Below are 56268 nucleotides of genomic sequence, written 5' to 3' on the forward strand. Positions count from 1 at the left end.
CCACTCACACGACAAGATCAACTTAAGCTACGTGGCATTGGCCCCGGACCCCGCCAATCTGATCAAAGACCGGCCGGCGCCATACCCAGGTTGATGGCACGCCTGTTGCTCAGGGCGCTTGCTGTTGCGCAGGTGCTTGCGGTGGTGGGGTGGTCCCGTCACGAGCCGCACCAGAGCGAGCCACACCCGGCACGTCAGGGCGGCTTGGCTTCGTCATCGCGCGATCCTGAGGCGGATTTGTGGGAAAATTGCTCCGATTGAGCGAGTCAGGCCTGTAACGCTGCGAGATTGCGGTACACCCGTTGGGGCGAAGGCGGTCTAGCGTTGGGCTGGTGTGGTTTGCTGGCGGTAGGCTTCCGCACCGTGCTCGCTGAGCGGTCAGGTGGATGATTTGCCGAGCCAGGACGATGCGAGATCGTCACGTCCGATGGGACGCGACGAGCTGGCGCGCGAGTGGGCGATCAAGGTTGGCCGGACCGCGTATGTGCCGTTGTCGGCTGCGAAGCTGACTGAAGAGTTGCGCGAGCTGTTGAACGTGGTGGCTGAGGCGCTGGTTGGCGACCCTGCTGCTGCCTCGCCGGTTGGTGCTCGCCTCGTTGAGATGCACTGTGTTGGTGCGGAGAGCTTGCGGGCGTCGTGTGACGTTCTTGCCGAGTTCGTCGTGCAGGAGGGGGCCGATGCTCGGCAGGCCGCGTTGGTCATCGGGGCGGTGTCGGCTGCGTACACCGGGGCCATTCAGGCGTTTGTGCTTGAGCAGCAGGAGAGTGTCAGTCAGGCGCTGATTCGGGCGAACCGGGCTGCGCAGCTGGACTTGCAGGCCAGCGAGGAGCGGTTCGAGGACATTTTTGCGCACTCGTCGACTGGCATTGCGATGGTCAGTCTCGACGGGGAGTTGGAGCGGGCCAACGCGGCGTTGTGCAACATCCTTCGGCGGGAGGACGTTGCTGGGATGACGCTCACGGATTTGATCGCTCCCGTGGACTTGCCGCTGGTCAACGATGCCCTGGAGAGTGTGAAGCACGGGCGGATGCGGCGGGTTGAGGAGCGGCCCCGGCTCATTGACCGGGATGGGGAGCACTTCCGGGTGTTGCTCGCGGCGACTGTGCAGAAGGACGCTGAGGACAACCCGAAGCACTTCGTCGTGTTGATCGATGACGACAGCCAGTTGACGTTGCTCGGTGGGCGGTTGCAGTACCAGTCGTTGCACGATGCGTTGACCGGGTTGCCGAACCGGCAGTATTTGACTACGCGGCTGGAGTCGTTGCTGCACAGCGACATTGAGCACGGGGTGACGCTGTACCACCTGGATCTCGATGCCTTTGCCGTCATCACGGACGGGCTTGGGCGGGAGATCGGGGACAAGGTTCTCAAGCTTGTGGCTGAGCGGCTGTCGGCGATTTTTGCCGGGGAGAAGGCCATGGTCGCTCGGCTTGAGGGTGATGAGTTCGCTGTGCTCGTGGAGAACGGGCCGGAGACGCCGGATGTGGATTCGACGATTCGGACGATCGAGCACGAGCTGGCTGAGCCCGTTTACTTCGAGGGGCACGGGGTTGCTGTTTCGGCGACCATCGGTGTGTTGCCGCGGTTGCACCCTGGGGATCATCCGGCTGAGGTGTTGCGGGCTTCGGACATGACGCTGCGGCGGGCCAAGCGCAGTGGGCGGCGGCAGTGGGGGCTGCATGACGCCACGCAGGACAAGCGGGAGCAGGAGGAGTTCGCGCTTGCTGCTGTTATGCCGGGGGCCTGGGAGAGCGGCGAGATCGAGGTTGTGTTCAACCCCGTGATGAAGCTGGACGGGTCGGCGCGGGTTTGTGTCGAGGCTGAGCTGAACTGGCGGCATCGGGATGCCGGGCTGATCGCGCACGAGAAGTGCGTCTCGATGGCCGAGCACACCGGGTTGATGTTGCCGCTTGGTGCGTGGATGTTGCGGCGGGCCGCTGAGCAGGGGTGCCGGCACGAGGAGATGCTGGCGGTTTGCCTGACCGAGAGCATGGCCAACAGTCCGGATCTTGTGCGGGACGTGCGGCGGGTGTTGGCCGATACCGGGTTGCCTGCTGGGCGGTTGTTGCTGGGTTTTCCGGTGCACGTGCTCGCGTCCGAGGACAGCGAGGCTGCCGACAACCTGGACTTGTTGGCGGACATGGGGATTCACATCGGGGCGCGGGACTTCAAGGGGTCCACCGCGGAGATCGAGCTGGTTCGGTCGCTCGGTGTTCGGGCTGTGCGGGTCAAGGGGCGTTGTCAGAAGCCGGACGAGTTGGTGTCGCATGTGCTCAGCGACCTCGTCGGGTTCGTGCACGAGGCCGGTGGGCTCGTCGTGATCGACGCGATCGAGGACGCTGAGCAGCGGGAGTGGTGGGGTGAGCTCGGCGCCGACGCCGGGGTCGGGCCGGTGTTCTGCGTTGAGCCGACTACGGAGTGGCCCGACGCGGGTTGAGGTGGACGAGGATCAGGGCGAAGCCCGCGATGGTGACCATGCGCAGGGCGGCGCTGATGCCGTTCCAGTCCTTTGACTGCCACATCGCGAACCACTCGCCGCCGACCGTGATGAAGCCGCCGAGGAACAGGGCGACGATCATGAGGAGGCCGGCGGAGGCGAACTTGCGGGCGCTGTCCTCTCGGTCGCGGAGGTAGGCGACGGTGCCGGCGGTCAGGAGGATCGCGGAGATCGCTTCCCAGATGATGATCGCGACGTAGACGATCGTGACCACGGCCGGGCTGGTGATCGCCCGCCACTTCAGTTCTGTGCCGAACGTGGTGTCCATCGACAGGACGTGCTGCACGAACGCCTCGTTCGTGCCGTAGTCCGTGATGTTGCCGAGGACCACGAGAAGCATGTTGAGCGCGATGAACCCGACGGTCACCGCTACGACCGCGCGCAAGCTGCCGACCCGAGCAAGAAGACGCATGGAGCGGACAGTAACCGATAGGGTGCGGCCGGTGAGCCGTGTTTGTGTCGTCTCCCACCGGCTGGGCGGGTTCGACGGGGTCAGCGTCGAGGCTGTGAAGTGGGCGGACGGGTTCGCGGCGCTGGGCTGGGACGTCACGCTCGCGGCCGGGTTCTTCGCGTCGGGGTCCGGTGTGGTCGTTCGCGGGATGTGGGCGGATCGGCCTGGGGGTGAGCCGCCGCCGGTCGACCACGTGTTGATCAAGTCGCTCTGCGAGTCGCACGACCTGGTGGTGCTGGACAACGCCGGGTCGTTGTGGAGCGCGCCGGAAGCGTCGGTGGCGTGGGAGGAGCATGCTCTCGCGGCTGGGGTGCCGGTGATCCTGCGGCACCACGATCCGGCGTGGCAGCGGATTCAGTTGCGGCCGGTCGAGGGTGATGTCGTGCCGTTGCACCATCCTGCGCATCTGCACGTGCTGATCAACTCGTTGACCGAGCGGGAGTTTCTGGCGCGGTGGCCGTCGTTGCGGACTCGCGTGGTGCACAACCGGGTGGATGTGGCCGGGTTGGCGTCGGGTGATCGGGCGGGGACGCGGGACCGGTTCGGGTTGGTGGAGCGGGACTACGTGGTCGTGCACCCGGCTCGGGTCGAGGGCACGTCGAAGAACGTTCCCGGTGCGGTCGAGTTCGTCCGGGCGTTGTCGGCGCGGCTTGATCGACCAGTGAGGTACTGGCTCACGGATGACGCGCCCTGCCCTGCGGTGGAAGGGCTTTCGGGCGTTGTGCGGGGGCGGGTCGGCTCACCCGCCGATCTTCACGCGGCCGCGGACCTGGTGTTGCTGCCGTCCACTTGGGAGGGTTGGGGGCTGCCGGTGTGCGAGGCGGCCGCCGCGTCCCGGCTCGTGGTGGCCGGGCCTTACCCGGTGCTGGACGAGATCCGGGCGCTCGGGCTGACCGTGTTCGACCCGAGCGACATCGACGGGCTGCTCGCCGCGAGCGACGAGGTGCTCGCGGCGAACCGGGCTGCGGTGCAACGACATCTGGACCTGCGGGACCTGCCGGAGGTGCTGGCGGAGCTGATCGAGCTCAGCACGGATCTGTGAACTCCACCTGTGGCAGGCGGTCCTCCCAGATCTCACGCGTGAGCGCTCCTCGCGTGGTCGCGCAGATGAGGGCGGTCTCGTGGTTCACGTCGAGATCCCACAGCCTGGCGACGCCGTCGCTCGAACCGGTGCCGAGGACGAGGCCCTCCGGTCCGAACTGGACGGACGTCTGGGTGTCCGAGTCGATGGCGATCGGCTGACCGAGTGAGAAGGCCGTGGCGGGATCGCTCACGTCCCACAGCCTGATCGTCTTGTCCGTGCTGCCGCTGGCCAGCAGCTTGCCGTCCGGTGACAGCGACATCGAGCTGACCTGTCCGGTGTGGCCGGTGAGCGCGGCGAGGCGCTTCGGGTGTTCCCGATCGGTGACGTCCCAGACCCGGATCTCCTTGTCGTCGCCCGCGGTGATCAGCGTCTTGCCGTCCGGGGTGAACAGCGCCTCGTGCACCGGCGCGTTGTGATCGGTCACCGGCTGGCCGAGCGCACGTGGGGCTGCCGGATCGCTGACGTCCCAGAGCCGGAACGTCTTGTCGCTGCTCGTCGAGACGAGCGTCTTGCCGTCTGGCGAGAACACGGTGTCGTTCATCCACCCGTCGTGACCGGTCAGCGGCTTGCCCAGCTTGACGGGCTTGGCGGGGTCGCGAGCGTCCCACAGCTGCAGCGAGTTGTCGTCGTTGCCGGTGACCATGACCTCGCCGTCAGGGCGGAACGCGAACGGTGAGGCGAAGCGGGTGTTGAGCTTGATCGGTTCGCCGAGACCGACGGGGCGTTTCGGGTCGCTGACGTCCCACAGCCGCACGGTCTTGTCTCCGGCCATGGTGGCCATGACCTTGCCGTCCCGGCGGAACTCCGGTCGGCCGAGCCCCCACTCGTGCCCGAGCAGCGGTGGTCCGACGCGCTGCGGGTGGTTGCGGTCCGAGATGTCCCACAGGGTCGCCGTTCGGTCGCCGGAGCCCAGCGCGAGCAGCTTGCCGTCCGGCCGGAAGCCCGGGCTGCTGACCCGGGAGGTGTGACCGAGCAACAGGTTCTGCGGCAACGACCACAGCCGCACGGAGTTCTCGTTCGCCCCGGTCGCCAGGGTCTTGCCGTCCGGTGAGAAGCCGACCGCGAACAGCCCGCCGCTCAGTGCCGCGAGCGGCCTGCCGAGCTCGGTCACGGCCTTCGGGTTGCTCATGTTCCACAGCCGCGCGGTGCTGTCGCCGGCGCCGGAGGCCAGGATCTTGCCGTCCGGGCTGAACTTCAGCGACCACACGCTGCTGGTGTGCCCGGTGAGCGCCGGCCCGATCTGCTCCTGCGTGGCGGGGTCCCAGAGGCGGATGGTCTTGTCGTCGCTGCCGGAGACGAGGGTCTTGCCGTCCGGGCTGAACGCGACGGTGTGGATGCCGTCGGTGTGGCCGGTCATCGGCTTGCCCACCCGTGTCCTGGTGGCGACGTCCCACAGCCGGACCGTCGTGTCGTCGCCGGTGGTGGCGAGCAGCTTGCCGTCCGGGCTGAACGCGAGCGACCGGACCGGGGAGGTGTGGTCGCGCAGCGGTTCGCCGATCGGCTTGGCGTCGACGGGGTTGCTCACGTCCCACAGGCGGGCGGACTTGTCGTCGTTCGCCGCCGCCAGGATCTTGCCGTCCGGGCTGAAGTCGAGCAGGTAGCTGGTGCCGTTGCCCGTCTCGATCTTCTTGATCTCCCTGGGCTGCTCCGGGGTCCTGACGTCCCAGAGCCGGATCGTCTTGTCCGCGCCGGTGGTGGCGAGCGTGGTGCCGTCCGGGCTGAAGACCGCGGTGCTCAGCCAGTCCGTGTGCCCGGTCAGGACCGCGAGCGGCTTGGGGTTCGTCTTGTCCCGCACGTCCCAGAGGCGGGCGGTGCGGTCGTAGCTCGCGGTGGCGAGCAGCGAGCCGTCCTTGTTGAACGTCGTCAGGTAGACCGCGCCGTTGTGGCCGTTCAGCGGCATGCTGAGCGGGGTCTGCTGCATGGCGAGCAGCCGGGAGTTCACGCCCATGTCGTCCGGGCGCATCCGGTGGGCGGCGAGCAGCATCTGCGCGGCGAGTGACGGGTCGGAGTCGGCGTGCCGGTCGACCTGGGTCATGACCTGGATGAACGCCGCGTCGTTGCGCTGCTGCACGGCGATCACCGCGGCAGTGCCCGCGATCAGCGCGAGGACCACCACCAGTGCGACGGCGCTGCGGCGGAACCAGACGCTCTTGCGGTGCTGCCGTTCCGAGGCGTCGACGAAGTCCTTCGCGAGCGCGGTGACCTGTTGCTGGAGGGCGCTTTCGAGCCGGGTGCCGCGGTAGAGCAACGACGAGTCGCGCTCGCTCGCGGCCCACGTCGCCGCGTCCTCCTCCAGCCGCTGCCGGACCAGGTTGCCCGCGCGGTCCTCATCGATCCAGCTGCGCAGCCGTGGCCACGCGTGCAGCAACGCCTCGTGCGTGATCTCGACGCTGCCGGCGTCCATGGTGATCAACCTGGCGCGGGTGAGGACTTCGAGCGCGCGTTCCGTGGCCGGCAGGTTCGTGCTCGCCTCCAACAGGCTGTGCCTGCTCGACCTGCGGCGGGTGTCCTGGGTGTCGTCGCCGACCCGGACCAGGCGCAGCAGCAACTGCTTCGCGGCCTTCTGACCCGGATCGTCCAGATCGGTCCACGCGCGTTCGGCCGTGGTCGCGACGGCGCCCTGGATGCCGCCGGCCGCCCGGTAGCCCGCGATCGTGAGGCGACCGGCCTGCCGGCGTTGCCACGTCACCAGCAGGGCGTGGCTGAGCAGCGGCAACGCACCGGCGTCGTACGCGTCCTTGCCGCGGCGGTTGTGCGCGCCGAGGTCGCGCAGCATGAGGTCGACGAGGCCGGCTTCGAGCTGCAGACCCGCGGCCTTGGCCGGGTTCGTCACGGCCTCGCGCAGCTCGGCGGCCGACATCGCGCCGAGCACCATCTGGCGGTCCTGCAGCGCGTCCGCGAGCTCGGGGAAGTCGAGGCAGCGGGCGTAGAAGTCGGCCCGCACGCCCAGCACGACCGACGTCTTCTGCGACGCCGCGTGCAGCGCCTGCACGAAGACCCGCAGCCGGTCCTCGTCGCCGCCGAGCGTGAACGCCTCCTCGAACTGGTCGACGATCACCACCCGGTCGCCGACCGCGAGCTGCACCTCGTGCGCGAACTCGACCAGCGCCTCGGTCTCGGCGGCCTTTTCCAGCGTGAGGATCAGCTCCGGCACCTGGAGCGCGAACTCCTTGAGCGGATCCGTGCCGGGAGAAATGACGATGGCGTCTTTTTCGCCGAGGCGGGGGAGCACGCCCGCTTTCATCAAACTCGACTTACCGGCACCTGAGGCGCCGACGAGCATTGTGATGCCGTTGTCGTTCATTCGGGCGAGAAGTGCGTTCGTCGCACGTTCCCGGCCGAAGAACCAATTCGCGTCCTGCGGCCCGAATGCGCTCAACCCCATGTACGGGCAAACCGCGGTGTCTTCCTGAGGTGGGGCGTCCGAGTCGCCGACCGGGCTGGCGAGCGCCTCCTCCCAGAGCGTGCGCCACGCGTCCGTGTCGTACAGTCCGTCGACCGCCGGCTGGGGCCTGCGCTTGCGCGCCTCGCCGATGAGCACCTCGAGCACGGCGCTCAGCCCGCTGAACTTCGCGGGCACGTTCCGGCCGCGCCGCCAGTCGCTGACGCGTTGTGCCGGTACGCGAACCGGTCTCCCCTGCTCGTCCGTTCGGCGGGCACGGGTTACCGATTCAGTGACCCGCTTCAGGGGTGGGTCGCCTGCCTCCGCGTAGAGCAGCGCAAAGCGCTCCGCGAAGACGCCACGGGGTCCCAAGCGGCCTCCACCTCGTCCGGACCGGAAAACGTGGACCGCCCGTCTGAGCTGCGGCGCACGCGCCGGACGGGCTGTTCGGAACCCACCCTAACGAGGTGGTCTGACAACCTCGACCCCACGTCCTTCACGAGACACGGGAGACCGTCAGTGGTAGCGGCTAACTGGGGCAGAACTTCCACGGCTGAGGAGCACTGGGGGTCTCCTCAGCCGTGGCCCAGGCCAAGCGAGTGGCAGGGCGCGGTCTGCTAGACCGCGGACCAGATGGCGTCCGCCTCCGGCTGCTTGGGTTGCACGCGGTTCGGGTCCGGCAGGTACGTCTCCGTCGGCAGAGTCACGTAGGTGATGCTCTCCGGCTTCAACGCGGTGAGCTTTCCCGCGAGGTCCGCCAGTTTCGAGATCGAACCCAGGTCCTCGTCCGTCACGATCGATTTCGTGAGAATGTCGGCGAGGTCGAACGTCTTCTGCGGGCTGGCGAGCCAGTTCTCGTTCGCGAGTTTCTCGCTCAGCGCTTTCATGAAGAGCTGCTGGTTCTTGATCCGGTTGAGATCGCTGCCGTCACCGATGCTGTACCGGGTGCGGACGAACGCCAGCGCCTGCGTTCCGTCGAGCTTTTGCGGCCCGGCCGGCACGTGCAGCCCGCTCTTCTCGTCGTTGATCGGCTCGGGCAGGTCGATCTCGACGCCGCCGAGCCGGTCGATGACGTCGCGGAAGCCGTTGAAGTCGATCTGCACGAAGTGGTCGATCCGCACGCCGCTCATCTGCTCGACGGTCGCGACCGTGCAGGCGGCACCGCCCGTGGAGAAGGCGCTGTTGAACATCGCGATGCTCGCCGGCGGGTTGTTCCCGCAGCGCGGCCGCGGAACCATCGTGTCGCGCGGGATGCTGATCACCCGAGCCGCGTCGCCCGCGGCGTTGAGCTGCACGACCATGGCGGTGTCGGACCGCCCGTCGTCCTTGCCGATGAGCAGGATGTTGAGCGGGCGGCCAGGCGTCGACGGAGGCCTGGCGTTCCCTATCTCCTTGCTGAGATCGACGGTCTTGAGATTGCTCTCCAGCCGCCAGTAGGAACCCCCGACCACGACGCCCGCCGCGATGACCACGGCGGCTCCCGAGACCGCGAGCCATCGTTTCAAGTGGACGTTCATACCTCTGACGATCCCGGCGCAATGTCCGAAATCCGTCGTCCGTTTGTCATGGTTGTGTCACAGTGACCGCTCGGGGGTGTGACCTGTGACCATTCGCAAGGCTGTCGTCGATGACGCCGTGGGCGTCGCCACGGTGCACGTGCGCTCGTGGCAGTCCGCCTACCGGGGCATCATGCCGGAGGAGTTCCTGGATCAGATCTCGATCGACGCCCGTGCGGAGCACTGGTCGTCCGCGATCCCGTCCGGCAACGTCTGGGTGGCGCTGTCCGAGGGCGACGTCGTCGGGTTCGCCGCAGCGGGCCCGTCCCGTGACTCCGATGCCTCGTTCGAGCTCTACGCGATCTACTTCCTGCCCTCGGCCTGGGGAAACGGCCAGGCTCAGCCGCTGGCGATCGAGGCCTTGGGCGACGAACGCGATGTGGTCGTGTGGGTCCTCGAGGACAACCACCGTGCGCGTTCCTTCTACGCACGGCTGGGTTTTGTCGCGGACGGCGTGACGAAGTCCGAGGTCGTCGGCACCGTCGAGCTGACCGAGATCCGGTACCGGTTGCGCCGATAGGATCACGGTCCCGCGTTCTTGTGGAGGAACCCGTGCCCGTGATCTCGGTGATCACCCCTGTCCACGCCGGCCGTTCCGCGGTGGTGCTGGAAGCCGGCGAGAGCCTTGCCGCCCAGCAACTTCCCGCCGACTGGACCCTGGAGTGGCTGGTCCAGGAGGACTCCGCGACGCCGGTGCTGGCCGACGCGATCAACGCCTTCCCGTTCGCCCGCTATCAGGCCAACAGCGAGCACCTGGGCATCGCGCCCAGCCGCAACCTGGCCCTGGGCCGCAGCGCCGGCACGCTGGTCCACGTCCTCGACTCGGACGACGTGCTCCTGCCCGGTTGTCTGGCAGTGGCCATCGAGGCTTTCGCCACCTACCCGTCCATCGGCTGGGTCGCCACCCAGGCCCACGACCTGCTGCTTGATGGCAGTTGGCGTTCGTTCGACCCGTTGATCGAGCCGGGCCCGATCCCCGCCGGCGCCGTGGCCGACTACTACTTCTCCGCGATCGACAGCGCGACCGGCTTCGGTCGCCTGCCCTTCCACCCCAACTGCACCACCCTGCGCGCCGATGTCGTGCACGCCCTGGGTGGCTGGGGAGGCCTGCCCCGCATGGAAGACCTCTCGCTGATCGCTGCGATCACCGAGCTGACCCCGGGCTACTTCACCCCGGAAGTGGGTTTCCTGCGCCGCAAGCACAGCGGCAGCGTCTCCGTCACCGACGAGTGGCTCCACCTGATGCCCGAGTCCCAGACCGCGGTGGAACGCCGAGTCCAGGCCCTCCGCGCCCTAGGGCTGCACCAGCGCGTCCTGTAGCTGCTCGAGGAAGCGGTCCTTGTCAACGTCGACCGCGTACTTCGCCGTTGTCCGTTCGGGTGCGATGTCCCGCCCGAACGGGCTGCCCGGCGCCAGAAACCGTTGGTCTGCCACAACCTTCCCGCGCGTGTACCGCCCACCGAGCTCGACGGCGAACCGGTCCTCGACGTAGGTCGCCAGGTCCGGTTCCAGCAGGATCGCCGCCGCCAGCGGATCGTGCGGCACGAACCCCGCCTTCCCCAGGAAGCTCTCGTAGAAGTCCGCGTAGAACCTCAGGAACCTCCTGGGGTAGCAGTCCTGCGGGAGCGCTTCCAGCCACTCACCCGGCGCATGACTCGCCATCGTCACGTCGAGCCCCACCACCGTGAGATCCGCGAACCCGGCCCCCAGCACCAGATCGGCGGCCTCCGGGTCGTGCCAGAAGTTGGCCTCCGCCTGCGACGTGATGTTGCCCGGCACGTTGAGCGCGCCGCCCATCACCACGACCTTGTCGAGCAGGTTCGGCAGCTCCGGCTCGATCTGCAACGCCAGCGCCACGTTGGTGAGCGGCCCGATCGCGAGGAGGTTGAGCTCTCCCGGCTGCTCCCTCGCAAGCTGCACCAACTGTTCCGCCGCACTCTTCTCCGTCGCCACCTTCGCGGCTGCCTCGCCGGCCACGCCACCGAGCCCGTCCGGACCGTGCACGTCCTCCGCGGTCTGCAACGCCTGCGCCAGCGGCCGCTTCGCCCCCATCGCAACGGGAACGTCGAACCCCAGTCGCTCCACGAGCCTCAGCGCGTTGGCCGTGGCCACCTCCACCGGCACGTTCCCGTGGACCGTGCCGACAGCCACGACCTCCGCTTTTGCCTGCGCCCGCAGGTAGTAGAGGGCAAGGGCGTCATCGATTCCGGGGTCCGCGTCGACGATGATTCGCATGCACCCGATCATGCCTCAGGTTCGTGGCAGGGTGAACTGGTCGATCAGCCCGCCGTCCTCGTCGAGCGCGCGGACCGTCATCTGTTTCGGTGCCACGTCGACCGCGACCAGGCCGTACCCCCGGTAGCGCACCCGTGACCAGGGCAAGGTGTCCGTGGAGAACCTGTCGAGTCCTTGGCCGCCGATTCCCACCGTGACGTAGGTGGTGCCGTCGTTGACGGCCTTTCCGGCCTTGATCGGGTCGGTGCGCTCGTAGACGCGGTTGTGCGCGTTGAGCACGAGGTCGACCCGGTACTTGTCGAACACGGGCGCCCACTTCTGCTGTGCGAGCTCTTCCGAACCGCCTTCAGCGGTCGAGTAGGTGGCGTGGTGCAGGTGGACGACGATGAAGTCGATCGTGGGGTCCGCGCGTAGTCGTTGCAGCTGGGCCTTGAGCCAGGTGAGCTGTTTTCCCTTGGTGTAGTTGAGGTTCGCCGGGTTGCGGCTGATGTCGTTGCTGTCCAGGCTGATCAGTCCGACGTTCTGGTACCGCCACGCGTAGTAGCTCTTGTCCGGCATGGTGAAACGTGCCTGAACGCCGCCGTAGCCGTTGGGGGAGTACCACTCCTCCATCTCCCGGTTGCCGAGTGTGATCATCCACGGGGTGTTCGCGGCGATGAACTCGTTCTGCGCGAACAGGCTGTTCCACCGCGCGGCGTCGTACTTGTCCGTGTCGGGGTGCCCGCCTTCGAGGTTCGGGGTGCCGTTGTGGATGGCGTAGCTCAGGTTGCCGAGGGCGAGGTGGAACGCCGGTTCCTGGTCCGCGGCGAGGCTGTTGATCTTGCGGGCGTTGTAGCCGTAGCCGTGGTCGCCGAACGCCGTGAAGGTGAACGGTTTCGTGCTCGTCGATGCCGGCGCGGTGCGGAACTTCGCGACCTCGCCGCGTCGTTTGCCCGGCGTGTAGTTCTGGTGTCCCACAACGTAGAAGTACGTCGTGTCCGGCTTCAGGTCGTTCAGCTTGACGTGCAGGTAGTACTGGTACATCGGGTCCGGGCCGTGCGGCGGGAAGCTGTGGTCGCCTTCCTGCCAGCCGATCTCGCTCTTGAGCGTGCGCACTTCCGCGGCGACGGGTGCGCTGAAGTTGTTCTCCGACGTGGCGATCCGGACGTACGGCGCGACGGGTTTCTCCAGCTGCTGCCAGGAGATCACGACCTGCCTGGACGGATCGGCGCCGAACGCGATGTGCCGCCCGAGGGGGCGGGACTTGAGTCCGTCCGGTGCCGCGTCGGTGCGGGACGCGGTGGCGGCGACGAGCGCGGCGGTGCCGCCCAGCACGAACAGCGACCGCCTCGAAGTTTCAGTCATGGCAGGCCTTTCAGCTGCGGCGGATGGTCAGCTCGTCGATCAGCGCGCCCGTCTCGGTGAGCGCACGGACCTTCATCTGCTTCGGTGTCACGTCGACGACGACCAGCCCGTACCCGCGATACCGCACGCGTGACCAGGTCACCTTGATCATCTTCTCCTCGCCGTCCTCCTGGTCGACCCGCATGGTGGCGGTGGCGTCCTTGACGTTGCCGAAGTAGGAATCAGCGATCTTCGAGTCGGCCCAGCCGTTGATGCTCTCGCCGCCACCACCCGCGGTGATGTACGTCGTGCCGTCCTTGACCGGGTTGACGGTGCTCCGGATGTCCGCCTTCTTGGTGCCCTTGCCCGCCTTGATCGGGTCGGTGCGCTCGTAGACGTGGTTGTGCCCGTTGAGAACGAGGTCCACCTGGTACTGGTCGAACAGCGGCGCCCACCGCTTCTGCGCGCCGATCTCGGACCCGTTGTTGCCTGAGGTGGAGTACGTGCACTGGTGGCAGTAGACGACGATGAAGTCGATCGTGGGGTCGGCGCGGAACTTCTGGAGCTGAGCCTTGAGCCAGGCGAGCTGCTTTCCCTCGGTGTAGTCGAGGTTCGCGTCGCTGTTGTAGCAGATGTCGTTGCCGTCCAAGCTGATCAGCCCGACGTTCAGGTACCGCCACGAGTAGATGCAGGTGGAGCCGTCCCACGCGTTGTCGGGCATGGTGAACCGCGCCCGCATGCCGCCGTAGCCGTTCTTGTCGTACCAGCTCTCCATCTCGTGGTTGCCCAGCGCGACCATCCACGGGATGTTGGCGGCGACGAGCTCGTTCTGGTCGAAGAACGAGTCCCACTTGCGCGCGTCGTACTTGTCGGTCGCCGGCCGGCCGCCCTCGCCGTCGTTCGCGTAGCTCATGTCGCCCATGGCGAGGTGGAACTGCGGTCCGAGGTCCGCGATCAGGCTGTTGGTGGCCAGCGCGTTGTACCCGACGCCCTGATCTCCGAACGCGGTGAACGAGAACGCTCTCGGGGTGGTCGGTGCCGTGGTGAACGTGGCGGGTTCCGTTGGCTCGTAACCCTGATGGCCCACGACGTAGTAGTACGTCGTGTTGGGCACGAGGTCGTTGAGCCTCACGTGCAGGTAGTACTGGGTGACGGCCTTGCCGAGATGCGGCGAGATGGTGAAGAGCGGTTCCCTCTCCTGCCACGCCAGATCGCTCGTGAGGGCTCGCACCTCGGCCTGGATCGCCTGCCCGTACTCGCCCGGCGTTGTGCCGATGCGCAGGTAGGGCGCTTTCACGTTGGCCGGCACCTGCCACGACACGACGACCTGCCTGGTCGGGTCGGCGCCGAACGCGATGTGGCGCCCGAACGGCCTGAGCGCGGCCCCGTTGTTCTGGGTGCTGAGCAGGACCGTCGGCACCTCGAAGGCGCTCGCCGTCTTCGGGAGCACGCTCGCCGTGGCCAGCGCGGCCCCGACCCCGAACAGTCCGCGCCGTGAGTACCGCCGCCGGGCGTCCTCGTAGAGCTCCTGAAGGCGCGGACCGTTCGGTTGTGACCTGCGTCGCCGAGGCTCACTCATGCCTCGAAATTAGGTAACTTTGTTTACTTTGGTCAATGATCGTTGGGGCAAGCTACTTTCCAGCCGTGATCACCAGCACCGCGTAGACCTCGCCGGCGTCGATCACCACGACCTCGACCACGCCCGCACAACCCTCGCCCGGCAGTTCGACGTCGGCCCGCAGCCACAAGCCACCCGTGATCCGCAACGACCGCGCGTCCCGCAGCCGTGCCTCGTCCGGCCAAGCCCGTCGGAGCAGCCCTTCGGCCTCGGTCATGGCCACGACCGAAGGCCGCTCTCCCTTGGGAACTTCCACCACCTCCCAGGCGGCCTCAGGCTCATCCGCGTTGAGAACCGAAGAACTTCCAGGTACCGCACCGGCAGTCACCGTCGCCACGACCCCCGACTCGGAACGCTTGGCCATCGAGAGCAAGACCAGTCCGACAACGGCGCAAACCAACGCCACACCCGTCATGGACGTTCTGGAGATGTGCAGCCCGCCGTGGACGGTGCGCACCTGGGCAGCGAGCTGAGCGCTGCCGCTCAGCTCGTTGTGCCCACCTCTGCCCGCCACGTCGCCTCCTGTCCGCCAACGATGTGGCTCCAGGAATACGCGGCAATTCTGAGAAAATCGTTTGGGAAAAGCTGAGAATGCGGACAGTCCTCTCAGCGTGGAATCAGCCGAGCAGGTAGTTCATCGACCTCGCCATCACCTCGTTGCGGACTGCCGTGCCGCTGATGCCCTCGAAGCCGAACCCGAAGTACAGGGTGTCCGCGGTCTTCACCACGGCACCTTCCGGGAACCCGGCCGCGGTCGTGCGCGTGAAGTTGTTGCCGTTCGGCGCACTGCCCGCCGGCGGACCGCTGACGACCCAACCGTCCAGACCGGACTCGAACGAGGTGCTGCCCTCACCGGTCGTGACCTCGATGTCGTCGATGAACACGCCCAGCCCCTGTGTGGCCCAGTCGCTCGCGTAGGCGATGGAGATCTCGACCTGGCTGTTCACGAACGCCGTCAGGTCGACGTTCCACTGCTGCCAGCCACCGGAACCACCGGACGCCGCGTGCCACACACCCGACGAACCGGTTGCGGTGCAAGTGCCGTAGGCGTTGAGGGTCTGGTAGTGGTCGAGCTGCGGGTGCAGATCCCGCCAGCCCGCGGGGCAGCTCTGGCCGGTGCTCTGGTTGGTGTGCCCGTTGGTGTCGGGCAGCGTCGTCCAGTTGGTGCCGTTGACCGTCCGCGCCTCGACGAACAGGTGGTCCCACTCGGGCTCCATGTCGTAGGACGTCCAGAACGACATCTGCGCACCGCCCGCGGGAACGTTGATCGTGCGCGTGAGCCGCTTGTACGACACGTCGCTGATCTGCGAGTACATGTAGAAGTCGCCGCTGTGTGGCGCGAACGGCCCGCCCGGACGATCCCACGCCGCCGTGACGTTGCTGGCGAACTGCGGGTACTGGTTCACCGGCAGCAGACCGCTCGTCGTGAGGAACGACGCCGAGTGCTCCTGGTTCTGCGCGCTTTCGGTCCCGTTGAGGGTCATCGTGAGTCCGGCGTGCGGGTCCGCGACACCGGAGACGCTGAACGCGTCGCCGTTCTCGTTGTGGCCGGCGCCCTCGTTGATGATCGCAGCACCGAACCAGTACTCGATGACGTCGTTGATGTTGTCCCCGGATCCGGAGAGCGGCCGGCACCGCAGCGCGGCGTCGGGCAAGGTGCTGCACTGCTTGTTCTCGAACGGGTCGTAGAGCTGCGTGCCGTGGCCCGTGGCGTACTGGTGCCCGGCGTACTTGCCGGTGTAGAGCACCTTTCCGCCCTCGTTGAGGTAGTCGCGGATCTCGAACAGCTCGGTCTGGGCGAGGCTGGACGCGTTGCCAGGTCCCCATCCCGGTTCCCTGGTGATGACGTCATCGCCCGTGTACCAGATGACGGCCCGGTAGTGGCTCAGCACACCGAGCGCGTCAGGTGCCTTGCGCCCGTTGGCATCCACGTCGTACACGTCGTGTCCGATCCCGTTGGCCGTGAGCGCGTCCGCGTAGTACGACAGGTACTTCGGCGCCGTGGTGAACTGGACGGGCGAAGCTCCCGTGTAGTCCTCGGCGGACATGACGAGCACGTCGTTGTTGGTCTCCGACACGGCGGTGTAGGTGAACTCGCTGCTCTTCTGCCCACCACCCTCGAACCACACCTTGACCTGGTCACCGGGGCTCGTGCCGGTCACCGTGCCTCTGACGACGTGGTAGTAGTTCGCGTTGCCCACGCCGTACCGCTCACCACCGGTCCACTCGGTGGTCGCCGTGCTCTGCACCGGCCCGTTCCCGACCTGCCACTTCGCCGTCACCGCACCGAGCGACTTCTTGGCCAGCACCCGGACTTCCTGCGGATCGCCGTACGACCTGTCGAACGTGAAGTCCAACATGGACAGTGGCCCGTTCTCCTGGTCGACGTCGGCCTGGTCGAGGTAGAACGGCTTGACCTGGATACCCACCGCGGACTTCGGGTTGGCCGGGTCCGTGGCGGAGTTCGCCAGCGACAGCGAGAACGGCAACGTCTTCTGGAACTCGGCCTCAACCAGCGCCTCGTCATCCGGGAAGACGAACCCACACCCGTCGCACCCCTCGCTCAGCTCGGGTGTGAACGACACCGTCCCGTTCCGCACGTCCGCATAATCCGTGGTCTCGCCGTTGGTCACGTACAACTCGTCCGAGCTGATCCCCGGGTCGAACCCAGGAATCGCCGGCTTGGCATCGGTGCCCGCCAATGCCACGTAGATCGGGTTGTCCGCCTCGGGCGACCCGGTCTGCCACCCCTGCGGATACAGGATCCACTGCCCCGCGGAGTGCCAGTTGGACTGGAACTTCGGCTTGATCCGGTCCAGCAGCCCTTGCATGGCCTTGGTTTCCGGCTCCGAAGCCCTCGAAGGCCCGCGATAGGTGTCGCTGGCCGTAGTGCTCGACGACCCTTCGTTGTCGTAGTCCCAGTGCTCGTCGAAGTTGCGGTTGGGATCCACCCCGTCCCCGACCGTGATCACCCCGTTGTTGTCGTTGTCCCGCAAGTTCTTGCGCCACAACCGCTCCGTGTCGAACGAGTACTGGTACCCGTCCGGGTTCGCAACGACGACGAACCACAACTCGGTGTCCTTGAGCAGCCGCTTGACGTCCTTGTCGTTGGCCTTGAACTTGTTGACGTAGTGGTTGAGCAACCGCCGATTCACCTCGGTGCTGATCCACTCCCGCGCGTGCTGCGTGGACGAGTACAACACCGCCGGCCGCGCCCCGTCCGGCGTCTCGTTGGCCGCCTGCGTGACCTTCACCGCGATGATCTCGCGCCCCTGCCCGGTCTTCCCGAGCACCTGGAGCTTGACGAGGTTCCGGTTGTCCCGCGCGATCTGGTAGAGCTGATCCCGAATCCCACCAGGCTCGTCGAACGACCGCCACACGGTGAACCCGCCGACCGCCTGCTCCGCCGCCTGCTGCCGCGCGCTCTTGCCGTCCTTGTTCTTCTTGACCTGCGCCTGAATGCCACGCTTGGCGAGCTGCTTCTGCTCGCTCTCCGCCAGCACCAGCTCAACCTCGACGTTGTCGCCCTTGGCCCTGCTGGCGGCGACGTCGAACCCCTGCCGTGACAGCTCACCAGCCTGCTTTGGCGACACTTCGGCGACATAAACGTCCAACGGATCGCTACTCGGCGCGGCCACGGCGGGCGACACCACCACGCCGCCGAAGACGAGAACCAGTGCGGACAGAACAGCCACGGATCGCTTCATCGCGTTCCTCCGAGACATGCGTGGTCGACGCAAGACCCGCTGACGCTACGCCGATCGGGCGTTACATTGACGGGCCTTTCGGCCCTCTTCGTTGACCACAACGGACGCACCCCGTGGCCATCCGGTCGCACCCCGTACAAACGATCTTGTCGGACCTTCTGGCCACACTGGACCCACGTGTTGACGGAGGCCCCATTGTGCGGGGAATGGTGGTGGAGTTCAGCTGCTCATCGATTTCGTTGATGATCCGCGTACGGGTCTTCTCGGCTTTCGTTGCGGCGTTCGAACCTGCCGGAATGGTCTCGTAGATGCAGTGCTGACGACCGCTGATCGGGTCGATGGCGGCGTAGACCTTGACACGCGGCGAACCGCTCGGGACGGGCTCGATCTCCCCTCGTTGGCGGCCCTTGGAGGGGCGCTTCCGGATGCTCATGGTGCGAAACCACGCCGAACTCGCACCACGTCCAGCCCACGAACGGGCGATGAGATCGACTTCAGCCCTGACCAAAGACCAAGGGCTCCGACCTGTTTTCACTGGTCAGAGCCCTTAGTTTCACCCGGCGAAAGGTGGTGCCCCAGGCAGGATTCGAACCTGCGACACACGGTTTAGGAAACCGATGCTCTATCCCCTGAGCTACTAGGGCTGGCGGTAGCAGTCTAGCGGGGTGGCGCCACCGAGTTGACCACGGGCCCGCTCACGCACCGTGAGCGGCCGGTCGAGATGCTTGCGGCCGTTGGAGGGAAGTGAGGCAGGCCACCTTCAAAGAGGCAGAAACGTCAGGTAGGGAGAGGGCGTGAGCAGACCCTGGCCCGACTTCCGTCCTGGACCCCTTGGCACCGTCAAGGCGTGGTGGCGGCGACGGGTGCCCAAGAGTGCCGAGGACTTCACGTTCGTGCCGCCGGCCAGCAGTCACCAGCAGGAGTTCGAGACGCCGTTGCCCAGTGCGGTGTACGGGCTCGACTTCCAGGTGAAGTTCACGGTCGTCTGGCGGCTTGATCTGGCTACCGGGTTGCGGCACAACTCGCCGCGGAGTGCTGCCATCCATCACGTTTTGCAGCGGGCCAAGGAGGTCAGTGGCAAGGCGATGTTGGTGCACCATGCGGCGTTGCAGCATCAGCTGGGGGATGAGCTCGCCACCGAACGGCAGGTGCCTGGCACTCATGTTTGGGCGCGGGCTGAGCAGGTGAAGGTCAGCGTCGTCGACGAGGACCTGGAGATGGCGCGCAAGCACATCGAGTTGCTGCGGAACTCCACGTTCAAGCTGGCTGAGCGGGACATCGAACGGGCGGAGATCCGGTACCTGCGGGACGAGGTGTTGACGGACGTCGGTACGGCCACGATTTGGTGGTTGCAGCGCAACGGGTACCAGGTTGAGGCGGCTGTGAAGCTTGCTGATCACCTGGCTGAGCTGGTGCGGATCGCGCAGCACCAGCCGAGCAAGCACTGGGCCGAGTCGCTGGTCAGCAGTGTTGAGAAGGCGCTGCCTGAGCTTGAGGATCAGCATCGGAAGGATCTCAAGCAGCATCTGGCCAAGGCGTTGAGCGTTTATGGCGGGGCGCGGGTGGCTGCTGAGTTCGCTGATCAGATCGGGTTGCCAGCGGGCGAACCGCACTCGAACGGGCACGTCTAGGCTGGTTCGGGTGTTGACCGAACTTCGCAGTGCCGCGGTGGTTGCCGGGTTGCGGGCGCTTGCCCGGCTCACTCCTTATGCAGAGCCGGAGCTGATCGGGCTCCGGAAGGTTGTCAAGCCTGGGGACGTCTGTGTCGACGTCGGGGCGGCGTTGGGGTTGTACACGGTCACGTTGTCGAGACTTGTTGGTCCACAAGGGACTGTGCACAGCGTTGAGCCGCTCGTGTTCGCGCATCCGGCACTCAGCTACGTCCTCAGGCCGCGGGAGGGGCGCAACATCAAGCGGCACTCGGTGGCGCTGGGGGCCGAGGAGCAGGGGCGCGAGGTCATGAGCGTGCCGGTTCGCCACGGGAGTCCTGTTACCGGGCGGTCGTTCCTCACGGTGGGGGCCAACGGGCTCGGGTCCAACGAGGAGTTCGACGAGCACCTGGACGTGGTGGTCAAGACGGACACGTTGGACCACTTCGTCGAGGTGAACAGGATCAGCAGGCTCGACTTCGTGAAGGCGGATGTCGAGGGTGCGGAACTCAAGGTGCTCGAAGGGGCCAAGGCGACGATCGAGCGGTTCAAGCCGGCGTTCCTGCTGGAGATCGAGGAACGGCACGTCGAGCGGTTCGGGTACCGGGCTGAGGAGGTCGCCGACTTCCTGACCGAGCGCGGGTACCGGATGAGCACTTGGCACGGTGGGGAGTGGGTGGCCACCGGCAAGATCGGTGACGCGACCAGGAACTACCTGTTCCGGGCATAAAAGTAGAGGACGCCGACCCCTGGGGGTGGATCGGCGTCCTCATCTCGAAGGCCTACAAGCTGTAGACCTCAAGCTCGTACAGGGAGTATCCGTAACGCGTGGCCCGTTGGGTACCCGTCATTCGGAGGTATCTCGCTTCCTGTACTGCAAACGCTACGACATCCTCGCCGCCATCGCCAGCACTTGTGGAGAAAACGTTCCGCCAAGTCGTGCCGTCATCGGAAAGCTCGATGCGATAGGCAGTTCCGAACGCCGACTCCCAGTGCAACACAGCGCGACCGACTCGTTGCACAGAGCCAAGGTCGACCTGGATCCACTGGTTGTCGCTCCAGTCGCTGGCCCAGCGGGACAACGGGTTGGCGTCCAGCACGTGTGCAGGTGGGAGCGTGTTCCAGCCCGTTTCGTGGGACGACGCAGAAGCCGTCCCACGAGCGGCCAGGTTCGTGACGTTCTGGCCCCTTCGGGACGGGAACTGCACGACCTGCTGGTAGGTCGGGCGGTTCTGCCAGTGGATCTTGTCCTGGGTGATGCCGCCCATGGCGCGGTGGATGATCGTGTCCGCGCACCACTGGTCGCCCGCGGCGCAGTCCGCGTCGCCGGGGTAGACCTGGTTGGCGGGCTTGGCTGCGGCCTGGGAGAGCGTCGAGACCAGCGCGGTTCGGCAGCCGGCCAACGTGCCGCCACCGCAGTAGGTCTGCGGGAACGCGCCCTGGACCGGGTCGCCGAGGACCTTGCGCAGGTCCTTGTCGACGTAGCCCCACCAGCCGTACTGGAACGAGGAACCCTTGTGCGGCGCGGCGCCGTGCGTGTCGGACGGGGCCTCGTCGACCTGGATCGCGCTCACGAGAGCAGACCACAGGCCATCACCCAGCGAGGGTTTGAACTGAGCCTCCACCAGAAGCGGCCACCACGCATCGAGAACTCGAATGGCTTCGGCGTGGCCGTAGGCCTTGCTGCCCTTCGAGGTTTCCTTGCGCAACGAGCCTGAACGCTGCCAGTCCTTCAGCTTCTGAACCACCGGAGCCAACGAGGGATCGACCGGAGCCGATTCCACGACGCGCAGCAGCTCCGGCAGCACCTGTTCGGCACGCAGGTCCGCGACAGCGGCCTCGGCCATCGCGCGAGTCAGAGAAGCACGCGTGACCTTCTGACCGGAGGCGATCATTGCCCGCACGCGGCCGTCCAGAAGGTCACCGCGGTGCACGGCGCTGTGGCCGAAGCCGCCGAACGTGAAGTCGCGCGCCTGCTTGTTGTTCCAGGAGATGTAGTAGTCCTGGTTGATCGAGTTCGGATGCCCGGCGAAAGGCATGTAGGAGGCGGTGTTCTCGGTGCCGTCCCAGCCGACCCACTCGTACTCGGCGCGACCCCAAACAGGCAGGTTCGGGTCCACATTGGACCGACGAACCGGGTTCAGCCCCGAGTTGAAGTACGCGGCGTCACGGGAGTCCACGTAGAACCAGTTGAACGCGTAGCCGATCTTGTCCGCCGCGCGCTGGAAGTCGGCGGCCGAACGCACTGCCGACGGGTCGTTGAGCTCCTGGAAGCCGATGATCGAGTCGACCTCGTGCATGTACGTCGAGCGCAACGTCGTGTACGCCACGACCTTGCCGCCCACGGTCGCACGAGACGACACAAGGCCGTACTTGGTCCGCCACATCACCAACGTGTAGGAGCCCGCCGGCGTGCCGTCGGCAACCGTTGGCTTCCACGCGTTCTTGCGCTCCAAGCGTTCCATCGGCGTACAGACACCGTGGAACACGTATGACGTAGAAGCCTTTGTGGCAGGCGAACCATCCGCGTTGCACAGCTCGACCGCGTACGTGTCGATGATGTCCTGCGCCGCGGAGGTCGCGCTCCACGAGTAGTCGACACCGCGGCCCAGCTGCACGTACATCGAGACACCCGCGAACGACACACCGCGCGAACGGATACCAGGACCGTTGAGCTCCTGCAGCATCAACAGCTGCGGCGCGAAGTAACCGGTCTGCGGACCCCACACGGCGATCGGGTTCCCGGTGTCCGTGTGCGCACCGGACACCGACAGGGCGTTGGACATGCCGTGCTTCTTGTTCAGCAGATCGGCCGGCAGCACGCCGTCCTCGAAGATGCCGGAAGCCTTCGACAACTCCTCGGAAGCAGGCACGTCGACAGCAGCACCGGTACCGCCCACCTCGTCGTAGACCATCCGCTCCGGCGTGATGCTGCCGGAGTCCGGCATAGCCACTCCAGCAGGCGAAGCAGGAGAACCCGAGTACGGGAACGACTGTCCGTTGTGGAGCGTCAGCACGGCCTCGGGGTCGTTCTGCGCCCGGAACGCCTTCCACACCTGCTCACCGGCAACAGCGCCGTACTTGTTCTGCGCGGCCAGCTTCACCAGCGCCGACTGCACCTCACCGCCACCACCGGCACCGAACAGGCCACCGACGACGGCCGCGATGGCCACCATGTCGGTCGCTTTGAACGGCTGGATGTCGTTCCAGTTCGTGATGGAGTCGGCGTGCCCGGTCAGCACGTACTCGCCGGGGAAGTTGCGCGCGGAGACGGACTGCGTCAGATAGGCGTTGATACCGGCGATGTAGTCGTTGACGTCGGCCAACGCCTGCCGCCCGCGCTCGCCACCCTTCGCAACGGCGGTGTCGATCTGCTTCTGCAGGTCCGCCTCGGTGTACGGGATCTGGTTGTAGAAGCTCTGCTCCAGCACCCGGTTTCCGGGCGCACCGCCGGCGAACCCGCTGAGCTGGCCGCGGCCGAGGTGGCGGAACAGGTCCATCAGCCACAGCCGGTCCTGACCGGCCGCGTAACCGGCGCCGAACATCGTCCCGGACCTCGTGGTGCCGGTGATGTGCGGCATGCCGATCTTCTTGTCGCGCACGATCGTCACGTCCGCGCGCGGCTTGACCGTGCTTTCGACCTGGTCGGAGGGCACGCCGAACGACGCGTCGTTGAAGAAGTTCGTGAGCTGGGCGTTGGTCAGGCCGCTGTGGCCGGCGACCAGGGCGTCGTACTTGCCGAGCTGGTCGGCGGAGTGCGCGGGACGGGTGCCGAACGCCTTGTGGCCGAGGATCTCGGCCAGCGTCGCGTTGCCGTTGTTGCCCGGCGGCACGATGTCGTTGCATTGGCCGAGGCAGTAGTCGTCGGCGGCGAACGCGACCGCGCGAGGTTCCTCTGCGGCGGCGGACGGGACGAACAAGAGGGAGGCGGTGACGGCGGCGGTGGCCAACAGGGACGTCACCGGATTGGGTCTCCGCATGGCGCGAAGCTCCTCTCCGAGCAGGCAGGGGCTGTTGTGACGCACGTTACTTTCCGGTAAGGCTATTGCGAAAGACCTTCGCGTTTCCCGGATCGTTCCCGGAGGGACTGTATCGATTCCGTGCGACGACCAGGAGCCATACGGGTAGAAACGAGAATGAAGCCGATGGGCAGATTCAGATTCCCGGACCGTATCTGTGATATCTGGTACAGCATTCCACTCAGTGGGATTTCCGAGTTTGGTTACTCAGTGTTCCGGTCGTACCGACTATCTCCTGGTGGCGTGCCTACGCAGCGAAGTCGGCGCGCTATTCCGGTAACTGTGAACGTTGCCGGTGATCTCGAAAAACCGTTACCACATGATGAGATAACTGAGAATTAACGTGACCTTCGGCGGGTGTACGCGAAGATCACGAACATGTGGGAGCACGGAACGCCAATGCGGGAGGCGTCGTGATCAAGGTTCTGCTGGCCGACGACGAGGACCTCGTCCGTTCCGGCCTTCGCATGATCCTGAGCAGCGTCGGGGACATCGAAGTTGTTGCTGAATGCGATGACGGCCATCTGGTAGCCGACCTGGCGCGCCAGCACCGTCCTCACGTGGTCCTGCTCGACATCCGGATGCGCACATCGGACGGGCTCGTGGCACTGCGGCGGCTGCGGACGCTGCCGGATCCGCCTCGGGTCTGCATCCTGACCACGTTCGACGTCGACGAGTACGTTTCGGAGGCCCTGCGTCTGGGCGCGGCCGGCTTCCTCCTCAAGGACACCGAGCCGGAGCAGCTGGTCAAAGCCGTGCGCGATCTCGCACGCGGTGGCGCTGTGCTCGACCCCGGTGTCGCGGCCAGAGTGCTCGCGGCCGTCGCGGACGGCGAGCGGATGGCCGAGCCGGCGCGCAGGCTCCTCGCGAGCCTGTCCGAACGCGAGCGCGAGGTGCTCGTGCTGATCGGTCAGGGCATGTCCAACGCGGAGATCGGCGGCACCCTGCACCTGTCGGAGGCGACGGTGAAGGGCTACGTCTCGTCGGTGCTCGGCAAGATCGGCGCGGTCAACCGCGTGCAGGCCGCGCTGGTGGCCTACCGCGGCGGCCTCATCGCCTGAAGCTCACCAAAAACGTCAGTTCCCCGACACGATCTCGGGGATCTCGTCCACAGAGGGCTCGACCTCGACCCTGTTCCGGCCGTGCCGCTTGGCGCGGTACAGAGCCATGTCCGCGGCCGCGAACAGCTGGTCCAGCTTGGCCGGGCCGGCCGCGACCCCGATGCTCACCGTCGGGCGGCGGACCGCGCCCAGCACCATCGTCCAGTCGTGGCCGTCGACGGCCGCGCGGATCCGCTCGGCCACGTTCGGGCCTACGTCCATGTTCGGACCCGTGTCGCCGAGCAGCACCACGAACTCGTCGCCCGCCCAGCGCGCCACCAGGTCGTCCGATCGGCACTCGCGCCGCAGCAGCCCCGCGATCTCGCGCAACGCCGCATCGCCCGCAGCGTGGCCGGCGTCGTCGTTCACGCCCTTGAACCAGTCGACGTCGACCAGCACCAGCCACGGCACCCGCCCGCGCGCCGCCGTCGACTCAAGTAGCCCCTGAGCAGCGCGTTCCAGCCCGAGCCGGTTCGCCAGGCCCGTCAACGGGTCGCGCGCCGCCGCTTCTTGCGCGGCCACCGCGAGCCGTTGGGCCTGCACGGCCACCCGGCGCTGCTCCAGCGCCTGGCCGAGGCCTTCCTGCAACGTCTCCGTGGCCGTGCGCGAGGCCGTCATCGACCTGCGCAACGCTTCGGCCTCACCCACCGCGTCGCCCAACGCGTGACAGATGTCCGCGAGCTCCGTGGAGAAGCGCAGCAGCAGAGAGGTGTCGTTGATGCGTTCGGCGTTCGCCACCGCACGGGCGGCGAGCGTGCGCGCCTCGTCGAGATCGGCCTGCTCACGACGAACGACGGCGAGCACCCAGTTGCCGACCGAGATGCCCCACAGGTCGCCGGAGTCGAGCGCCAGCCGCAACGTTTCGGCGGCGGTCTCCTCGGCCTTGTCCAGCTGCCCGACGCCAGCCAGTGAACGACCGAAAGCGCCCATCAACGCGCGCCGCATGGCCTCGTCCTTGACCAGGCCCAAGCCTTCGTCGAGGTACGCCAGTGCTTCCTCGAAGATCGCCGGCGCGGCCGCGGGAGGCCCGGAACAGGCGCGGAAGTTCAGCGAACCGCCGAGGCGCTGCAGGCAGTGGGCCAACGTGTCGGTGTTGCCCGCCCGCCGCGCCACCTGAACCGACAGCCTCAGCATGTCGAGCGCCGCGCGCCGGTTGCCGATGCCCTCCATGAGGTAGCCGAGGGAACCCATCGTCTGGGCCACGGCCGGGCTGTCCGCGCGGTCGGCGTCGAGGTCGGTCCACCCCTCGGCGGCCAGTTCCAGCGCGAGCGGGATGCGACCGAGGCGCCACGCCATCACGGCGCGGTTCACCAGGACGGCCGACCGAACCCAGCGGTCGGCGCCGGGTGACACCTTGGTGACCACCTCGTCGAAAAGACTGTTCGCCTCCGGCAAGCGGCCAGCGTTGAGCAACGCGCGGACCTCTCGGTCCAACCGCGGAATCTGGCCCGCTACCAGCGGATCACGCTGCTCCACTCGTTCATCGACTCCGTTCCGACTCGCCGAGCGGCCTGCACAGGCTACCGGGACGGTCGCGCCCCGTACCGATCGTGGTGCAGGACGTCATCAAGGGGTAGTCGGTTGCGCCAACCGTGACGTTCCAGATCGGGCGTATCGGGCAGAGATCGAACCGGACCGACGCACAGCCACGCAACCGGACGGACCCTTGCAGGGATGTCCAGCATCCGGCGCAGCACATCTTCTCGGTAGAAGCTCACCCACCCGACACCGAGGCCCTCTTCCGTCGCGGCGAGCCACAGGTTCTGGATGGCCAGACACACGGAGTACAGACCCGCGTCCGCGATCGCGTGCCTGCCCAGCACCGCCGGCGAGCCCCGGTCGGGGTCGTAGGTGACCACGATGCCGAGGGTCGACTCCATGACTCCTTCGACCTTGATACGAGCGAAGGTGTCCGCTCGTTCATGATCGAGCTGAGCTGCGAAGACACTGCGCTCCGCCTGCACGTGGTCGCGGAACGCCCTGCGCGTGTTCTCGTCGCGCACCAGCACGAAGTCCCACGGCTGGGAAAGACCCACGCTCGGGGCCGCGTGCGCCGCCGTCAGCACGCGTCGCAGCACGTCGTCCGGGATTTCCTCACCGGTGAACTCGGCTCGCGTGTCCCTGCGCCGGTGGACTACTTCGTACAGGTTCATTCGAGCGATGGTGCCTCACTCGAAAGCACCAACTTCACGCCTGGGAGGTGGCGCTGATCTCATCGATCGCGATAGACCGATCGGATGCGAAGAATGAAAGGTGGTTATGGCTCCGCGCTCGGATTCGGTGGCGGAGTCGGTGTGAGCACGTTCACCGGTGCCTGGCCGCTGCTGGCCCTGATGCTGCTCGCCGCCGTCGTCGTGATCGTGTCGCTGCGCACGACGATCATCGGCGCCGGTCTGGCCGCACTGCAGTGCTGGGGCCTCTACGCGACCTTCTTGGTCGGTGTTCGTGGCGATCTCACGGTCGACGAACACACGACCTGGGCGCTCGCGTTGCTGGTGCAGCTCGCCGTGCTGGCCTTCCTGGCCAGCACGGCGGTGCGTGTCATCGCCCTTGTGACGGGTACGGCAGCAGGGCCATCTCCCGTGCGTTCTTGATAGCCGTGGCGACCTGACGCTGCTGTTGCGGCGTCAGGCCGGTCACGCGGCGGGACCGGATCTTGCCCCGGTCCGAGATGAACTTGCGCAGCAGCGTGGCGTCCTTCCAGTCGACGTCCGCCACGCCCATGGTCGTGAGCAGGTTCTGCCTGCGCTTCAACGGTTTGCGGTCCTTCATCACCAGCTCGCCTTCGAGACGCCGGGCAGTTCGCCCCGGTGTGCCATCTCCCGCAACCGGATGCGTGACAGCCCGAACTTCCGGCTGTAGGCGCGCGGCCGTCCGTCCACCACGTCCCGGTTCCGCAACCGGGTCGGCGACGCGTCGCGCGGCAGCTTCTGCAGACCCCGCAACGCTTCTTCGCGCGTCTCCGGGTGCCTCAGCATTTCCTTGAGTTCCGCACGACGTTCCGCATAACGCGCAACGACCTCACGGCGGCGCTGGTCTGCGGCGACCTTCGACTTCTTCGCCACGTCAGCGCTCCTCTTTGAAGTCGACGTGCTTGCGCGCAACGGGGTCGTACTTGCGCAGCACCAGGCGGTCCGGGTCGTTGCGCCGGTTCTTCCTGGTCACGTACGTGTAGCCGGTGCCGGCGGTCGACCGCATCTTGATGATCGGCCGGATGTCGGTGCTCTTGGCCATCAGACCTTCACCCCAAGCTGTCGGAGCTGGGCCACAACGGACTCGATGCCCAGCTTGTCGACGGTCTTGATGGCCTTCGTGGACAGCGTGAGCGTCACGAACCGGTTCAGCGACGGCACCCAGTACCGCTTGCGCTGGACGTTCGGGTTCCACCGGCGGCGCGTCTTGCGCTGTGAGTGCGAGACCTGGTTGCCGAAGCCCGGTTCACGTCCGGTCAGCTGGCAGCGCTTGCCCATGTTCCACCTCCTGGTCACGTTTGAAACGACATTCGTTTTCAACTACCGTACCTGACATGGAAACCGTTGTCGTTATGGTGGCGGGGCTGGTGGACCACGACGTCGCCGTGCGGGTGTGGCGGGACCGGCCCGGTTCGGTGCTGGTGCGGCACGTCGCCACGGAGACGTGCGTGCGGCGCTGGGTCGACGGCGTTGCTGTTGACGTCGACCTGCTGCACAACTGCGTGTCCTGCACGGTTCGGGAAGATCTGCGTGAGCTGCTGTCGTCGTTGAGCGGCCACACGGTCGTGCTGCACCTGGACCCGTTGCTGGAGCCGGACGTGGTGCGCCGCAACCTCGGCATCGAGGTGGAGTGCGTCATCACCGTGATCGACGCGGAGACGTGGCTGGACGACGCGCTCAGCGACGCGTCGATGGTCAGCGACGAGCGCACGGTCGCGCAGGTCGTCGTGGCGCAGGCCGAGGCCGCGGATGTCATTGTGCTGCAGGGCGATGCCGACGAACGGACGCTGGCCGTCCTCGACCGGCTCGCTCCCGGCGCGCACCGCTGCACGCCGGAGACGGTGGTGGTGAGGCGCAGCGGCAGGCGGCGGATGGTGCCGCTCACCCCCGAATGCGGTGTCTCGACAGCGGTTTTCACGGCTGACCGGCCATTTCACCCGATGCGGCTCAGCGAGGCCCTCGACTCGCTGCTCGACGGCACGGTCGTGCGCTCGCGCGGCCGGCTCTGGGTCGCGGACGAGCCGGATGTCGCGCTGCACCTGGAATCCGCCGGTGGTGGCCTGCGCGTCGGGGAGGGCGGGCCGCGGCTCGGCAAGACCACGCAGATCGTGGCGATCACGGTCGGCGAGCCCGACGACATCACGGCGGCTTTCCAGACGGCGCTGATGACCGACGACGAACTGTCCTTCGTGGACTCGATCCGAAAGCTGGAGATGTGAAGCCCGGAATCCACCCCGACTACCACCCGGTCGTCTTCCAGGACGCGTCCACGGGCAAGTCGTTCCTGACCCGCTCGACGGCCACGTCGAACCGGACGATCGAGTGGGAGGACGGCAACACCTACCCGTTGCTGTCCGTGGACATCACCGCCGACTCGCACCCGTTCTGGACCGGCACGCAACGGCTCGTGGACACCGCGGGCCGGGTCGAGAAGTTCAACCGCCGCTACGGAAAGCGAGAGCGCTGATGGCCGTTCCCAAGCGCAAGACGTCCCGGTCCAACACCCGGCACCGCCGCAGTCAGTGGAAGGCCACGGCGCCGGATCTCGTGCGTGTGAGGACGTTGGACGGCAAGGAACTTCTCGTGCCGCGCCGTCTCGTGGCCGCCTACAAGCGCGGCCTTCTCTAGTGAGGGAGCTGGACCGTCCCGTCCGGTGAGTCGCGCCACTGGTCGAAGGGGCGGTCCAGCTTCCACCCCGTGCCGTCGTGGTCGAGCACGCGGTTCTCACACGTGTCCACGTTGGACAGCGACTCGAACAGCTCGATGCTCCAGTCGAACAACCTGCGGCACAGCAATCTGATCGTCAGACCGTGCGACACGATCAGCACCGTCTTGGGGTGCTGGTCGTCCTTGTGCAGCCGGACTGCCAGGCCGTCCAGGAACGCCGCCACCCGGTCGTCGACGTCGGCGCCGGACTCGCCGTTGGGCAGCCGGAAGAAGAAGTGCCCGAACGCGTGGCGCTGGTGCTTGAGCACCTCCTGCTGCACCGGGTCCTGGAAGTTGCCCCAGTCCTGCTCGCGCACCCGCGGTTCGGTGACGATCCGCTCGGCGTCGACGCCCAGCAGTTCGAACGTCCGGCGCGTGCGCTTGTACGGCGACACGTAGGCGGCGACCGGGCCCTCGCCGATCAGCTCCCTGATCGTCGGGCCGGCGGCTCGGGCCTGCGCCTCACCGGTCTCGGTCAGGGGGAGCGCGTGGTCGGGGATGCGGCAGTAGGCGAGCTCGTCGACGTTGCCGAGGCTCTGGCCGTGGCGCAACAGGATGATCCGCACTCCTCCATCGTGCCTCAGCCGGGCGGTGCGCTCGGGCGTTACAGTGCTGGGCGAGTCGAGGAGGAAACCGTCACATGATCAAGTACATCGCGCTGTACAAGAAGCCCGCCGACCCCGAGGGCTTCGACGAGAAGTACTTCGGCACGCACATGCCGATCGCCGAGTCGGTGCCCGGCCTGGTGCGCGCCGAGGTCGCCAAGGTGCAGCGGGTGTTCCTGGCCGGGTTCCTCGGCGACACCGAGCCGTACCTGATCGCCGAGCTGTACTTCGAGTCGACGGAATCGATGAAGGCCGCCTTCAAGACGCCCGAGTGGGCCACGTCGGGTGCGAACCTCAGTGAGATCGGCGGTATGGAGCTCGTGGCGATGTTCAGCGCCACTGTGCTTGATTCCTCCGGGGTCGAGTCGTGAAGGCCGTCGTCATCGGTGGCGGCACGATGGGGGCGGGCATCGCGCACCTCCTGCTCGCGAACGACCACCAGGTCTGGCTCGTGGAAGCCGACGCCGAACGGGCGCACGCGGGGTTTCTCGCGGTGAAGGCGTCACTGCACAAGGCCGAGGCCAAGGGCAAGCTCAAGCCTGACGTCGACGCCGACGGACTGCTGGCGAAACTGACCGTCGGTGAGCCTCCCGCCGACGCAGAGCTGGTCGTCGAGGCCGTGCCGGAGAACGTGCCGCTGAAGCAGAAGGTGCTCGGCGACGCCGCGGCGAAGTGCCCGAACGCGATCCTCGCCTCCAACACGTCGTCGCTCTCGATCGCCGACATCGCCGCCGGACTCCCCGGCGAACGCGTGCTGGGCATGCACTTCTTCAACCCCGTCCCGGTGCAGCAACTCGTCGAGCTGGTGCACCACTTCGGCGTCGACCCCGCGAACGTGGCCAAAGCGCGAACGTGGGCCGAAGAAATGGGGAAGACCGTCATCGAGGTCCGCGACGCACCGGGCTTCGCGACCTCACGGCTGGGCGTCGCCGTTGGCCTGGAAGCGATCCGCATGCTGGAGGAGGGCGTCGCCTCGGCACAGGACATCGACACCGGCATGAAGCTCGGCTACCGCTGGCCGATGGGTCCGCTGGAGCTCACCGACCTGGTCGGACTCGACGTGCGGCTGGCGATCGCCGAGCACCTCGCCGCGCAACTGGGGCCCCGGTTCGAGCCGCCGCAGCTGTTGCGGGACAAGGTCGCGCGCAATGAGCTGGGAAAGAAGACGGGGCAGGGCTTCTTTTCCTGGTAGATAGTTGTCCGTGCACATTCGGGAGTACATCGAGGACGACCTCGACGCCGTTTTCCGCCTCCACAAGCTCGCGTTCAACTCGAGCGAGCGACCGGAACAACTGGTGCGTCCCGGGACGCACGGACTGGTCGCGGAACTGGACGGCCAGGTCGCCGGTGTGCTCTCGATCGGTGCCTTCGCGCAGTTCTACGGCGGCGCCGCGGTTCCGATGGGTGGGATCGGCGGCGTCGCCGTCAACGGTGCCACGCGCGGCCGTGGCGTTGCCGCCGCGTTGCTCGACAAAGCGTTGTCCACGATGCGGGAGCACGGCCAACCGCTGTCGGTCCTCTACGCGACCGTGCCGACGCTCTACCGGGGCCGCGGCTGGGAGCGTGCCGGGCTCTTCGAGTGGATCGAGCTGCCGATGGACAGGCTGCTCTCAGCTCCGAAACCCGCTGAGCTGATACCTTCGCGCCCGGCGGATGAGAGCGATCTCACCGCCCTGCAGGACTGCTACCTCGAGGTGGCGCGGACGATCGACGGCATGGCCGACCGCCGCTCACCGCGAATCGACGTCGCGAAGGTGCTCGAGATGGACCTGGTGAGCGTCCTGCCCGGCCCGAACGGCCTGCGCGGGTATCTGACGGCGAAGCGCGAGCCCGGTGGCGACATGGGCCGCCTCAAGGTGTTCGACCTGATCGGCGTCGACGTCGAGGCCCAGCTGAACCTCCTCGCCTCGCTCAAGTCGTGGGCGGGCACCCTCGACGCCATCGACCTGCGGATCACCGACCCGGCGACGGTCAACCTGCTCGGCGCGACCCCGCTGCGGTACTCGGTGTGGACCTCCACGTGGATGCTGCGCGTCGTCGACCTGCCCGCCGCCGTGGCCGCACGGGGCTGGCCGCGGCTGGCGAACGTCGCGGTGGACCTGGAGATCATCGACGAGCACGCACCGTGGCACGCCGGCAACCAGCGCATCGTCGCCGAGGACGGCGTCGTGCGGGTCGAGCCGGGCGGTACCGGTGCGGTGCGGATGCACGCCCGTGCGCTCGGCCCGTGGTTCTCGGGCTTTCAGAGCACGCATGCGTTGCGGCGCGCGGGTTTGCTGGAGGGCGATCCGGCCGACGCGGTGGTGCTGGACCAGCTCGCCGGCGCGTCCGGTGTCCCGCGGCTCGCGGACTTCTTCTGATGGCGGACGTCTACCACGAGGTCATGCGCACGATCTGGGACCACAACCTGCACTTCGGGCTGTGGACGTCCGAAGAGGACGAGGCACCCAACCGCGTGGCCGCCGAACGCATGACCGCGCTGCACATCGACAAACTCGGCGCCCGGCACGGCTGGCGCGTGCTCGACATGGGCCGCCGCGTGGGCACTTCTGCGTTCCGGCTGGCCGAGGCCTCCCACGCCGACATCGTGTCCGTCTCGCCGTGCGCCGAGCACGTGCGACTCGCCAACGTCCGCGCGGAGGCCCTGTTCGTCGACGACCAGGTGCGTTTCGTGCACGGCGATCCACACGCGATGCCGTTCTCCTGCGCCGCGTTCGACGCTGCGTGGGCCGTGGAGACGTTGCCGCACTTGGGAGATCGCGTCGGCGTGCTGCGCGAGCTGGCACGGGTGGTGAAGCCGTCCGGGGTCGTGGTGGTGTCCGACTTCGTGCAACGGCGGCCCGTGGCGCAGGGCCTGCTGGACGAGTTACAACCGATCTTGACCACGTACGACATCGACGAGCTGCCCACGTTCGCCGGTTACCCGAAGTTGTTGGCGTCGGCCGGTTTGCACGTGGTCGAGCTGCTGGACCTGAGCGTGGAGACGCGCAAGACAGTGCCGCGCATGCAGGACGGCGCGCGCAGACACTACGAAGCGCTCGTCGCGGTGCACGGGGAGAAGGCGCGGCAGTACCTCGACCAGATCCTTTCGCCGCTCGCTCTCCAGCCGTCGCTGGGGTACGTGCTGGCCGTTGCGAGAGTCTGAATTCGTCTGCACGGGCCTGCCAAGGGATGATGAACCCGTGGCGGGGGATGAGGTCAGGCACGCCTACGGCGACAACATGGGTTGGCGCCTGAAGGGCTATGCCAAGCGGAACAGCGGACCACCGATCAGCGTGCGCACCATCTCCCGGGCGGAGTTCCTCCAGATCAGACCGCTTTTCGACGCCGACGACAACCCGTGGCTCGTGGACCTGAACCAGGTGGTCCCGGAGATCTGGCCGTGTGTCGAGAAGGTGCTCGGCCCGATGGACCCCGAGCAGGACTACTACATCACCGGGCAGCCGCTCGACTGGGACAAGGACCCGGTCCAGGCGGCGCGTGACCTGCTGGACGAGCGGTTCCCGCTCGCGACGGCGGCGTTCCTCGGCGGCAGCGTCGCGGCCGGGACGTACACCGCGAACTCGGACCTGGACCTCGTCGTGATCGTCGCGGACCTGCCCGGCGCGTTCCGGGAGACGCTGGAGCACCGCGGATGGCCGGTCGAGCTGTTCTGCCACACCGTGGAGTCGCTCTGGGACTTCGTGTCCAGGGACACCAAGGACCGGCGCCCGCCGTTGCTGCACATGTGCGCGGAGGGCTTTCTCATGCTCGACTCCGACGGCACCGGCGAACGCATACGGAGTGAGGCGCGTGCTCTGCTGGAGCTCGGTCCTCCGCCAGCGACGATCACCGAGCTGGAAGACCGCCGATACGCGGTCACCGACATGCTCGAAGACCTGATCAGCGCACGTGACGAGGACGAACTGCTGTTCGTCGCGACCCGGCTGGTGACCGGTGCCGGTGAGCTGGCGCTGGTCGTGCAGAACCGCTGGCTGGGGCACGGCAAGTGGCTGATGCGGCGGCTGCGCGAGGCGGACCACGGCGAACTCGTGGACGCCTACCGCGCGCTCGTGCGCGGTGAGGGATCCGACTGGTTCATCCAGGTCGTCGAGCACGTGCTGAAGACCGCAGGCGGCCGGCTGGAGGCCGGTTACCGTCGGGAGGCGCCGCCCAGATGACCACGTATTCTCCCTGTTCGTGCTGCTCACCGTCCTGGAACTGATCGGGATCGCCGTCTTCGCCGCGTCCGGTGCGGTGGCTGCCGTGCGGGCTCGTCTGGACGTGTTCGGCGTGACCGTCCTGGCACTCACCACGGCGCTGGGCGGCGGCATCATCCGCGACGTCCTGCTGGGCGTGCACCCGCCGACCAGCCTGCGGAACTGGCCATACCTCCTGGTGGCCGGCGGCACGGGCCTGATCGTCTTCTGGTTTCACCCGCACGTGGCCAAGCTCCGCCGGTCCGTGCTGCTGCTGGACGCCGTCGGGCTCGGTCTGTTCGTCACGTCCGGCACCACCACTGCGTTGGCTCTCGGCGCGACTCCGTACGCGGCGTGCCTGATCGGGATGACGACAGGTATCGGCGGCGGTGCGCTCCGTGACCTCCTCCTCCGAGAGATTCCTTTGGTGCTGAGGAGAGAGATCTACGCCGTGGCAGCACTCGCCGGAGCGATCATCGTCGCGGTGGGGCACTGGATCGGATTGCAGAAAGGCCTGGTCGCGCTGACTGGTGCGTCAATAATCATCACCATCAGGCTGATTGCGCTCTGGCGGAAGTGGAACGCTCCCGTCGCGAGGGGCTTGGAGGGTTAGCAGAAACTAACGCTGTACTCACACCTGCAGTTAGGGCCCTTCTCAGGCGCCTCTCAGATCCCTCAGCAAGACTGCCCCCATGCGCATCCTCGTTGTCGATGACGACCGGGCGGTCAGGGAGTCACTCCGCCGCTCGCTCCAGTTCAACGGCTACCAGGTCGAGACGGCCGGAGACGGCATGCAGGCCCTGGAGTCGGTGACCGCCGCCAGGCCGGACGCCATGGTCCTCGACGTGATGATGCCGCGGCTGGACGGTCTCGAGGTGTGCCGGCGGCTCCGCAGCACCGGTGACGACCTGCCGATCCTCGTGCTCACCGCGCGCGACGCCGTGAGTGACCGGGTGTCCGGTCTGGACGCCGGTGCCGACGACTACCTGCCCAAGCCGTTCGCGCTGGAGGAGCTGCTGGCCCGCCTGCGCGCGTTGCTGCGCCGCGCCGCTCAGGACATCGACGCCGCGCAGCAGTCCGCCGCAGTGCTCAAGTTCGCCGATCTGGAGCTGGACCCCTCCACGAGGGACGTCCGCCGCGGCGAGCGGTCCATCAGCCTCACCCGCACCGAGTTCGCGCTGCTCGAGCTCCTGCTGGCGCACCCGCGCCAGGTGCTCACGCGCAGCCGCATCCTGGAGGACGTGTGGGGATACGACTTCCCGACCTCGGGCAACGCACTCGAGGTCTACGTGGGGTACCTGCGCCGCAAGACGGAGGCGGAGGGCGAGCCGAGGCTGATCCACACGGTGCGGGGGGTGGGCTACGTCCTGCGGGAGACGCCTCCGTGATCTTCGAACCCCAGGGACGGCTGCAGAGGGCGTCGCTGCGGGCTCGGGTCACCTGGCTCGCGGCGTTCTGCGTCGCCGGGGCCGTCGCGTTGGTGTCGTTCGGCGCGTACATGGTCGTCCGCAAGAGCGTGTACGACGCGCTCGACGAGGGCCTTCGCACTCGTGCCGTGACCGTGACGAAGGGCGCGAAGATCGACAGCCCGGACGAGGTCCAGAACTACCCGGCGGCGTTCCTCGCCGCCGGTGACGTGAAGATGGGCCTGCTCCTCGCGGACAGCGGCCAGATCCTCTACCCGAAGGACACCGATCGCCCGCCGACGGTCCCGGAGGCGTGGGAGGTCGCGCAGGGCGAGCGCAGCGAATACGTGTGGACCGACCACCGCACCGAGACGCGGGTGATCGCGGCCAGGTACGGCGACGAGCGGGCGATCATCATCGCCCAGTCCATGGTGCCGCAACGCACCACTTTGGCGAAGCTCAGCGTGGTCCTGCTGCTCATCGGCGGTGCCGGCGTGCTGCTCGCGGCCATCGCGGGCACGGCCGTGGCTCGCACAGGTCTGCGGCCGGTGCAGCGGTTGACCGAGGCCACCGAACGGGTCGCGAACACCGGTGACCTGACGCCGATCCCGGTGTCGGGCGACGACGAGCTGGCTCGGTTGACGCACAGCTTCAACGCGATGCTGGGCGCGGTCGCCGAGTCGCAGGAACGGCAGCGCCGCCTGGTCGCCGACGCGGGCCACGAGCTGCGCACCCCGTTGACCTCCATGCGCACCAACCTGGAGCTGTTGCTGGCGTCGGAACGTCCGGATTCGCCCACGTTGTCCGAAGAGGACAAGCGGGAGATCCAGTCCGACGTGCGCGCCCAGCTCGACGAGCTCACGACGCTCATCGGTGACCTGGTCGAACTCGCCCGTGAGGACGCACCCCAGGTCGTCCAGGAACCCGTCGACCTCGTCGAGGTGGTAGAACGGTCGTTGGACCGCGCGCGCCGACGCGCCTCGAACGACGTGACGTTCGACGTGCAGCTGCAACCGTGGACACTTCTGGGTGATTCGAGTGCTCTAGAGCGCGCGGTGCTGAACCTCCTCGACAACGCGGTGAAGTTCAGCCCGTCGGGCTCGGCGGTGCGGCTGAACCTGCGTCAGGTGGGCGACGGCAGCGCCGTGGTGGAGGTGGCGGACGCGGGCCCCGGTATCGCGGATGCCGATCTACCTCACGTTTTCGAGCGGTTCTACCGTTCGTCCGAGGCGCGGACCCTGCCGGGTTCCGGCCTGGGACTCGCCATCGTCAAGCAGGTGGCACAACGGCACGGCGGCACGGCCACGGCGGGCAGAGCCCCCGAGGGTGGGGCCCTGTTCACGTTGCGCCTACCCGGACGTCCGTAAGGTGGGGCGTGTGAGTCATCGCGTGAACGACGATTCTTCGTCGACCTGGGAGACGACGCCTCCCGCCGAGGACGGCCCTGAGCGCACCACGCGCTTCTCCACCTCCAGGTCGTCTTCCTCCTCGTACGAGGACTCTTACGAGGACGACCCGGCGCCGAGGTTCTCCAAGAAGAAGGCGAAGAAGAAACAGCCGTTCTGGAAAGAGCTGCTGGTCATCTTCAGCGTTGCGCTGCTGCTGACCGTCGTCATCCAGACGTTCGTCGCGCGCGTGTTCGTCATCCCGTCGGCCTCGATGGAGACGACCCTGCACGGCTGCACGGGCTGCGTGAACGACAAGGTGCTGGTCGAGAAGATCACGTACCTGTTCCGCGACCCTCAGCCGGGCGACGTCATCGTCTTCCGCGGCCCACCGAACTGGACCGGCGGCAAGGAACCCCCGAACTTCGTCGTCGGCACGCTGCAGGACCTCGGCTCGATGGTGAACCTGTCCGAGCCCAGCGGCACGGACTTCATCAAGCGCGTCATCGCGGTGGGCGGTCAGACCGTCGAGTGCTGCGACGACCAGGGCCGCGTCCTGGTCGACGGCAAGCCGCTGGACGAGCCGTACCTGAACTTCGGCGGCGGGCCGCGGCAGCAGGACTCGTTCGAGAAGGTCACCGTGCCTGCGGGCAAGCTCTGGGTGATGGGCGACAACCGCAACAACTCGTCGGACTCGCGCAAGCACGGCGATCCGACGCCTGCGGATGGTGCGATTCCGATCGCCAACGTCGTGGGCAAGGCTCGGGTGATCGTGATCCCGGTCGGGCGTTGGGGCACCATCTCGGACTACAACCCGCAGACCGGCGGCAAGTAGCCCCCTGCAAGACATGCCATGAGGGTGACTCTCATAGACCTCAGGTCCATGAGAGTCACCCTCATGGCAATTCTGGCTGGCTGAGGGTCAGCCCTTTGTCGAGCCCAGGGTCAGGCCGCCCACGAACTGGCGTTGGAGCACGAAGAAGACGACCAGCGTGGGTAGTGCCACAAGCAACGACCCAGCCGCAATCAGGTTGTTGTCGGTGAAGAACGTCCCCTTGAGGTTCTGCAACGCCGACGTGACCGGCATCTTGTCCCCGTCCTGAATCAACACCAACGCCCACAGGAAGTCGTTGTAGATCCAGGTGAACTCCAACGTCGCCAACGCCGCCAGCACAGGCCGGCACAACGGCAGCGTCAACTGCCAGTACTGCCGGAACACCGAAGCCCCGTCCACCCGAGCAGCCTCAGTCAGCTCGTACGGAATGGTCTTCATGTAGTTGGACAGCACGAACGTGCAGAACCCGGACTGAAACGCGATGTGGATCAGAACCACACCGATCGGCGAGTCGATCAGCGACCCGCTCTCGCTGATCCACTCCGGCACCTCGATCAGCCGGTACAACCGCCACAGCGGCGTCACGATCACCTGCTGCGGCAACAGGTTGCCCGCGGTGAAGATCATGAGCAGCAGCAGGTTGAACTTGAAGCTGAACCGGGACACCCCGAACGCCACCATCGAGCTGAGCAGCAGGGTGATGATCAGCGCCGGGACGGTGATCAGGAACGTGTTCCAGTAGAAGTGCGGCAGGTCGCCGATCTCCCACGCCTTCGCGAAGTTCTCGAACGTCAGCGACTTCGCGATGGAGAAGTAGCCGTTGACCGAGGTGTCGTCGTACGTCCGCAGCGACGCGTAGACCGCCCACAGCAGGGGTGCCAAAGTCATCAGGCACGTCAGGATCAGGAAGGCGTGCAACGCGATCCTGGCCGGGGTGACCGTCCGCTTCTTCGAGACAGGAACCGGCGCCGTGGGCCGTTCCAGCGTGGCCGTCACGACCGGTTCTCCTTGCTGAACGTCTGGTACAGGTACGGGATGATGACGCCGAGCGAGATCGTCAGCAGGATCACCGCGACCGCGGAACCTCGGCCGATGCGCGAAGCCTCACCGATGATGTTGTCGGTCACCAGCACCGACAGCAGCTCGAGTCCGTTGCGTCCCTTGTTGATGACGTACACGATGTCGAACGCGCGCAGCGCCTCGATCACCGTCACGACCGCGACCACGATGTTCACCGGCTTCATCACCGGGAAGGTGACGCGGAAGAACGTCTGCGTCGCCGAGGCGCCGTCCAGTGCCGCCGCTTCCTTCAACGCCGGGTCCACCGACTTCAAGCCCGCCAAGTACAGCAGCATGATGTAACCGGTGTGCCGCCACGCCGCCGCGACCAGCACCGCGTAGAGGTTGATGTCCGAGTCGCCGATCCAGTCGACCGGGTTGTCGTTCAGGCCCAGCACCGCGTTCAGCAGGCCGCCGTCGGGCGTGTAGATCAGTTGCCAGATGAAGCCGATCAGCGCGAGCGACAGGACCATCGGCATGTACAGGGCGCTCTGGTAGATCCGGCTGCCCCTGATCTCGCGGTCCAGCAGCACCGCCAGCAGCAGGCCCGCGCACGTCGGCACGATGAGCAGGAACGCCAGCCAGATCAGGTTGTGCTGCACCGCCGGCCAGAACCGCGGGTACTCGGTGAAGATCTCGACGTAGTTGGAGACACCGATCCACTCGATGTCCTCGAACCCGCCGATGCCGTTCCATCTGCTGAACGACAACGCGACTGAGCCCAGCGTCGGGATCCACACGAACAGCAGGTGCACGATCGTGGGGACGCCGAGCATGAGCCCCAGCACCAGTTTGTCCGTGCCCGCGAGGGCGGTGGCACGCTTCCTCGTACGCCGACGAGGCGGCGGCCCGTCTGGGGCCACCGCCTTCGGCTTCTCCTGCAACGCGGTCACTTGAAGATGTTCTTCGCCTGATCAGCCATGCCCTTGAGCACGGAATCGATGTTGTTCGGGTCCTTGATGAACTCGATGAGGCCGTTGGTGGCCGCCTCGCTCGCGAAGCCGGGGTCGGTGTCGCGGTCGAGGAACTGCGTGATGTGCTTGGCGTTCTTGATGGTGTCCGCGACCTTCTTCTGCAGCGGGCTGTAGCCGGACTGGTCCGCCTTCTGGTTGGTCGCGACCGCGGTCGGGTCGGCCTTCAGGTAGGCGAGCTGCGGCTCGGCCGAAGACAGGTACTCGAGCAGCTTGATCGCGCCGTCCTGGTTCGACGGCTTCTTTGCCAGCATGTAACCGTCGATCGGTGCCTCGACCGTGTCGGTGCCGTGCTGCGGGTTGATCTCCGGGAACGGGAAGAAGTCGAGGTCTTCCTTCTCGGCGTCCGGGAACTGCTGGCCCACGAACGCGCCCAGCAGGTACATGCCGGACTTCTTCTGCTGCAACGACTGCGCGGCTTCCTGCCACTCACGGCCCAGCGCGTTCTCCTGGTGGAACGGCAGCAGCCGCTTCCAGGTGTCGAACACGTCCTTGACCCGCTTGTCCTGCCAGTCTTCCTTGCCCGCCAACAGGTCCACGTGGAACTGGTAGCCGTTGGTGCGGAAGTTGAGCTGGTCGAACGTGCCCATGCCCGGCCAGCCCTGCTTCTGCGCGAAGGCGATCGGGATCAGGCCGTCGGACTTCATCTTGGTCGCGAGCGCGACCAGTTCGTCGAGCGTCTTCGGGACGGCGTAACCGCGCTCCTGCCACACGCTCTTGCGATAGAACATGCCCCACGCGTACTGGGTGAACGGGATGAAGTACTGCTTGCCGTCCGAACCCGTGGACGCCTGCTTGAGCGCGTCGGAGTAGCCGCTGCCGACCTTGCCCCACAGGTCCGTGAGGTCGCCGGTGAGGCCCTGGTCGGCGAAGAACCGCATGCGGTATCCGGCGAACCAGGCGAGCACGTCGTCCGGCTTGCCCTGCAGGTAGTTGTTGATCTGCTCCTGGTACTGCTCGTGCTGCTTGGTGTTGATCGTGACGGTCAGGCCGCCGGAGTTCTTCTCGAACGCCTTGACGGCCGCGGTGATCGCGTCCTTCGGCACCTGGTCGGACAGGTTGTTGCCGAAGGTGACGACCTTCGAGTCACCGCCTGAGCCAGAACCACCGCCGCACGCCGCGAGTCCGCCGGTCGCGGCCACGCCGGCGCCGGCCAGCATGATCCGCAACAGGGTCCGCCGGTCGAGTTGCGGTAACGGAGAGGAACCGGACGCGTACCGAACCATCATCGCTCCTACAGGTGACACTCGCTCGTGCGAACCGAACAGGACTCAAACAAAGTTGCGCACAATGTGGTCCCAGTCATACATCCTGTCAAGTCCCGTTACGCAGCTGTTAAACCCGTGCGCAGCCGGTTTCCCGGCCAATCCCGGTCCTGGTACCGGTCAACCGCCGAACAGACCCAAACGCAAAGTTGTGTTTGCTTGTGTTGACGTTGGGGGTTGTTGTCGGCCACGCTTGCCGCCGTGACGACTTGGCCAACAGGTATGCCGGGGCTCGGCTGGGGTGCCGACTACAACCCCGAGCAGTGGCCTGAACACGTGTGGGCCGAGGACGTCGAGCTGATGCGGCGGGCCGGGGTCAACCTGGTCAGCGTCGGGATCTTCAGCTGGGCGAAGATCGAGGTCAGCAAGGGTGAGTACCGGTTCGAGTGGCTCGACAGGGTGCTCGACCTGCTGCACGCCGGCGGAATCCGCGTGGACCTCGCGACCGCCACCGCCGCGCCCCCGCCGTGGCTCACCGCCCAGTACCCCGAGATGTTGCCCGTCCGCGCGGACGGCGTGCGGCTCTCGCACGGCTCACGGCAGGCGTACTGCCCGTCGTCGCCGATCTACCGCGACCGGGCGACTGCGTTAGCCGCGGAGATGGCCTCGCACTACCGCGACCACCCCGGGCTGGCCGCGTGGCACGTCGGCAACGAGTACGCGTGCCACGTGCAGCGGTGCTACTGCGACACGTGCGCCGCGTCGTTCCGCGAGTGGCTGGCGGCCCGCTACACGCTCGACCAGCTCAACGACGCGTGGTCCACGGCGTTCTGGAGCCAGGGCTACACCGACTTCGCGCAGATCCTGCCGCCGCGCGTCACGCCGACGTTCTCGAACCCGGGGCACGTGCTCGACTACGACCGGTTCTCCGACGACGCGATCCTCGAGCTGTACAAGGCCGAGCGCGACGCGTTGCGGATGATCACGCCGGACGTGCCGATCACCACGAACTTCATGGTCAACTGGACCTTCGGCGCGCTGGACTACTGGAAGTGGGCGCGCGAGGTCGACTTCGTCTCGAACGACCACTACACCGAGGCCCAGTCGCCGGAACGGCACATCGAGCTCGCGATGTCGGCCGACCTGACCCGCGGGCTCGCCGGTGGCAAGCCGTGGCTGCTGATGGAGCACTCGACGTCCGCGGTGAACTGGCAGCGGCGCAACATCGCCAAGCTGCCGGGGGAGATGCGGCGCAACTCGTTCCAGCACATCGCGCGCGGCGCGGACGGAGCGTTGTTCTTCCAGTGGCGGCAGTCGCGCGGCGGTGGCGAGCGCTTCCACTCGGCGATGGTGCCGCACGCGGGCACCGAGACGAAGGTGTACCGCGAGGTGTGCCAGGTCGGGGCCGAGCTGGCGAAGGCGTCCGGCGCTGTCGGATCCACTGTGGACGCTTCGGTCGCGATCCTGTTCGACTACCAGTCGCGGTGGGCGTTGCGGCAGAACGCGCACCCGACCCAGGACTTCGACTACCTGAAGCACGTGTTCGGGTACTACAAGGCCTTGTGGCAGGCCGGGGTCACGGTCGACTTCGTCGCGCCGGGCACGAACCTCTCGGCGTACTCGATGGTCGTCGTGCCGGCGTTCTACACGGTGTCCGACGCGCACGCTGACGTTGTCGCGGACTACGTGGCGGGCGGCGGTCATGTCGTGGTCACGTACTTGTCAGGTGTTGCCGACGAGCACACGCGCGTGCGGCTGGGCGGTTACCCCGGTGCGTTCCGGGACGTGCTCGGCGTGTGGTCCGAGGAGTTCTTCCCGCTGCGGCAAGACGAAACCGTTTCGTTGACTGACGGGTCAACCGCGTCGCTGTGGACGGAACATCTGCACGTCAGGACCGCTGACATCGTTGCCTCCTATGCCGATGGGCCGTTGCCCGGCGTGCCCGCGGTGACACGCAACGCGTTCGGCAACGGTGTCGCCTGGTACGTGGCCTGCGACCTCGACGAGGACGGTCTCGGCCGAACGGTGGAAAACGCGCTTTCCAGTGCGGGCGTTGAGGTGTCGCCTTCGGAGATTGAGCTTGTGCGGCGCAGGGGCGACGTATCGTGGCTCTTCGCCGTCAACCACACCGACACCGACGCGCAGATCGAGGCGTCCGGTGTCGACGTGTTGTCCGGCGTACAGGTCTCCGGACGCCTCACCGTGCGAGCCGGGGACGTAGTCGTCCTCAGGGAAGAGGTGTGAGGTGCTGGCACGTCAACGGCAAGCGGTCATCATCGAGGAAGTCCGGCGGACCGGCGCGGTGCGCGTGAGCGACCTGGTCGTCCGGCTCGGCGTCTCGGACATGACCGTGCGCCGCGACCTCGACGTGCTCGCCTCGCGCGGCCTGGTGGAGAAGGTCTACGGCGGTGCGACGTCCGTCGTGGGTCGTTCCACCGACGAGCCCGGGTTCGAGGCCAAGTCGGTCCGGCAGCTGCCCGAGAAGGAAGCGATCGCCGCGCTGGCGGCGGGTCTCGTGCGCCCTGGGACGGCCATCGGGCTGTCGGCGGGCACGACGACGTGGACGCTGGCCCGGTTCCTGGACGACATTCCGGACCTGACCGTCGTCACGAACTCGATCCGCGTCGCGGACGTGCTGCAGCAGAGCGGGCGCACCGACCGCACGGTGGTGCTGACCGGTGGCGTGCGCACGCCGTCCGACGCGTTGGTGGGCCCTGTCGCCGTGCAGGCGCTGCGCTCACTGCACCTGGACGTGGTGTTCCTGGGCGTGCACGGCATGGCCGAGCGCTCCGGCTTCACGACCCCGAACCTCAACGAGAGTGAAACGGACCGCGCGCTCGTCGACGCCGCCGGGCGGGTGGTCGTGGTCGCTGACCACACGAAGTGGGGCACCGTGGGCATTTCCACGATCGCCGATCTCGACGAGGCGCACGTGCTGGTGACCGACGAGGGTCTGCCGGACGACGCGCGCGCGATTCTCACCGAGCAGGTGGGCGAGTTGGTGTTGGCTCATGTACCGGGAAGCGGCGAGGAGTTGGCGTGAGGCGTACCGCGGGCAAACTGGCGGACGGCCGGGAGATCATCTACTTCGACGACAGCGCTGAGGCACCACCGCGAACCGCGGTGGACACACGGGATCTGCCCGTGACGCAGCCGATGTCCGAAGTGCGGCTGGACCCCTTGACCCGCGAGTGGGTCGCCATGGCGGCTCATCGTCAGACCAGAACCTACAAACCGCCGGCGGATCTCTGTCCGCTGTGCCCCTCGACGCCCGGTCGGCCGACGGAGATTCCCGAGGCCGACTACGACGTCGTCGTCTTCGAGAACCGCTTTCCCTCGTTGGCGCAGAACGTGCCCGACGTCCCGTCCACTGTGGATGGTGAGCCGCTGTTCGCACGGGCGCCGGGGCGTGGGCGTTGTGAGGTCGTGTGCTTCACGTCCGACCACAACAAGTCGTTCGGCGAGCTTTCGGCGTCGCGCGTGCGGACTGTCGTTGACGCGTGGGCGGACCGCGTGGAGTTCCTGTCCGGACTGCCTGGCGTGGAGCAGGTTTTCCCGTTCGAGAACCGCGGTGAAGAGATCGGCGTGACGCTCTCGCACCCGCACGGTCAGATCTACGCGTACCCGTTCGTGACGCCTCGCACCGAGCGGATGCTTGAGGCTGCACTGGAGTACTACGCGGCGAACGGTCGGCCGTTGTTCGGTGATGTGTTGGAGGCCGAGCTACGCGCGGGCGCGCGCGTGGTGGAAGAGTCGGCCCACTGGGTGGCCTTTGTGCCGGCCGCTGCGCGCTGGCCCGTCGAGGTCAACCTGGCGCCGCGTCGTCAGGTGGCGGACCTCGCCGGCCTGTCCACTGTGGAGCGTGACGACTTCGCTTCGTTGTACCTGAAGGTGTTGCACCGGCTGGACGCTTTGTACGACCGGCCGTTGCCGTACATCGCGGCCTGGCACCAGGCGCCGGTGAACGTCGGGCGGGAAGAGCTCTGGCTGCACCTGCAGGTGTTCTCGGTGCTGAGGACCAAGGACAAGCTGAAGTTCCTGGCCGGTTCCGAGTCGGGCGAGGCAGTGTGGATCAACGACGTGACGCCGGAGCAGATCGCGGAGCGCCTGCGCACGCGCTGAAGAACCCTCACAGAGCTCCAAGGCTGGTCTAAGGGTTCTCTCAGGACGGGCCGAGAGACTATGGCCATGACCGAGAGCAACCAGCCAGCGCAGCAGCCGGACCAGCCCCACTCCGTGCCGCCGACCGCCGGTCAGACCGACTCCGGTGCGCGGGAGCAGGGCCCGCAGCTGCCGGAACCCGGCCAGCCGGATCCTTTGCAGGGGGGATCCGGCCAGGCTGGGGCTCACCACGCCCCTGCCGGCTTGGGCGACGTGCCCACCTCTTTCTCTTCGGCCCAGCCGCAGGTGCCCTCACCTGACGCGGGTCAGGCGCAGCTCGGCGGGTCCGGACCCGGCCAGCAGCTTCCTCCTCCTGGGTCCGGCCAACCTCACCCGCTCGGTCCTGGAGCTCAGTTCGGTGCTGAGCCCACCGCGACGGGTCAGTACTACCTCCCGCCCGGTTACCAGCCGCCGCCCGTTCCGCCGCGTCCCAAGGGTCGCGGGAGGGTCGTGGCAGGCGTCGCCGCACTCGTGCTGGCCGTGGGTGGCGTCTCCGGTGGCCTCGGCGGCTACCTGGGCTACACGTTCGCGAACGAGTCGTCCGCCGTGAGTTCCCTCGACACGCCGCGCCCCGCCTCGCAGACGAGCAACAGCCCGGCCGGCTCGGTCGAGGACGTGGCGAACAAGATGCTGCCGTCCGTCGTCCAGATCCAGGTCGTGACGCGGACCGGCGCCGGCGAGGGTTCTGGCTTCATCATCTCCAGCAACGGCCAGATCGTGACGAACAACCACGTCATCGAGGGTGCGGCTGCCGGTGGCGACATCAAGGTCGTCTTCCAGGACGGCAAGACCGCCTCCGCCAAGATCCTCGGCCGCGACCCGAGCTCCGACATCGCCGTCATCCAGGCCGACGGCGTCTCCGGGCTGCCGATCGTCCAGCTCGGCAACTCCGGCGACCTGAAGATCGGCCAGGGCGTCGTCGCGATCGGCTCGCCGTTCGAGCTCTCCGGCACAGTGACCTCGGGCATCGTCAGCTCGCTGAACCGCCCGGTCTCGGCCGGCGGTGACGCCCGCAACTCGCAGGCGACCGTGCTGAACGCCATCCAGACCGACGCCGCGATCAACCCCGGTAACTCCGGTGGCCCGCTGGTCAACATGTCGGGCCAGGTCGTCGGCATCAACTCCGCGATCTACAGCCCCAACCAGTCCGCGGGCCAGGCGGGTTCCGTCGGCATCGGGTTCGCGATCCCGATCGACCAGGCCCGCCGCACCGTCGACGAGATCGTGAAGACCGGCAAGCCGAAGCAGACCGTGCTGGGCGTGAAGGTCGAGTCGACCGAGCAGGGCGCCAAGATCTCGGAGATCACGCCTGGTGGCGCGGCCGAGAAGGCCGGGCTGAAGGCCGGTGACGTGATCACCAAGTTCGGTGACCGCCGGATCGACGAGTCGGACACGCTGGTCGCCGCGGTCCGGTCGAAGGCTCCTGGGGACAAGGTCACGATCACGCTGTCCGACAACCGGACGGTGGAAGCCACCCTCGACGGCGTCGAGGTGGGATAGGTCGGGGGACGCCTGTCTCGGACAACCGCCGCCCGTCCGAGCCAGGCGTACGACCCGAAGGACCGGCCCTGTGCGCACCTGCCCCGCACACAGGGCCGGTCTCTTTTCGTTTTCTTACGGTTCGGGCCGGGTGCGCCGCCGTGGCTTAGCGTTGAGGTGTGGTGGAACGCGTGCTGGTCGTCGATGACGACACGACGGTGCGGGACGTGGTGCGCCGGTACCTCGAACACGCCGGGTACGAGGTAGAGCTCGCCGGGGACGGTGAGCAGGCGTTGCGGTCGATGGCCGCGCACGAGCCGGACATCGTGGTGCTGGACCTGATGCTGCCCGGCATCGACGGGCTGGAGGTGTGCCGGCGGATTCGCGAGCGCGGCAGCACGCCCGTGGTGATGCTGACGGCGCTCGGCGAGGAGGAGGACCGCATCGCCGGGCTGCAGATCGGCGCGGACGACTACGTGACGAAGCCGTTCAGCCCGCGCGAGCTGGCGTTGCGCGTGTCGTCGGTGCTGCGGCGGGCCAACCGGGCCTACGAGCCGCGAACGGTGCGAGACGGTGGTCTGGTGCTCGACGTGGCCGCGCACACGGCGACGCTGGACGGGATGCCGCTGCAGCTGACCACTCGCGAGTTCGACCTGCTGGCGTTCTTCATCGGCAACGCGGGCAAGGCGTTCGGACGGGCCGAGCTGCTGGAGCGGGTCTGGGGCTGGCAGTTCGGCGACCAGTCGACCGTGACCGTCCACGTGCGACGGTTGCGGGAGAAGATCGAGGAGGACCCGGCCAAGCCACGCCGGCTGAGCACTGTCTGGGGCGTCGGATACAGGTATGACCCATGTTCGATCGACTGAGCCGCGTCTCGCTGACCACCGTGATGACCGTCATGGTCATCGTGCCGGTGGTCGCGACCATCGGTGGCGTGCTCGTGGTCAGCAAGTTCATGTTCACGCCGATGCTCAACGCCGCTTTGACGGCGTGCGCCGTGGTCGCCGTTGTCACCGTGCCGTTCTCGATCATGCTCGGCCGGGCGATCGCGCAGCGGACCATGTGGGAGCGTGAGGCAGAGGCGGCGCGGCGGCAGCTGGTGGCGTGGATCAGCCACGATCTGCGGACTCCGCTGGCGGGTATTCGGGCGATGACCGAGGCTCTGGAGGACGGGGTCGTCTCGGAGCCGGGCGAGGTCGCCGTCTACGCCAAGCAGATCGCCTTGGAGGCCGACCACCTGTCGAAACTGGTGGACGACCTGTTCCAGCTCTCGCGGATCACCGCGGGCGCGCTGAACCTGACGCTGCACGACGTGCGGCTGGCCGACGTCGTGAGCGACGTGGTCGCAGCGTCCCGCCCCGTCGCCCAGCGCAAGGGCGTGCGGCTGCGCGCCGACGCTCGCGAGTGGCCGGTGGTGCGCGGGTCAGATCCGGAACTGATGCGTGTTGTTCGAAACCTTGTGTCCAACGCCATCCGCCACACACCGGAAGGCGGCACGGTGGCCGTCCAGGTCGATGTGGACGGAGGCGACGCGGTGGTGCGGGTGGACGACGAGTGCGGTGGCATAGCTCCTGACGTGCTGCCCCAGGTGTTCGACGTGGGGTTCCGCGGTTCGTCCGCGCGCAATCCGGCGGGCGCCGGACTGGGGCTCGCGATCGCGCGTGGCCTGGTCGACGCGCACGACGGCCAGATCGGTGCGCAGAACCACGGTCCTGGCTGCCGCTTCGAAGTCAGACTCCCGCTACGGTGATCGGTATGGAACGCAGCGCGCAGCGCCTTGGCCGCGCTTTGGTCGTGATCGTGGACGACCGGGTGGCGCACGGCGAGCAGGACGACAACTCCGGACCTCTCGTCACCGAACTGCTCGAAGAAGCCGGCTTCATCGTCGACGGCACCGTCGCGGTCGAGGGTGAGGTGGTCGACATCCGGGCCGCGCTCAACACGGCCGTCATCGGCGGCGTCGACCTCGTGGTGACCGTCGGCGGCACTGGTGTGTCCCCGCGCGACGTCACGCCCGACGCCACGCAGGGTGTGCTCGACCGGCCGATCCACGGCATTGCTGAGGCGCTGCGTGCGTCTGGGCTGGCCGCTGGTGCGGTTGATGCCGGGATCTCGCGTGGGCTTGTCGGGGTGTCGGGGAGCACGCTTGTCGTGAACTTGGCCGGGTCTCGGTCGGCTGTTCGCGATGGGATGGCGACTCTTTCGGCGTTGGTGCCGTATGTGATCGAGCAGTTGAGTGGTCTTGACGAAGAGTGACCAAGAAGCGTGACGAAGAAGAGCGATGATGCTCGGTCGGCTGACGACGACGCTGCTTTGAAGCGTCGTCGTCGGTTGGCTGAGGTTTTTGGGGATGTTCTGCCTGAGACGACCTCGGATGAGCGTGGGGGCTCTGGGGACTCTGGGGTGGGTTCTGAGGCTTGGTATCGGGAGAATCGGCCGCCGCATCACGGAGGTTGAGGCGATCCGCGGCCTGGCGGGTGGTCGCCTTGCGGGCGGCGAGTTCACCTTGCGTGCTTCCCCTGGGGGCTCTGTCCCCAGACCCCCTGCCAATCTGATCAGGGGGCCAGCGCCGCGGGCGGGTTGATGGCACACCTGCTGCTTTGGACGGCTTGCTGTTGCGTAGCGGACCACACGGAAAAGCATGCCTCGGCTTCGCCATCGGGGCGGCTCGCCTGCGGCATCGCCATCGCGTTGGGACCGGTACCCCGGCCGCGCACTCTGACTGTGGCGGCCGGGGGTGCTGTTCGTGTTGTGCTGCTAGATCTTTGGGCCGCGCACGTCGGTTGACTGCTGCGGCGGCTGGTTCTGCTGTGAGGCCAGCAGGTCGCGGATCTGGATCAGCAGTTCTACGTCCGTGGGCTCGGACGGGCCCGGCTCCTCGCCCTTCTTGCGGCGTTCCTTGATCTTGTTCATCGGGAGCACGAAGACGAAGTACACGACGGCTGCGACGATCGCGAAGTTGATGAACGCGGTGATGAGCGCACCGAAGTCCATCTTCGTCTTGTTGTTGGCGTCTAGGAGTTGGTACGTGAAGCCCTCGACGTTGTTGCCGCCGAACAGCGCCACTAGCGGGTTGATGATGCTCGAGGTGAACGCGGTGACGATCGATCCGAACGCGGCGCCGATGACCACGGCCACGGCCAGGTCGATGACGTTTCCGCGCATCAGGAAGTCCTTGAAACCCTTCAGCATCAGCGGAGAGTAACGGCTAAGGCATGATCGAGTGACGCTGCGGCCACGCGAGTTGCGTTGCGTCTCGGCAACGTCAGGACAACGACTTGCCCGCGTGTCTCGCGGACGGAGGCGTCCTCGGCGAGGACCTCGGCGGTGGCGGACACCACGTCTACGCGGCTGCCCACTCGCATGGAGTCCGCCAGGCCCTGGTCAGCCAGCCGGACGGCAACGGAGGCTAGATCTGAGGCGCCGGAAGAGAGATCGAAGTCTGTTAGCGGGACGCCTGAGCGGGCCGGGCTGGTCAACGTTCGGCCCACCACGTCGTCGGTGCCCGTGAACGCGCCCGACACGGGTGCGGGCAGGGACACCACGCGGATGTCGGCGGCGTCCAGCGGGACTCCGGCCGGTAGGTCGCGGGAGGCGACTACGGCGGGATGGCCTACGTCGGGCCAGAAGGTCGTGGACGCGGCTAGCAAAGCCAGTGCCAGGGCCAGGAAACGGCGCCATGCGGCGGAAGGGCGGCGGCGGAGGAGGGTGCGGAGGCGGTCGAGGTGGGTGCCGGAAAGAGTCATGCCCCGACGGTAGGACCGCCGGGGCATGTCAAAAGGGGCTCAGCCGCAAGTTGTGGACAACTCGCGATCTTCAGCTGGCTGCGGCCGCCGGAGCGCTCGTCGAAGGCTTCGAGTCCGAGGAGGACGACGAAGAGGACGTCGTCGCGGGCGTGGACGTCGTCGTGGAGGACGACGTGCTCTTGGACGCGCCCGAGCGGCTGTCCGTGCGGTAGAAACCGCTGCCCTTGAAGACGACACCGACGGCGCCGAAGAGCTTGCGCAGCTTGCCCGAGCACTCGGGGCACTCGGTGAGGGAGGCGTCGCTGAACGACTGCACAGCCTCGAACCGGTGCTCACACGCGGTGCAGGCGTACTGGTACGTAGGCACTGGGTTCGCTCCTAGATCTGGCACTCGGCTCGTGTGAGTGCCAACACGATTTTCGCTCAGATCCTTCCCGAAGTGCAAACACCCCAGGTCAAAGTCACAGCCATCGCAGGCCCACCGAGGGGGTCAGAACGCCGTTCATTCGCACGTCGTGGGGCTCGGACGGGACGTCTTCGAGCACCTCGGAATCGCGCACCACGGCCACCAGCGGGGCTTTGACCAGCGACAACGACCGGTCGTAGTGGCCCTTGCCCTTCCCCAGCCGCACCCCGGAGACCGACACCGCCAGCGCGGGCACCAGCACCAGTGAGGCTCCAGCGATCGCCGAGGCGCCGAGCCGGGGGCCGGTGGGTTCGAGCAAGCGGAAGGCGGCGGGGGTCAGGTCGGAGGCTCCGGTGTGGACGGCCCAGTCGAGTGGCGAGTCGCCCGTCACGATCGGTAGCAGCACGCGGCAGCGCAGGCCGTCCAGCCACGACGCGTCGCCGGGCTCCGAGCCGACCGGGAGGAAGGCGCACACCGTCTGATCAGGACGAACGTCCAGCGCGGCCACGTGTGCCGCCAGCGCTGCGGCTTCCAGAGCGCGGTCCTCTGCGGAAACCGCACGGCGCGCGGCCAGCAACCGTGAACGCAGCGTGGCCTTCCGGTCACGAAGATCGGACGTCATGGTGGGTATCCCTCGGTATGTCGTTAGCATCGCTGCCCATGAGCAGCGCCTTCCACACCGCTATCGTGCCCGCGGCCGGTTTGGGCACCCGTTTCCTCCCCACGACCAAGGCCGTGCCGAAGGAGTTGCTGCCGCTGGTCGACACCCCTGCCATCGAGTACGTGGCCAGGGAGGCGGCGGAGGCGGGCGCGACGAAGCTGGTCATCGTGACCTCGCCGACCAAGGCGTCGGTCGCCGACTACTTCGACCCCAACCCCGAGCTTGAAGAGTCGCTGGCCGCGCGCGGCAAGGCCGACCTGGTCGAGAAGATCCAGCGGGCGCCGAAGCTGATCAAGGCCGAGACCGCGATCCAGAAGGAGGCTCTGGGGCTCGGTCACGCGGTCGGCTGCGCCGAGGGCAACCTGACCGGTGATGACGAGGCCGTCGCGGTGCTGTTGCCGGACGACATCATCCTGCCCACCGACGCGCTCAAGAAGATGGCGAAGGTTCGCGAGGAGAAGGGCGGCAGCGTTCTGCTGGCGTTCGACATCCCGCGTGAGCAGATCTCGGCTTACGGCGTGTTCGACGTTCGCGACACCGGCAACGACGACGTCAAGCAGGTCGTCGGCATGGTCGAGAAGCCGAAGCCCGAGGACGCGCCGTCGACGTTCGCCGCGGCCGGGCGGTACCTGCTCGACCGCGCGATTTTCGACGCGTTGAAGCGCATCACCCCTGGTGCGGGTGGTGAGCTGCAGCTGACCGACGCCATCGCGCTGCTGATCGCGGAAGGTCACCCCGTGCACGTCGTGGTGCACCGCGGCGGGCGACACGATCTCGGCAATCCCGCCGGATTCCTGCGGGCTGCGGTTGACTTCGCACTCAAGACCCCGGAGTACGGACCCGATCTGCGCGAGTGGTTGCGGGAACGCCTCGACAACTCCTGAGCGCGAGGACCAACACATGAGGTCAGTTGACGAGCAGCTCGCTCGGGTGATCGCGGCCGCGGTGCGGCCCGCGCCCGTGCGGGTGGCGATCTCCGAGTCGCAGGGCCTGCTCTGCGCCGAGGAGGTCGTGGCGGAACGCGCGTTGCCCGGCTTCGACCAGGCCGCCGTCGACGGCTACGCGGTGCGCAGCGTCGACGTGTCCGGTGCGAACGCCAACCCGGTGCAGCTGCCGGTCGTGGGCGAGATCCCGGCCGGCTCACGGCAGCCGCGCCGGCTGCAGCCCGGCCAGGCGGTCCGGGTCGCGACCGGTGCGCCGCTGCCGACGCTGGCGGACGCGGTCGTGCCGCTCGGCTACACCGACGGCCACCACGCCAAGGTCACGGTCAACCGCAGCGTGCCGTCAGCCGGGTTCGTCCGCCGCACCGGTGAGGACGTGCAGACCGGTGACGTCGCCGTTCGCCGTGGTGCGTCCATCGGTGCTGCTCAGGTGGGTCTGCTGGCCGCTGTCGGGCGCAACAAGGTGCTCGTCCACCCGCGTCCGCGCGTCTCGGTGATCTCGCTCGGTGAGGAGCTCGTCGACGTCGACCGCACGCCCGGTCAGGGGCAGGTCTACGACGTGAACTCGTACGCGCTGGCCGCCGCCGCGCGTGACGCAGGGGCCGAGGTCAGCAGGGTGGGCATCATGTCCGCCGATCCGCGCAGGCTGCGCGAGGTCGTCGAGGGGCGACTGCTGCTCTCCGAGATCGTCGTCATCGCCGGTGGCGTGGGCGGCGCGACCGGCGACGAGGTGCGGGCCGCGCTCGCCGACCTCGGCGACATGGACGTCACCCGCATCGCCATGCACCCCGGCTCCGCGCAGGGCTTCGGGCGGCTCGGTCCGGACGCCGTGGCGACGTTCCTGCTGCCGGCGAACCCCATGAGCGCGCTGGTCGTGTTCGAGGTGCTGGTCCGGCCGCTGATCAGGGCTGCGCTCGGCAAGAAGAACCCGTACCGCCGTGCCGTCAGCGCGCGCCTGCTGTCGCCGCTGCAGTCGACGAAGGGCCGCCGCGGCTTCCTGCGCGGCCAGCTGCTGCGCGACGCGGACAACGGCGAGTACCTGGTGCAGCCGCTCGGCACGTCCGGGGCGCACCTGCTCGCGTCACTGGCCGAGGCCAACTGCCTGATCATGATCGACGAGGACGTCACCGAGGTCTCCGTCGGCGAAGAGGTGCTGGTCAGCTTCCTAGCGCAACGTGGATGAGCGTTTTCGCCGATCTCGGTAGGCACCCCGGCTGGCCGGTCCGGCTGGGGCCTCTCCAGGTGCGCGCGGGAACCGTCGAGCTGCGCGGTCCCCGGCTCTTCGACGGCTCGAAGTGGTCGCGGCTGCGGATCCGCGACCGCGAGTACCTGGAGCGGTGGGAACCCACCGCTCAGGAGGGCTGGGACGAGCGCAACGCGACGCTGTCCTGGCCCGCCCAGTGGTCGTCGCTGCGGGCGATGGCCCGGCGCGGCACCACCATCCCGTTGATGATCTTGGTCGACGGCGAGGTCGCTGGTCAGATCACCGTCGGCAACATCGTGCGCGGCTCGTTGCGCTCTGCCTGGATCGGCTACTGGGTGGCCGCTGATCGGGCGGGCGGCGGCGTCGCAACGGCGGCCGTGGCGTTGCTCACCGATCACGCCTTCCGCGACGCTGGTCTGCACCGCCTGGAGGCCACCGTTCGGCCGGAGAACGCCGCCTCGATCCGCGTGCTCACGAAATCCGGCTATCGCGAGGAAGGTCTCTTCAAGCGTTATCTGGATGTAGCCGGCCAGTGGCGCGACCACCTCTGCTTCGCGCTCACCGTCGAAGAGGTCTCGGATGGCCTAGTGCGCCGTTTGGTCGCACGCGGAGACGCCCGTCTTCCCTGACGTTTGCGTCCGTTTGTTCTAATCGCTTCACCCAAAAGTGGGTGATACACCACACTTTGGTACGCACCGAGTTCGGCGAGCCTCCGACACTGGTGTGACTGTTGTGACTAGCGTGGTGACAGCACCACGCGTGGGCCGGGGGAGGTGAACGGGGAATGCCGAGTTCGCTGATCATCGTTGCGCTGGTCGTGGCGTGGCTGGTGGTCCTCGTTCCCATGATGGCCCGCAAGCGCCAGGAGAGTGCGCGCAGCGTGGGGGAGGAGTACGACGCCATGCCCGACGCCGAGTACGACGACATCCACGACATCGACGACGACTACTTCGACGAGGAGGAGTACGTCGAACGCCCGTTCCGGCGCGGCCGCGGTGGCTACGACCCGGAGACCGCCGCACTGGTGGCGCAGGCCAAGTACGCGTTCCGCCGCAGAGTCGTGGCGTTCCTGCTGGTCGCCGCCGTCGCGACGGGTGTGGTCGCCGGCGTGTTCTACCCGGTGCTCTGGTACGGCCACGCGGGTGTCGACATCCTGCTCGTGGGCTACCTGACCTACCTGCGCCGCCAGGTGCGGATCGAGGAGGAGATCCGCGCCCGCCGGCTCGCGCGCCTGCAGCAGGTGCGTCGCCGGCGTGCCACGGCTCCGCAGCCCCAGGTCGCGGAGACTCCTTCCGCCCCTTCGGTTCCCGCGCCCGCGGGCCCGTCGGCGGTGGAGATGGCCGAGACCACCGAGGTCGAGGTCGTCGACGAGAAGCCGGCGCTGCCGCCGTTGCCGCGCTACGAGCACTACGTGCGGCCGGGGACCATCCCGGTCGACTCCGACGACGAGGACCCGGTGTTCGTCGAGTTAGACGGACTGGAGTCGCTGCGGTACCGAGGTGCTGTCGGGGCGTAGGTGGGGGTGGTGAAAACACCCCCATCACCCCTGCTATAGTTCTCTCGTAACACCGCAAGGGGCTGTAGCACAGTTGGTAGCGCGTCTCGTTCGCATCGAGAAGGTCAGGGGTTCGATTCCCCTCAGCTCCACGTAAGAAGTAAGCCGGTGGTCATTGCGACCACCGGCTTTTTTCGTGTATGTCCGTTGTGGACGTCGGATACCTTGTGCGGGTGAACATCTCTGGGGGATTCAGAACGGTATTCGTCGTGGTGGCGGCCTTCGCGGCCGTCAGCTGCTCGTCCGGAACGCAGCAGCAGCAAGCATCCACGCAGGAGAAGTACTTCGACGTCACGGGTTTCGGGAAGCTGAAGCCCGGCATGTCCAGGCAGGACGCGCTCGCCACGGGTGAGCTCGCCGCGACCGGTGCGGGCAAGACGGGCACGTGCGAGGACTACCGGTACCAGGGCGCACCGGCACCGGACCCGAAGGAGCTCGCCGCGGACGAGGAGCTCGAGCAGAAGATCGCCGCCGCGCAGAAGGAGGCGGACGCTGCGAAGGCCGCGATCGGACCCGAGCCGGGACCGAACGCGGGCGCAGCGGAGTACGCCGCGTCGGCCGAGCGGCTCGCGGCCTCCGCGGAGGCGAGCAACAAGGTCGTCCAGCTCACCGTCCAGTCCACGGACCGCATCGTGAAGCGGGCGGAGGCACGTGAGGCCAACGGCGGCGTGATGTTCGCCGGGGACAAGATCCGGATGATCCTGCCGCCGCCGGGCGCCACGACGTCCAAGAACATCGGCAAGGGCGCCACGGTCGACCAGCTCAAGGCGGCTCACCCGAACGTCGTGGGCAAGGACGACAAGACGTTCGAGGTGCCGGTGCCCGATCAGCCGGGTTTCGTGCTGGGCTTCAGCTTCGTCGGCGGCAAGCTGGACACGTTCATGCTGTTCAACGGCGACACCACGTGCGGCTGAGCTGAACGGCGTCTTCGATAACACCGGGCTGGCCTGTG

The 56268-nt window shown here is 67.3% G+C and carries 55 protein-coding genes and 2 tRNA genes; 33 read left to right on the forward strand and 24 right to left on the reverse strand.

Annotated elements, in window-relative coordinates:
- The first annotated feature begins 427 nt into the window (after positions 1-427).
- Positions 428-2437 (forward strand): diguanylate cyclase domain-containing protein, encoded by a 2010-nt coding sequence (locus LFM09_RS44160; protein ID WP_414102613.1) that lies wholly within the window; start codon positions 428-430, stop codon positions 2435-2437.
- On the opposite strand, the gene LFM09_RS44165 is transcribed toward LFM09_RS44160, so the two are convergent.
- The gene (locus LFM09_RS44165) at positions 2412-2909 is read right to left on the reverse strand and encodes a DUF2165 domain-containing protein (protein ID WP_414102614.1); all 498 of its coding nucleotides are present in this window, start codon (positions 2907-2909) and stop codon (positions 2412-2414) included. The genes LFM09_RS44160 and LFM09_RS44165 overlap by 26 nt on opposite strands.
- 31 nt (positions 2910-2940) lie before the next feature.
- On the opposite strand from LFM09_RS44165, the gene LFM09_RS44170 reads away from it, so the two are divergent.
- A complete protein-coding gene (locus tag LFM09_RS44170) occupies positions 2941-3990 on the forward strand; it encodes a glycosyltransferase family 4 protein (RefSeq protein ID WP_414102615.1) in 1050 nt (349 codons plus the stop codon).
- Here LFM09_RS44170 and LFM09_RS44175 read toward each other — a convergent pair.
- Positions 3974-7786: a hypothetical protein gene (locus tag LFM09_RS44175; RefSeq protein ID WP_414102616.1), complete on the reverse strand. Its 3813-nt coding sequence runs from the start codon at positions 7784-7786 to the stop codon at positions 3974-3976. The genes LFM09_RS44170 and LFM09_RS44175 overlap by 17 nt on opposite strands.
- 245 nt (positions 7787-8031) lie before the next feature.
- Entirely contained in the window at positions 8032-8931 is a 900-nt protein-coding gene (locus LFM09_RS44180; protein ID WP_414102617.1) for an LCP family protein, read from the reverse strand.
- A gap of 85 nt (positions 8932-9016) precedes the next feature.
- Between LFM09_RS44180 and LFM09_RS44185 the strand changes: the two genes are divergently transcribed.
- Both LFM09_RS44185 and LFM09_RS44190 read left to right on the forward strand, forming a co-directional pair.
- Positions 9017-9490 (forward strand): N-acetyltransferase family protein, encoded by a 474-nt coding sequence (locus tag LFM09_RS44185; protein WP_414102618.1) that lies wholly within the window; start codon positions 9017-9019, stop codon positions 9488-9490.
- A 32-nt stretch (positions 9491-9522) separates the two neighbouring features.
- Entirely contained in the window at positions 9523-10290 is a 768-nt protein-coding gene (locus LFM09_RS44190) for a glycosyltransferase family 2 protein (RefSeq protein WP_414102619.1), read from the forward strand.
- On the opposite strand, the gene LFM09_RS44195 is transcribed toward LFM09_RS44190, so the two are convergent.
- From LFM09_RS44195 to LFM09_RS44220, 6 genes are all read right to left on the reverse strand, one after another.
- Positions 10264-11205 (reverse strand): nucleoside hydrolase, encoded by a 942-nt coding sequence (locus LFM09_RS44195; RefSeq protein WP_414102620.1) that lies wholly within the window; start codon positions 11203-11205, stop codon positions 10264-10266. The genes LFM09_RS44190 and LFM09_RS44195 overlap by 27 nt on opposite strands.
- A gap of 15 nt (positions 11206-11220) precedes the next feature.
- The gene (locus LFM09_RS44200; RefSeq protein ID WP_414102621.1) at positions 11221-12549 is read right to left on the reverse strand and encodes a purple acid phosphatase family protein; all 1329 of its coding nucleotides are present in this window, start codon (positions 12547-12549) and stop codon (positions 11221-11223) included.
- Between the two features lie 10 nt (positions 12550-12559).
- Entirely contained in the window at positions 12560-14107 is a 1548-nt protein-coding gene (locus LFM09_RS44205) for a purple acid phosphatase family protein (RefSeq protein WP_414102622.1), read from the reverse strand.
- A gap of 52 nt (positions 14108-14159) precedes the next feature.
- Complete coding sequence (locus tag LFM09_RS44210; RefSeq protein ID WP_414102623.1) at positions 14160-14660, reverse strand: hypothetical protein; 501 nt, start codon at positions 14658-14660, stop codon at positions 14160-14162.
- 103 nt (positions 14661-14763) lie between these two features.
- Positions 14764-17853 carry a M14 family zinc carboxypeptidase gene (locus LFM09_RS44215; RefSeq protein ID WP_414102624.1) on the reverse strand — a complete coding sequence of 1030 codons (3090 nt, stop codon included), beginning with the start codon at positions 17851-17853 and terminating at the stop codon, positions 14764-14766.
- A gap of 568 nt (positions 17854-18421) precedes the next feature.
- Positions 18422-18497, reverse strand: a tRNA-Arg gene (locus LFM09_RS44220).
- A 150-nt stretch (positions 18498-18647) separates the two neighbouring features.
- On the opposite strand from LFM09_RS44220, the gene LFM09_RS44225 reads away from it, so the two are divergent.
- Both LFM09_RS44225 and LFM09_RS44230 read left to right on the forward strand, forming a co-directional pair.
- Positions 18648-19484, forward strand: a complete 837-nt coding sequence (locus tag LFM09_RS44225; protein ID WP_414102625.1) for a hypothetical protein — start codon at positions 18648-18650, stop codon at positions 19482-19484.
- A 10-nt stretch (positions 19485-19494) separates the two neighbouring features.
- Positions 19495-20232 carry an FkbM family methyltransferase gene (locus tag LFM09_RS44230; protein WP_414102626.1) on the forward strand — a complete coding sequence of 246 codons (738 nt, stop codon included), beginning with the start codon at positions 19495-19497 and terminating at the stop codon, positions 20230-20232.
- A gap of 52 nt (positions 20233-20284) precedes the next feature.
- Here LFM09_RS44230 and LFM09_RS44235 read toward each other — a convergent pair whose 3' ends face one another.
- Entirely contained in the window at positions 20285-23482 is a 3198-nt protein-coding gene (locus LFM09_RS44235; RefSeq protein WP_414102627.1) for a penicillin acylase family protein, read from the reverse strand.
- A 452-nt stretch (positions 23483-23934) separates the two neighbouring features.
- On the opposite strand from LFM09_RS44235, the gene LFM09_RS44240 reads away from it, so the two are divergent.
- Entirely contained in the window at positions 23935-24582 is a 648-nt protein-coding gene (locus LFM09_RS44240) for a response regulator (protein ID WP_109631945.1), read from the forward strand.
- 15 nt (positions 24583-24597) lie between these two features.
- On the opposite strand, the gene LFM09_RS44245 is transcribed toward LFM09_RS44240, so the two are convergent.
- Positions 24598-26055, reverse strand: a complete 1458-nt coding sequence (locus LFM09_RS44245) for a diguanylate cyclase (RefSeq protein ID WP_414102628.1) — start codon at positions 26053-26055, stop codon at positions 24598-24600.
- Between the two features lie 86 nt (positions 26056-26141).
- Positions 26142-26774: a 5,6-dimethylbenzimidazole synthase gene (bluB, locus tag LFM09_RS44250; protein WP_414102629.1), complete on the reverse strand. Its 633-nt coding sequence runs from the start codon at positions 26772-26774 to the stop codon at positions 26142-26144.
- A 141-nt stretch (positions 26775-26915) separates the two neighbouring features.
- Here bluB and LFM09_RS44255 point away from each other — a divergent pair, with 141 nt between their 5' ends.
- Positions 26916-27215: a hypothetical protein gene (locus LFM09_RS44255; RefSeq protein WP_414102630.1), complete on the forward strand. Its 300-nt coding sequence runs from the start codon at positions 26916-26918 to the stop codon at positions 27213-27215.
- Here the strand turns inward: LFM09_RS44255 and rpsR are convergent.
- From rpsR to rpmB, 4 genes are read right to left on the reverse strand one after another with little or no spacing between them, the layout of a single operon-like run.
- On the reverse strand, positions 27163-27393 hold the full coding sequence (gene rpsR / locus LFM09_RS44260) for a 30S ribosomal protein S18 (RefSeq protein ID WP_414102631.1): 231 nt from the start codon (positions 27391-27393) through the stop codon (positions 27163-27165). The genes LFM09_RS44255 and rpsR overlap by 53 nt on opposite strands.
- Complete coding sequence (gene rpsN / locus LFM09_RS44265; protein ID WP_414102632.1) at positions 27393-27686, reverse strand: 30S ribosomal protein S14; 294 nt, start codon at positions 27684-27686, stop codon at positions 27393-27395. Before rpsN ends, rpsR begins: the two co-directional genes overlap by 1 nt.
- Before the next feature lies 1 nt (position 27687).
- A complete protein-coding gene (rpmG, locus tag LFM09_RS44270) occupies positions 27688-27855 on the reverse strand; it encodes a 50S ribosomal protein L33 (protein WP_414102633.1) in 168 nt (55 codons plus the stop codon).
- Positions 27855-28091 carry a 50S ribosomal protein L28 gene (rpmB, locus tag LFM09_RS44275; RefSeq protein WP_414102687.1) on the reverse strand — a complete coding sequence of 79 codons (237 nt, stop codon included), beginning with the start codon at positions 28089-28091 and terminating at the stop codon, positions 27855-27857. Before rpmB ends, rpmG begins: the two co-directional genes overlap by 1 nt.
- Before the next feature lie 56 nt (positions 28092-28147).
- On the opposite strand from rpmB, the gene LFM09_RS44280 reads away from it, so the two are divergent.
- Genes LFM09_RS44280 through rpmF form a run of 3 tightly spaced genes read left to right on the forward strand, consistent with a single transcriptional unit; the run spans position 28148 to position 29441 of the window.
- The gene (locus tag LFM09_RS44280; RefSeq protein ID WP_414102634.1) at positions 28148-29032 is read left to right on the forward strand and encodes a GTP-binding protein; all 885 of its coding nucleotides are present in this window, start codon (positions 28148-28150) and stop codon (positions 29030-29032) included.
- Entirely contained in the window at positions 29029-29280 is a 252-nt protein-coding gene (locus LFM09_RS44285) for a type B 50S ribosomal protein L31 (protein ID WP_414102635.1), read from the forward strand. Before LFM09_RS44280 ends, LFM09_RS44285 begins: the two co-directional genes overlap by 4 nt.
- Positions 29280-29441: a 50S ribosomal protein L32 gene (gene rpmF / locus LFM09_RS44290; protein ID WP_071812574.1), complete on the forward strand. Its 162-nt coding sequence runs from the start codon at positions 29280-29282 to the stop codon at positions 29439-29441. Before LFM09_RS44285 ends, rpmF begins: the two co-directional genes overlap by 1 nt.
- Here rpmF and LFM09_RS44295 read toward each other — a convergent pair.
- A complete protein-coding gene (locus tag LFM09_RS44295; protein WP_414102636.1) occupies positions 29438-30085 on the reverse strand; it encodes a histidine phosphatase family protein in 648 nt (215 codons plus the stop codon). The genes rpmF and LFM09_RS44295 overlap by 4 nt on opposite strands.
- Positions 30086-30159: 74 nt before the next feature.
- Here LFM09_RS44295 and LFM09_RS44300 point away from each other — a divergent pair, with 74 nt between their 5' ends.
- The 9 genes from LFM09_RS44300 (at position 30160) to lepB (ending at position 37928) form a co-directional block, all read left to right on the forward strand.
- On the forward strand, positions 30160-30495 hold the full coding sequence (locus LFM09_RS44300; protein ID WP_414102637.1) for an EthD family reductase: 336 nt from the start codon (positions 30160-30162) through the stop codon (positions 30493-30495).
- Entirely contained in the window at positions 30492-31316 is an 825-nt protein-coding gene (locus tag LFM09_RS44305) for a 3-hydroxyacyl-CoA dehydrogenase family protein (protein WP_414102638.1), read from the forward strand. Before LFM09_RS44300 ends, LFM09_RS44305 begins: the two co-directional genes overlap by 4 nt.
- Before the next feature lie 10 nt (positions 31317-31326).
- Positions 31327-32484, forward strand: coding sequence for an enhanced intracellular survival protein Eis (eis, locus tag LFM09_RS44310; RefSeq protein WP_414102640.1), 1158 nt, complete (start codon positions 31327-31329; stop codon positions 32482-32484).
- Complete coding sequence (locus LFM09_RS44315) at positions 32484-33269, forward strand: SAM-dependent methyltransferase (RefSeq protein ID WP_414102641.1); 786 nt, start codon at positions 32484-32486, stop codon at positions 33267-33269. The genes eis and LFM09_RS44315 overlap by 1 nt, the downstream gene beginning before the upstream one ends.
- Positions 33270-33306: 37 nt before the next feature.
- Positions 33307-34284 carry a nucleotidyltransferase domain-containing protein gene (locus tag LFM09_RS44320; protein WP_414102642.1) on the forward strand — a complete coding sequence of 326 codons (978 nt, stop codon included), beginning with the start codon at positions 33307-33309 and terminating at the stop codon, positions 34282-34284.
- 19 nt (positions 34285-34303) lie between these two features.
- Positions 34304-34915 (forward strand): trimeric intracellular cation channel family protein, encoded by a 612-nt coding sequence (locus LFM09_RS44325; protein WP_414102643.1) that lies wholly within the window; start codon positions 34304-34306, stop codon positions 34913-34915.
- 79 nt (positions 34916-34994) lie between these two features.
- Positions 34995-35690, forward strand: coding sequence for a response regulator transcription factor (locus LFM09_RS44330; protein ID WP_414102644.1), 696 nt, complete (start codon positions 34995-34997; stop codon positions 35688-35690).
- The gene (locus LFM09_RS44335; protein ID WP_414102645.1) at positions 35687-37075 is read left to right on the forward strand and encodes an ATP-binding protein; all 1389 of its coding nucleotides are present in this window, start codon (positions 35687-35689) and stop codon (positions 37073-37075) included. Before LFM09_RS44330 ends, LFM09_RS44335 begins: the two co-directional genes overlap by 4 nt.
- A 10-nt stretch (positions 37076-37085) precedes the next feature.
- On the forward strand, positions 37086-37928 hold the full coding sequence (gene lepB / locus LFM09_RS44340; RefSeq protein ID WP_414102646.1) for a signal peptidase I: 843 nt from the start codon (positions 37086-37088) through the stop codon (positions 37926-37928).
- A gap of 87 nt (positions 37929-38015) precedes the next feature.
- Here the strand turns inward: lepB and LFM09_RS44345 are convergent, their stop codons facing one another.
- The 3 genes from LFM09_RS44345 to LFM09_RS44355 are packed head-to-tail and all read right to left on the reverse strand — an operon-like array spanning position 38016 to position 41184.
- The gene (locus tag LFM09_RS44345; protein WP_414102647.1) at positions 38016-38924 is read right to left on the reverse strand and encodes a carbohydrate ABC transporter permease; all 909 of its coding nucleotides are present in this window, start codon (positions 38922-38924) and stop codon (positions 38016-38018) included.
- The gene (locus tag LFM09_RS44350; protein ID WP_414102648.1) at positions 38921-39880 is read right to left on the reverse strand and encodes a carbohydrate ABC transporter permease; all 960 of its coding nucleotides are present in this window, start codon (positions 39878-39880) and stop codon (positions 38921-38923) included. The genes LFM09_RS44345 and LFM09_RS44350 overlap by 4 nt, the downstream gene beginning before the upstream one ends.
- Complete coding sequence (locus LFM09_RS44355; protein ID WP_414102649.1) at positions 39877-41184, reverse strand: ABC transporter substrate-binding protein; 1308 nt, start codon at positions 41182-41184, stop codon at positions 39877-39879. The genes LFM09_RS44350 and LFM09_RS44355 overlap by 4 nt, the downstream gene beginning before the upstream one ends.
- Before the next feature lie 240 nt (positions 41185-41424).
- Here LFM09_RS44355 and LFM09_RS44360 point away from each other — a divergent pair, with 240 nt between their 5' ends.
- From LFM09_RS44360 to LFM09_RS44390, 7 genes are all read left to right on the forward strand, one after another.
- The gene (locus tag LFM09_RS44360) at positions 41425-43407 is read left to right on the forward strand and encodes a beta-galactosidase (RefSeq protein ID WP_414102650.1); all 1983 of its coding nucleotides are present in this window, start codon (positions 41425-41427) and stop codon (positions 43405-43407) included.
- Between the two features lies 1 nt (position 43408).
- Positions 43409-44206, forward strand: a complete 798-nt coding sequence (locus tag LFM09_RS44365) for a DeoR/GlpR family DNA-binding transcription regulator (protein WP_414102651.1) — start codon at positions 43409-43411, stop codon at positions 44204-44206.
- Positions 44203-45285 carry a galactose-1-phosphate uridylyltransferase gene (galT, locus tag LFM09_RS44370; protein ID WP_414102652.1) on the forward strand — a complete coding sequence of 361 codons (1083 nt, stop codon included), beginning with the start codon at positions 44203-44205 and terminating at the stop codon, positions 45283-45285. Before LFM09_RS44365 ends, galT begins: the two co-directional genes overlap by 4 nt.
- A gap of 66 nt (positions 45286-45351) precedes the next feature.
- Complete coding sequence (locus LFM09_RS44375) at positions 45352-46824, forward strand: trypsin-like peptidase domain-containing protein (protein WP_414102653.1); 1473 nt, start codon at positions 45352-45354, stop codon at positions 46822-46824.
- 158 nt (positions 46825-46982) lie between these two features.
- Positions 46983-47669 (forward strand): response regulator transcription factor, encoded by a 687-nt coding sequence (locus LFM09_RS44380; RefSeq protein ID WP_414102654.1) that lies wholly within the window; start codon positions 46983-46985, stop codon positions 47667-47669.
- Positions 47654-48553: a sensor histidine kinase gene (locus LFM09_RS44385; protein ID WP_414102655.1), complete on the forward strand. Its 900-nt coding sequence runs from the start codon at positions 47654-47656 to the stop codon at positions 48551-48553. Before LFM09_RS44380 ends, LFM09_RS44385 begins: the two co-directional genes overlap by 16 nt.
- 5 nt (positions 48554-48558) lie before the next feature.
- Positions 48559-49059, forward strand: coding sequence for a molybdenum cofactor biosynthesis protein B (locus tag LFM09_RS44390; RefSeq protein WP_045311897.1), 501 nt, complete (start codon positions 48559-48561; stop codon positions 49057-49059).
- A gap of 501 nt (positions 49060-49560) precedes the next feature.
- On the opposite strand, the gene mscL is transcribed toward LFM09_RS44390, so the two are convergent.
- The 4 genes from mscL to LFM09_RS44410 form a co-directional block, all read right to left on the reverse strand.
- Positions 49561-49995 carry a large conductance mechanosensitive channel protein MscL gene (gene mscL / locus LFM09_RS44395; protein WP_414102656.1) on the reverse strand — a complete coding sequence of 145 codons (435 nt, stop codon included), beginning with the start codon at positions 49993-49995 and terminating at the stop codon, positions 49561-49563.
- Positions 49995-50549: an SAF domain-containing protein gene (locus LFM09_RS44400; protein ID WP_414102657.1), complete on the reverse strand. Its 555-nt coding sequence runs from the start codon at positions 50547-50549 to the stop codon at positions 49995-49997. Before LFM09_RS44400 ends, mscL begins: the two co-directional genes overlap by 1 nt.
- A gap of 70 nt (positions 50550-50619) precedes the next feature.
- Complete coding sequence (locus LFM09_RS44405; RefSeq protein ID WP_414102658.1) at positions 50620-50916, reverse strand: FmdB family zinc ribbon protein; 297 nt, start codon at positions 50914-50916, stop codon at positions 50620-50622.
- A 94-nt stretch (positions 50917-51010) separates the two neighbouring features.
- Positions 51011-51577, reverse strand: coding sequence for a 5-formyltetrahydrofolate cyclo-ligase (locus tag LFM09_RS44410; RefSeq protein WP_414102659.1), 567 nt, complete (start codon positions 51575-51577; stop codon positions 51011-51013).
- A gap of 38 nt (positions 51578-51615) precedes the next feature.
- Between LFM09_RS44410 and LFM09_RS44415 the strand changes: the two genes are divergently transcribed.
- The 6 genes from LFM09_RS44415 (at position 51616) to LFM09_RS44440 (ending at position 56230) form a co-directional block, all read left to right on the forward strand.
- The gene (locus tag LFM09_RS44415) at positions 51616-52500 is read left to right on the forward strand and encodes a UTP--glucose-1-phosphate uridylyltransferase (RefSeq protein WP_414102660.1); all 885 of its coding nucleotides are present in this window, start codon (positions 51616-51618) and stop codon (positions 52498-52500) included.
- Between the two features lie 16 nt (positions 52501-52516).
- Positions 52517-53740, forward strand: a complete 1224-nt coding sequence (glp, locus tag LFM09_RS44420) for a gephyrin-like molybdotransferase Glp (RefSeq protein WP_414102661.1) — start codon at positions 52517-52519, stop codon at positions 53738-53740.
- On the forward strand, positions 53737-54390 hold the full coding sequence (locus LFM09_RS44425) for a GNAT family N-acetyltransferase (RefSeq protein WP_414102662.1): 654 nt from the start codon (positions 53737-53739) through the stop codon (positions 54388-54390). Before glp ends, LFM09_RS44425 begins: the two co-directional genes overlap by 4 nt.
- Before the next feature lie 155 nt (positions 54391-54545).
- Positions 54546-55277, forward strand: a complete 732-nt coding sequence (glpR, locus tag LFM09_RS44430; RefSeq protein WP_414102663.1) for a gephyrin-like molybdotransferase receptor GlpR — start codon at positions 54546-54548, stop codon at positions 55275-55277.
- Positions 55278-55335: 58 nt separating this feature from the next.
- A tRNA-Ala gene (locus LFM09_RS44435) sits at positions 55336-55408 on the forward strand.
- A 117-nt stretch (positions 55409-55525) separates the two neighbouring features.
- Positions 55526-56230 carry a hypothetical protein gene (locus LFM09_RS44440; protein ID WP_414102664.1) on the forward strand — a complete coding sequence of 235 codons (705 nt, stop codon included), beginning with the start codon at positions 55526-55528 and terminating at the stop codon, positions 56228-56230.
- Positions 56231-56268 lie beyond the last annotated feature (38 nt).

It is taken from the genome of Lentzea alba, from assembly GCF_047445655.1.
GTDB classification, from domain to species: Bacteria; Actinomycetota; Actinomycetes; order Mycobacteriales; family Pseudonocardiaceae; genus Lentzea; species Lentzea alba_A.

Bases quoted from the DNA above. Each gene is read 5' to 3' on its own strand.
- LFM09_RS44415 (WP_414102660.1), top strand. From the start codon at position 51,616: ATGAGCAGCGCCTTCCACACCGCTATCGTGCCCGCGGCCGGTTTGGGC.
- glp (WP_414102661.1), top strand. From the start codon at position 52,517: ATGAGGTCAGTTGACGAGCAGCTCGCTCGGGTGATCGCGGCCGCGGTG.
- LFM09_RS44160 (WP_414102613.1), top strand. From the start codon at position 428: ATGGGACGCGACGAGCTGGCGCGCGAGTGGGCGATCAAGGTTGGCCGG.
- LFM09_RS44385 (WP_414102655.1), top strand. From the start codon at position 47,654: ATGTTCGATCGACTGAGCCGCGTCTCGCTGACCACCGTGATGACCGTC.
- LFM09_RS44215 (WP_414102624.1), bottom strand. From the start codon at position 17,853: ATGAAGCGATCCGTGGCTGTTCTGTCCGCACTGGTTCTCGTCTTCGGC.
- rpmG (WP_414102633.1), bottom strand. From the start codon at position 27,855: ATGGCCAAGAGCACCGACATCCGGCCGATCATCAAGATGCGGTCGACC.
- rpmF (WP_071812574.1), top strand. From the start codon at position 29,280: ATGGCCGTTCCCAAGCGCAAGACGTCCCGGTCCAACACCCGGCACCGC.
- LFM09_RS44235 (WP_414102627.1), bottom strand. From the start codon at position 23,482: ATGCGGAGACCCAATCCGGTGACGTCCCTGTTGGCCACCGCCGCCGTC.
- mscL (WP_414102656.1), bottom strand. From the start codon at position 49,995: ATGCTGAAGGGTTTCAAGGACTTCCTGATGCGCGGAAACGTCATCGAC.
- LFM09_RS44200 (WP_414102621.1), bottom strand. From the start codon at position 12,549: ATGACTGAAACTTCGAGGCGGTCGCTGTTCGTGCTGGGCGGCACCGCC.
- rpmB (WP_414102687.1), bottom strand. From the start codon at position 28,091: ATGGGCAAGCGCTGCCAGCTGACCGGACGTGAACCGGGCTTCGGCAAC.
- LFM09_RS44195 (WP_414102620.1), bottom strand. From the start codon at position 11,205: ATGCGAATCATCGTCGACGCGGACCCCGGAATCGATGACGCCCTTGCC.
- rpsR (WP_414102631.1), bottom strand. From the start codon at position 27,393: ATGAAGGACCGCAAACCGTTGAAGCGCAGGCAGAACCTGCTCACGACC.
- glpR (WP_414102663.1), top strand. From the start codon at position 54,546: ATGCCGAGTTCGCTGATCATCGTTGCGCTGGTCGTGGCGTGGCTGGTG.
- LFM09_RS44165 (WP_414102614.1), bottom strand. From the start codon at position 2,909: ATGCGTCTTCTTGCTCGGGTCGGCAGCTTGCGCGCGGTCGTAGCGGTG.
- bluB (WP_414102629.1), bottom strand. From the start codon at position 26,774: ATGAACCTGTACGAAGTAGTCCACCGGCGCAGGGACACGCGAGCCGAG.
- LFM09_RS44315 (WP_414102641.1), top strand. From the start codon at position 32,484: ATGGCGGACGTCTACCACGAGGTCATGCGCACGATCTGGGACCACAAC.
- LFM09_RS44205 (WP_414102622.1), bottom strand. From the start codon at position 14,107: ATGAGTGAGCCTCGGCGACGCAGGTCACAACCGAACGGTCCGCGCCTT.
- LFM09_RS44375 (WP_414102653.1), top strand. From the start codon at position 45,352: ATGACCGAGAGCAACCAGCCAGCGCAGCAGCCGGACCAGCCCCACTCC.
- LFM09_RS44400 (WP_414102657.1), bottom strand. From the start codon at position 50,549: ATGACTCTTTCCGGCACCCACCTCGACCGCCTCCGCACCCTCCTCCGC.
- LFM09_RS44330 (WP_414102644.1), top strand. From the start codon at position 34,995: ATGCGCATCCTCGTTGTCGATGACGACCGGGCGGTCAGGGAGTCACTC.
- LFM09_RS44425 (WP_414102662.1), top strand. From the start codon at position 53,737: ATGAGCGTTTTCGCCGATCTCGGTAGGCACCCCGGCTGGCCGGTCCGG.
- LFM09_RS44180 (WP_414102617.1), bottom strand. From the start codon at position 8,931: ATGAACGTCCACTTGAAACGATGGCTCGCGGTCTCGGGAGCCGCCGTG.
- LFM09_RS44410 (WP_414102659.1), bottom strand. From the start codon at position 51,577: ATGACGTCCGATCTTCGTGACCGGAAGGCCACGCTGCGTTCACGGTTG.
- LFM09_RS44300 (WP_414102637.1), top strand. From the start codon at position 30,160: ATGATCAAGTACATCGCGCTGTACAAGAAGCCCGCCGACCCCGAGGGC.
- LFM09_RS44355 (WP_414102649.1), bottom strand. From the start codon at position 41,184: ATGGTTCGGTACGCGTCCGGTTCCTCTCCGTTACCGCAACTCGACCGG.
- LFM09_RS44390 (WP_045311897.1), top strand. From the start codon at position 48,559: ATGGAACGCAGCGCGCAGCGCCTTGGCCGCGCTTTGGTCGTGATCGTG.
- LFM09_RS44280 (WP_414102634.1), top strand. From the start codon at position 28,148: ATGGAAACCGTTGTCGTTATGGTGGCGGGGCTGGTGGACCACGACGTC.